Below are 54890 nucleotides of genomic sequence, written 5' to 3' on the forward strand. Positions count from 1 at the left end.
GGCAGGAGGCAGGAGGCAGGAGGCAGAAGGAAAGAGGAAGAAGGAAGGAGCCAGAAGAAGGAAGGAGCCAGAAGAAGGAAGGAGCCAGAAGAAGTATTTTTACAAATATGAGATGCTCCCTCGCGATCGGTATTGCACTTCTCTTCGTGTCATTTCCTGCTTAAGATTTGATTTAGTTCTTTTAAAATGGTAAAATTGTCTTTTTTTAGATACCCGACTTTTTGAAGAAGTCGGGTATCTGGATATTGTGTTGTTTTCGGTGGGTTTACTTAAGATTTAAAAACCCGGTTTCCGAGAGTCAGAGTTCCTTCAGGACTGATTCTCACTCAACACTTTAATTCCCAATACAACTGGTTATTAACCGACCGTTTGATCGGTATTGGAAGGGGGGGTAATTTTTTTGATAACTCTAGCAGGTATTCCAGCGACAATAGTATAAGGCGGTACATCCTTATTAACAAGAGAACAAGCAGCTACCACTGAATGTTCTCCAATTATACAAGGGCCAATAACAGTAACATTACTAGCCAGCCAAGCTCCCTCCTTAATGATTACGTCTTTTCCAACACCTGGAACCGTTATCTGTCTTTCACGTCCGAATTTATTATAATCATGTGTTCCTGTTAACACTACAACATGAAATCCAAAAAATACATATTCTCCTATTTGGATAGTGCCAGAAATTGTGTTAAAAGTAGCATTGTTTACCACAGCGGTTTTAGCAATTTGCAAGCGTTCTTCATTTCCGTAAAGTAAGTATTTATAGAGAAAGTCTGTCTCCATGTATCTTGTGATAGCAAAATTTACTATACTTGCAAAGAATATATCGTAAATCTTAGTGACAATAACTTTAATGTTTTTTTTCATCACTGTCGAAACTCCTTTTTTGCTATTAAATAAGGTTTAGAATTTCCCACAATTGCCAATCTTATGTTGATGATACACAGATGGTATTTGACCAAGACGTGCCGTGGATTTGAGATTTGGGATGCAAGGATTAGGATTTGTGAAATCTAAAATCGTAATTCTTTATTGATTCAGACTTTCCGATGGCGAATCGATCGACTGGCGTGGTCATCTTTGCGCCCGATAATCTCTTGTTTAATCTTACCTCTTTGATCCATCGGCGCAACTTCCATCGGACAAACCCAGTTGCAGTAGTAACAACGGGTACATCCCCAAACGCCTTCCGTGCCTGGGTTGTATTTTTTCAGCCGATTTTGTGGATCGCAACGTCGCGCACGCCTGCGATCGCACTTTTCAACTTGCTCTCATCCAACTTGAGGCGATCGTACAGCGGTTTCGCTATTCCATCCGCGCTTGCCGCCTTGCAGTCAGCCGAATTCGCTGCCAAAATATCCGGCGCAGCAGCTTCTAAAGCTTTCGCAATAGCCTCAATAGCTTGATTTTTGGCATCTGCGGACAAAACTGCCAATTTTCTAGCAGATACGCGCGTTTTTTGGGCAATTTCAATAATAGACATGGCAGTAAATTTTAAATAGTTTTGGGTTTTGGGTTTTGAGTTTTGAATTGAATCCCCAGAAATAAATTTCGGGGCGGTTTTCAGTTTTAACAATTCTCAAGGAAATTCTATATTTTTGTTGAGACCCCTTACAGTAATCGGCATTAACAGGTTAAAACAGTGAAGTATAGATAAAATCCCACGAGCATTTCCATTTGTCAATAACCTTTGGAGATTATTATGTCATCTCATGCCCCTTTACGCAAGGCAGGGCGATCGCGCAAAGCCGGCGTTAAACTGATACAGAAAACTGGCGGAAATCTTGTTTTAGCTTCCGGCGTCACCATTACCATGCTATTTGGTATGGTGTTAGCGCTATCTTTAGCCTCTGTTTTGATTCTCAACAGCCCCGATCCAGTCGCCGGATTGGCGATCGCACTTCCCATAACTCTAATTTTCAACATCGCTGCTTTTTTCCTATCGCCTTACTTGATGGACTTAACCCAAAATTGGCTATACCATACTCGCTGGGTTTCCCTAGCAGAAATAGAAAGCCTAAGTCCCGAAACAGCTAAAGTTATTCAGAAGGTTTGCAAGCAGAAAAAACTCTCTTATCCGCGTTTAGGAATTATCGACGACCAAAACCCTACTGCTTTTACTTACGGTTCATTTCCCAACAGCGCTCGCTTAGTCGTCAGTCAAGGTCTTTTCACCTATTTAGACGACGAGGAAATTGCGACTGTTTACGCCCACGAACTCGGTCACATCGTCCACTGGGACTTTGCAGTAATGACCTTAGCTTCGACTTTGGTGCAGATTACTTATTTAATTTACACTACAGCTCAAAGGATGGGTCGAAGTGGTGGCAGCAAAGCTAAAGATGCGGCCGGTACGGTAGCTGCTGTTGCTTATTTGTTTTACATCGCTGGCACTTATTTATTGCTGTATTTGTCGCGGACGCGAGAATATTTTGCCGACCATTTTGCTGCCGAAACTACTGGCAACCCCAATGCTTTGTCTCGCGCTTTGGTAAAAATTGCTTACGGTATTTTGGAAGAAGGACAAGGAGCAACAGAACCCAGCAGCTTATTAGAAGGAACTCGCGCTTTAGGCATTTACGATGCCAAAGCTGCCACATCTACTGGGACTGCTTACCGGATTTCTTCGGAACCAGAAAAGATTGGGCGAGTGTTTTTGTGGGATATGTTTAATCCGTGGGGTTGGTGGATGGAGTTGAACTCGACTCACCCGCTGACTGGTAAACGAGTTCGCGCTTTGAGCACTTATGCCGAACAATTAGGCTTGGATATTGAGTTTGATATGGGCCGAATTGTCGGCGAAGGCAACGATTTGAGCAAGCGGAAATTGTACGGCAATTTTGTGTTCGATGTACTGCTGTACAGTGCAGAAACTTTGGGGTTAGCGGTGGGTTTTGCGATCGGCATTGCGCTGTATGCTGTAAACCAGATGATGATGATTTCTTGTCCTTTAATCGGTTTGGGCGTGGGAATTTTGCTCAAGACTTTGGTGATGTTCCCCAATTACGAACAAGCAGAACACTTAGATGTTTTAACCTTAATGTCTGACCCTTACGCAAGTCCTTTGCGGGGTCAACCGGCGCAACTGCAAGGCGAATTAATTGGTCGCGGCGATGCGGGTTATGCGTTTGGTTCTGATTTGAAATTGCAAGATAGAACGGGAATGATTTATCTGCGATATGCTTCTCGTTTTGGCCCAATTGGTAATTTTCTGTTTGGCATGAAACGGGTTAAAAGTTTGATTGGGATGGATGTTAGCGCATTGGGTTGGTTCCGCCGGGGTGTTGCACCTTGGATGGATTTGATTCAGCTTGAAAGCGATAGCGGTACGACGGTTAAGAGTTATCACCGCTTCTGGTCTTTTGTCATGGGTATCGGTGCGATCGCGATCGGTATTGCGGCGCTATTTGTTTCATTTCCTGCTTAATAGTTGACAGGTGAAACCTTTTAAGTTAAATAAAATTAAGCTCGAAAATTCGAGCTTAATTTTTGGGTGATATCATGTCCGATCGATTGACCATAATATCCCAGCAGGGCGGGTTTTTGAGATGGTCAATTATTGGCAGATATTGGCAGGTTTACCCGCCCCTACCTGATTTAGGTTAATCGACCGGACATGATATTACATACGGTTTTATCTAATCTCATACCGCTCTAACTTATCTTTTTTTTATCAAAATAGTGAGTTAACTAACCGCTTTCGACGTGTTAGTGAAGCGGCGCGGTAGCGCTCTTGTCGCACAGAAATAAAAAAGGAAGAAGTAAAGAAGGAGATAGGTAATCTTATAGTATGAAGGAAGTAATTCAGTTATGAGCAAACATGACAGTCAAAATTGCTACAATTAGTTTGTTGTTGATAGTATTAAGTTTAGCTGTCAGCAGCCCCAGCAAAAAACTTAGGGGTAACTTAACAAAGTTGACGGCCCAGACGGAAAACAGGGAGAAAAAAAACGCCGTGCAAGATATTCTTGATGACAGTGCGAAATTAGAAAAAGTAGCTAGCGATTTCCAATTTATAGAAGGCCCGATTTGGCATCCAGACGGCTTTTTGCTGTTCAGCGATATTCCCGCCAATATTATCTATAAATTTGGCTCAAATCAGCAAGTTGAGGTATTTCGCCGCCCCTCGGGAAAAGCCAACGGGAATACTTTAGACAAAGAAAACCGCTTACTTACTGCCGAACACGAAAATCGCCGCGTATCCCGCACGGAAAAGGACGGCAAAGTTATCACATTGGCGGATAGATACGAGGGCAAGCGGCTCAACAGCCCGAACGATTTGGTGGTTAAATCCGACGGCAGCATTTATTTTACCGATCCGTCCTACGGTGTTAGTAAAGACCAGGAAGAATTGGGTTTTTACGGTGTTTACAGGCTGACACCCGACGGAAAATTAACTCTGCTGGTTAAGGATTTGGTGCTGCCGAACGGCATCGCTTTTTCACCAGACGAGCAAAAACTTTATGTCAACAATTCGGAAGCCGGATACATTGCCGTTTTTGATGTAAAACCAGACGGAACTGTTACCAACCAGCGGCTTTTTGCGGAGTTAAAAGATACCAGTCAAAGCGGAGTACCCGACGGTTTAAAAGTTGATGTAGAGGGGAATGTTTACAGCACCGGGCCGGGGGGAGTGTGGATTTTTTCGCCGGATGGCAAGCTTTTGGGCAAGATTTCTGTACCTGAGACGGCGACTAATTTGGCTTGGGGAGAAAGCGATCGCAAAACGCTTTATATTACCGGAAGTACAAGTCTGTATCGGATTCGCCTTAAAATTGCGGGTGTGCGGGCTGGAAAATAATCTAAAATAGGGCAAAGTTGAAAATAAAGCGGTTTGTCGTGAGGACTTTATTCCTTACGGCAAACACTTTTTATTAGGGGTAATTGACCTGGCATAATATAATCCTACTTGTCAAAATCAGTCATTCCCAATTCTAACATCTAAAATCTAAAATCTCAAATGGTATTAATAGCTCGGTTGCACAAATTTCTGACTGCTACAGTCGATCGCACATCGCGATCGCACACAAGATTTTGCTTGACTCTGAGCTTGACATTTGCCACAGTTTATGCTATTTTAGGACTCAAGCAAGCCTTCAGCGGGCAGTATATCGTGCAAGATGATGCCAGACAGCACGTTTTCTGGATGATGCGGTTTGTCGATCGTGAATTATTCCCCAACGATTTCATTGCTAATTACTTTCAATCAGTCGCCCCCGCAGGATACAGCACGCTCTACAAATTAGCCGCAACAATTGGCATTCACCCGCTATTATTTCACAAAATATTGCCACTATTTCTCGGCTTAATCTCCACTTATTACTGTTTTGGCCTTTGCCTAGAAATGCTGCCAGTGCCGATGACTGGATTTATTGCATCTTTGCTGTTAAATCAGCATATGTGGATGACCGATGATTTGGCTTCCACAACGCCAAGAGCTTTTATCTATCCGATATTTCTGGCTTTTTTATATTATTTATCGCGCAGTTCCTTGCTGCCTTGTTTAGGGGCGATCGCGCTTATCGGACTATTCTATCCTCCTTACGCCTTGGTTGCTGCTGGAATTTTAGTTTTGCGCCTGCTATGCTGGGAAAAGGGCAGTTTGCGCTTGTCGGGCGATCGAACAAATTACCTATTTTGCAGTACAGGTTTAGGACTAATCTTTTTAGTAATGCTGCCCTATGCCTTAGATAACTCGGAATTTGGCCCAACTTATACCGCAGCAGAAGCGAAGCAAATGGGCGAATTTGCACCAGACGGCAGAAATGCTTTTTTTCGTCCCAACCCCAAAGATTATTGGTTGACAGGGCGGGGCAGCGGGATGTTTCCCAAGTCGCTGTTTACACCTGTAACTCACTGTGTCGGATTGTTATTTCCGCTACTGCTGTTTTTGCGATCGGCTTTTCCCTTAGCCAATCAGATTCAACGCCAAATTTGGCTTTTGCTTCAGCTATTTTTAGCATCCTCGGCGATGTTTCTTGCGGCTCACGCTACCATTTTTAAGCTGTATCAACCGGGTCGTTATACGGCATACAGTTTGCGATTTATTATTGTTTTTATAAGTGCGATTTCCCTAACTTTAATTATCGATGGAGTCGGTCATTTGGCATTAAAAAGCGCAACAACATTTGATGTAAAAAAAATCGTTGCACTAATTACGACAGCCACAATCGCTATCGCCGTTGTTCTTTATCCCTGCTTGGTCGAAAATTTTCCCACAGTCGGGTATGTAGAAGGTAAAATGCCGGGTTTGTACAAATTTTTTGAGCAACAACCTAAAGATATCTTGATTGCTTCAATCGCGGCAGAGACTGATAATTTGCCAACCTTTAGTCAGCGTTCTGTTCTGGTGGCAAAGGAATATGCAGTGCCGTATCAGAAAGGCTACTACAGCAAATATCGGCAGCGAGTTAACGATTTAATTCGCGCTCAATACACTCCCGATCGAGCTGTATTGCAAAATTTTATTAATCAATATGGAGTTGATTTTTGGATGCTCGATCGCAATGCTTTGACTCTTGATTATGTAGAGGACTACGGCTGGATCGATGACTTTGATTCTACACCGCAGGCGATGCTTTCTCTCAAACAAGGGAAAATTCCCGCTTTACCTTCAGCAATGACAAGCTGTGCTGTTTTTCAGAATGAAATTGTAGTGGTTTTGGATGCGTCTTGTATTGTGAAATTGACTGGGAATTAAGGCGAGACAGAGCTTTGGAATATGCGTTACCAGGAAGAGCCTGGGAACTAGAAAGAACTGTTCGGATTCTGAAGCTACAATTGCTGTATGGAGATTCTTTAGGAGCGATCGCCCAATGCGTTATAATCCCCATAAGAGATAATGGTGTAGCTCAATGACACAAATTCTCGATCGGGAAACTTTCGATGGGCGAGTGGTGCTCAACGGCACTTGGGAGCAATTCAAGTTAATCCAGAAGGTTTCGGAAAATTCTCCTGGCATAAAGTTGTCTTTTTTTGCAGGGGCGATCGAGATTCTGATGCCGGGATTCCAACACGAAAATTTTTCGGAAATCATTGGTTACTTAGTGACCACTTTTCTGCTGCAACAAGGTATTAAGTTTTACCCATCTGGTTCAATGACTCAGGAGAAAGCGGGAGAAGCTTCTACTCAAGCAGACAAATCGTTTTGTTTGGGAGAACCTAAGTTGATTCCCGATTTGTCGATCGAGGTAGTTTATACTAGCGGTGGACTGAGCAAGTTGCCAAAATATCGAGCTTTGGGCGTGCCTGAAATCTGGTTTTGGGAAGATGGCACGCTGCGACTGTATCATCTCCGGGAAGATGGCTACGAGCAAGTAATTCAGAGTCAACTGTCAGGATTGGAAACGCTGGATATCGATTTGCTAAGACGCTGCATTTTAATGGGTGAAACTGATTTGGCTGAAGCGGTTAAGGTTTTTGGCAAGGGAATCTCGCTCGATCGTACATGATATCATGTCCGATCGATTGACCATAATATCCCAGCCGGGGCGGGTTTTTGAGATTGTTAATTATTGGCAGATATTGTTGGTGAACCCGCCCCTACCTGATTTTGGGCGAAGCGAAGCGGAGGGAATCTACCGGACATAATATGACAGCAAAACGTTCGATTTTCCGGTGGAGGCGATCGAAATTTTAGTGGTTTTGGCAACATCTGGAAAAAATAGTATCCCTATATCCGGGACTTCTTAAATAAGTCTGGTTCTGCTGTTGCTGGGAACGAAAAATACAGTCTTTTGTAGGGCGAATCCCCTTGCGGTTGCCACTCCTGATGGGTGATGGTGCGGATATCGTGCAATTAAATAATCTCCGCAATCAAAGGTGAATATAGATCCAGGGTCAAGTTCACAGACAATGAAAATTGCACAAAAGCTCGATCGCCAATTATCTCTTTAACAAAAACATGACAACACTTTACGTCAACCCGCAAACAGGCAGGGATTCCGCAGTCGGCAGCCAATCAGCCCCATTCAAAACTATAGCCCGCGCGATCGCCCGCGCTGCGTCGGGAACTACGATTCAGTTATCACCGGGAACTTACAGCGCTGCTAGCGGCGAAAAATTCCCCTTGGAAATTCCATCGGGAGTAAAAGTTATTGGCAATGAAACTAACAAAGGTACCGGCACTCTAATTCAAGGAAGCGGCAAATTTGTCAGTCCCACCGCTGCAAGCCAAAATATCACCATACTACTAGCAACTAATTCCCAATTGCGCGGAGTAACTGTCACTAATCTTGATAGTCGCGGCACGGGAGTCTGGATTGAGTCAACTTCTCAGACTGTGGCTAACTGCACTTTCACGCTTTGCAAGGGCGAAGGCGTGTTTGCCACGGGCACTGCTAATCCTGCGATTCTCGACAACATATTTGTGGAAAACTCAGCCGCTGGCGTAATTATGGCGGGAACTGCTAAGGGAGTAATACGGCGCAATATTTTTCAAAAGACGGGTTTCGGCATCTCTCTGCAAGCTCAGTCGGCTCCTTTGATTGCTGATAACCAAATTTTGGAAAATCGCTCCGGTATAGTTTTAGCAGGGGAATCTAAGCCGATTTTACGCAAAAATCGCATCGAAAAAAATACGGAAGACGGTTTGACTGCGGTGGGGAAGTCGCTGCCAGATATTGGTACTGCTCAAGATTTGGGCGGCAATATTTTTCAGAATAACGGTGAATTAGACTTGCAAAACGCGACTGGGGTTAAGATTTCTGCGGTGGGAAATCAGCTCAATTCTTCGCGGATGAAAGGTTTATTTGATTTGGGCAATGTGACGGCAACTCCGACTCCTGGCGGGCTACAGTTCAGCGACACCAACACGCATTGGGCTAAGGATTTTATCGATCGCTTGGCAAAGATGAATATTGTTAGCGGGTTTCCCAACGGCACTTTTCAACCTTACGAGATTGTAACTAGAGCTCAGTATGCGGCTATGTTGGCGAAGGCGTTTGAATTGGTGCCGCGCCGTGAGGCGACGGTTTTTAAGGATGTGGCGGCGGATTTTTGGGCCAAGGGAGCGATCGACCAAGCTAATCGAGCTGGCTTTTTGGCTGGATATCCAGACAGCACGTTTCGCCCGGAGCAGAATTTGACTAGAGTTCAGGCGATCGTTTCTTTGGTAAACGGCTTGCAGTGGGCGGGCGGCAACCCCAATTCTTTGAGCGTTTATGTCGATCGATCTCAGATTCCCAGTTTTGCCACCGACGAGATAGCAACCGCCACAGAGCGCAAACTCGTGGTCAACTATCCCGCGCGCGAAAAGCTTTCCCCCGCCCACGACATCACCCGCGGCGAGATATCCGCCCTCATCTACCAAACTCTGGTAGCCACAAAGCGGGCCGAGCCAATTAACTCTCCTTACATCGTCTAAGGGAATTGGGAGAGAAGGGAGAGGATAACTTGGGGTACAAAGAACTCACATCTTGCACCATTCTCGCTCAACAGGCTTTCCGGCCTGTTCCACAAAGAGTAGATTTTCTTGTGGGGTGGGCATCCTGCCCGCCCTGAAAGGATTATTGAGAATGGTGCAATATCTCAGAAGAACCAACCCATCTCCCCTCTCCCTTGTCTCCGATTTCCCACTCTCACCCACTCTCGCCAACTCTCGGCCACTCCCACTCTCCCAAGTCTTGATTTGCGAGTACCCGAATCGTTTTATGATTAAACATTAAGAAATTAAGCAATCCTTAAGGTTCCACTGTCAGATTATGGCTAAAATTCAATTCTCTCGGGGTATAGACGAAGATGCTGTACCCGAAGTGCGCCTAACCCGTTCTAAAACGGGAGCTCAAGGCACTGCCACGTTTATCTTTGAAAATCCCAAAGCTCTCAGCAGCACCAGTACCGAAGACATTACTGGAATGTACATGATCGACGACGAAGGCGAACTCCTCACTCGCGAGGTTAAGGCTAAGTTCATCAACGGTCAGCCTGCTGGTTTGGAAGCTCTTTATCTAATGAGAAGTCCCGAAGAATGGGATCGATTTATGCGTTTCATGGAACGCTACTCGGAATCAAACGGCTTAGGATTTAGCAAGGCATAATTGATGGGAATAGGGCATGGGGCATGGGGTATGGGGCATTGGTTATATCATTTCCGGTAACACCGGAATGATGTTGACTGTTGACGGTTGACTGTTGACGCCGTGAACAGTCAACCGTCAACAGTGAACTCTAATTTACTATTCCGATGCTAACGGATTTGATATTATTGGTTATTAATTATTTGATAATGAATAACTAACAACGAACAAATCACAACTAACTAATGACTTCTTCCCTCTTCCCTTTTCCCTTTTCCCTTTTCCTGATTCCTTCTTGCTTCTTGCTTTTTCCTTCAACATCTGTTATATGACGCAAATTCCTCACCCCGACTTATCTAAAATAACCGTAAATTGCGCTATCATTACTGTTAGCGACACGCGCTCTGCTGAAACAGACACTAGCGGCTTGTTAACTAAGAAGCTGCTAAAAGATGCGGGTCACTCTGTGGTAGCTTACACTGTTGTTAAAGATGATGCGGCAAAAATTGTATTGCAAATGCAGGCTTTTTCCCAGCGTGAAGATGTGGATGCAATCATTTTTAACGGCGGCACGGGCATCGCTCCCCGAGATACGACCTATGATGTGATGGAGAGTTTGCTTGACAGGATTTTACCGGGATTTGGGGAGATATTTCGGTTTTTGAGCTATCAAGAAATTGGTTCGAGGGCGATCGCCTCTCGCGCTGTTGCAGGCGTGTATCAAGGCAAGTTAGTCTTTTCTCTTCCGGGCTCTAGCAATGGCGTGAAACTAGCTGTGGAAAAGCTAATTTTACCCGAATTAGTTCACTTGGTGACGCAGTTGCGCGGAGGGTGATATCAATTCCGGTAACACCGGAATGATGGGGAGTGGGGAGTGATCCGTGGGGGAATGTGGAATTATTGACCTTGACTCGATCATTCCCACCCAACCGGAAACGATAGGAGGTCGCTTTCTTCAATCTCTTCAATCTAAAATCTAAAATCTAAAATCGCAAGCCCCCGGGTTTAGCAATGAGGTCGCTTTCTTCAATCTCTTCAATCTCTTCAATCTAAAATCTAAAATCTAAAATCTAAAATCGGCTGACTGGCTGCATTCACCGCAAGAAACGGGTGGCTTTGAGCCTACTCTATCGCTAAAGTAAGGAAACATCAAAATTCCCTTGACTTAGACTAGATGATTTCGATGCAGAATGCGAGTGTCTATGCTAGCGAAGATTATCACCGGATTGCTCGGGCGATCGCCTTTATGCGACAACACCACCTGAACCAGCCCAATCTGGCAACTGTGGCCCAACACATAGGACTGAGTGAATATCATTTTCAACGGCTATTTACTCAATGGGCCGGCATTAGCCCCAAGCGGTTTTTGCAATATCTGACAGTTGAATATGCCAAGTCAAAAATCACTCAGACTAAAAGCCTTCTCGACCTAACATTGGACGTGAGACTATCGAGTCCCGGACGATTGCACGATTTATTTGTGAACTTAGAAGCAATGTCACCAGGGGAGTTCAAAGCAGGCGGAGCAGGTTTACAAATTCGCTATGGCATTCATGATACCCCTTTTGGCACATCTCTAATCGCGACAACTGCCCGTGGTATTTGTAATCTTTATTTCTTGGATACAACAAACGAAAAAAACGCCGCACAAAGACTGCAATTGACCTGGAAAAATGCTGAAATCATTCGTGATGAGCAAGCCACTCAATCATTGCGTGACCTGATTTTCAATTCAGAAACTCTCAGCGAGCAAAAAGCACTAACGCTCTTGGTAAAAGGCACTAACTTTCAGATTCAAGTTTGGCGAGCACTTTTGAAATTGCCATTTGGTGCGATCGCGACCTATCAAACTATAGCTCAAATGGTAGCACGCCCAACTGCTGCTAGAGCTGTAGGAAATGCGATCGGTAACAATCCTATCGGCTATCTAATTCCATGTCACCGAGTCATTCGAGAATCTGGAGAAATCGGTGGCTATGGCTGGGGAGTAGAGCGTAAAACAGTCATGTTAGGTTGGGAAGCTAGCCGTACAATCTGCGAACCCACCCTCGCAGGAATAGAGCGATCTAACGGTGTTAATTACCCGCCGCAGACTACCTCCGTTCCCAACACATAACCTCTGTGCGGTGGGGTGCATGGGCGTTGTTTTGCTGCGTCGCCTAGAGAACTTTTAATAACCTCCGACTTCAATCACTTCCCCCGGAGTAATGGTATTCAACACGTTACGAGCATCTGGTATCAGAGGAAGTAAATCAGGAAGCCTGTTGCTCGATGCTACAAGAACAACGACTGCAACTCCAGCTTGCTGCAAGTTTTGCTGATAGCGCAAATTTTGATCTGTGGTGAGCAGAATCGTGAAGCCTTCTTGACTCATAAGCAGCAGCAATTCACCGTTCTTCTTTCCTGACCATCCCATTTCAACAACTGTGCGTATCTCGTAATCAGCAAGTTCACGTTTTAAAGGTCGTGGGGCACATTCATCAAGCAGGATTCGCATAGGCTGTCAGCATTTCCTTTGCTAATTCAAGAGCTGCAATTGTCTGTTCTCGACTGACACTAGGGAAATGGTCGAGAAATACCTCTAATGAATCACCAGCCTTAAGATAATCAAGTAGGGTTCTCATTGGTACACGAGTCCCAACAAAAACAGGGGTTCCCCCCAGAATATCGGGGTCGCTATGAACAACACGGGATGTTAATGTCATAACAAATTTAGCCAACTGGCTACCAGCTTTTACAACAATTGTATCCCAAAGTCAATCGATTTTAGATTTTAGATTTTAGATTTTAGATTTTAGATTAAAGAATTGAAGCATTGACTTGCGCGAGATAAATACGTTCGGCAAGTTTCATCGGATACAGGTTTTTTATTTCACCGGTCCTGAGTCTGCTTTCGGAATGAATCACGTGGCGGGTATCCTGGATGCTTTCGGTCATTTGATTTTCGTGAGCAGAAAGCCAAACACACGATCGCTAGCATCCATTTTATCTAAAACTACAACTTTTAGCAGTTTAGGCTGGGAAGCTAGCCATACAATCTGCGATCGATCTCGATAGCATTACTATTTTTGCTACTTGCCTTCGCAATCGATCGCAGATAAATTTCAGGCTGCAAGGTCGATCGATAATACACTAGAAATATTGCTGTATCGCCAGTTTTTCAATGACAAGCGAATTTCAAAGGTGGTACCCGCCACGTGATTTATCCGTGGAATCAATCCAAAATCTAAAATCTAAAATCCTCACGCCCCCGAATTTATCTCGCGCAAGTCAATCCAAAATCTAAAATCTAAAATCTAAAATCGAATGACGCTGCCTACCGGATCTCGTTCTCCTGCTTTGTTCCAAACGCTTTCGCTGGTAGCTGACCCGATCGCATTTTTCGATCGCTACTCGGCCAAATACGGCGATACATTTACCGCCCGCGTGTTGGGGCCCGCTTCCCCCCCCGTGGTGTTTCTGGGCAGTCCAGAAGCGATTCAGGCGGTGTTTACGACCTTAGCCGATGCCTTTGAGTTTGGCAAAGTGACCAACGTATTTCGCCCCCTGGTCGGAAATGAATCCATAATAATGAATGAAGGGTCGCGACATCTGCGACAGCGACAGCTATTAATGCCCGCGCTGCATCGGGAACAGTTGCACAGTCAAGGGCATTTGATTGTTGATTTGACGCAAAAGCACACGATCGACTGGAAAGCCCCAGATGCGATCGCAGTCCGCGAAGAAATGTTAGAAATTTCGCTGGAAGTAATCTTGCAAGTCGTGTTTGGATTAGTGCCGGGAGAGCGCTACGAACGCCTGAAACAATTGCTCAGCAAGCTTTTAGAGGCGATCACCTCTGAGCTGTACTCCCTACAATTTTTCTTTGAACCGTTGCAACAAAATTTGGGGCCTTGGAGTCCGTGGGGGCAGTTTTTGCAGCAGATGGCGGAGATTGACTCGCTGATTTATGCGGAAATTGCCGAGAGGCGATCGCATTCTCTCGATTCGTCTCGCACGGATATTCTGTCGGTGTTGATGATGGCCCGCGACGACACCGGCGAATCCATCGGCGATCGAGAATTGCGCGATCAGTTGATGACGCTGTTGTTATTGGGACATGAAACGACTGGATCGGCGTTGACTTGGGCGTTTTACTGGCTGCATCAGTTTCCCGAATGCCTTGCTAGGTTGCGGAAGGAATTGGATGAATTAGGGGAGAATCCCGATCCGATCGCACTTTCGCAGTCGCCCTACTTAACAGCAGTCTGCAAGGAAGCGCTGCGGGTTTATCCAATTGCCTTAATTTCGCAGCCGCGCAAGGTGAAACGGACGATCGAACTCGAAGGCTATACATATCAACCGGGAACGATTTTAATCCCCTGTGTCTATTTGGCGCACCGTCGCCCTGAAACCTACGAAAATCCCGCCGGGTTCAATCCCGATCGCTTTTTAGATCGCAAGTTTTCCGCCTCTGAATTTTTACCGTTTGGAGGCGGGAGTCGAAGCTGCATCGGGATGGCGTTATCGATGTTTGAAATGAAGCTGGTTTTAGCAACGGTGCTGTCTTCCCGTGAGTTTGTATCGAATCTCGATCAACCTATTCGTCCGGTGCGCCGGGGAATCACCTTTGTGCCGCCCGATCGGTTTCGATTAACGGTTGTGGGCGATCGGCGTTAGATGAGAGTGAAACACCCTGTCATATCATTTCCGGTTACACCGTAATGATGTTGACGGTTGACGGTTGACAGTCAACAGTCAACAGTCAACAGTCAACAGTGAACTGGAATTTACTATTCCGGTGTAACCGGAAATGATATCAAGCAAGATATGTTATTCGATGAAAATCCCAGCAACTTTGTCTCCATTCATAGTCATGTGTGCCACAAATTCATCTCCACCATCTTCAAAACTCAGCTTCCACAAATAAATCGGACTATTACCTTGTTTTATCTCACCAAAATAATTAAATGAGTATCCCTTTTTCATGCGGGAAGCAAGCTGCTCGCTAACATCGTCAAACATTTGTTGTGTAATGCTCGCTTTGTAGCCTGCATCCCCCACTGTAGTAAAAAGCTCGTAATTCTTCGATGCAGTGGCATCCAAGATTACCTGCAAACAATCGATGACGTTTTGAGAGGGGGCTGTCGGGTTCATGAAGATGTCCTTCTTTTAGGGTTCTATCAAAATCTTCTAGCTCAGACTGCTGTCTAAGTGTTAATTCTACCGCTATTGCGATCGAATCCAGTTTTGGAGCGTCATTGACCGCCAACACCATCAGCTTAGCTCAGCCGCTACGAGCACTTTTTCGTTCTCCCAGATCCAGCCCTGTTACTAGATTGGAGCGATTTTTGCTTTTGCAATCATTTTAGGCTTGACATCTGTAACCTCATAGGTTACATTAGTAAAGTAATCTCAAAAGTTACAAAAAGTTTTAATTAATATATATAAGTGCTATGAACTGGATATTCAGCCTTGATTGAAGGATTATTTCACATGATACAAACTTTTAAAAATAAAGCATTAGAAAGATTATTGAGGGAAGGCAATGCAAAAGGAATTCCTAAAGAAGTTGAAAAAAGGACAAGAGCAAGACTTGAAGTAATAGATACAGCAATAATTATAGATGATATTAGAATACCAGGCTATGATTTACACGAGCTTAAAGGTGATAGACAGGGAACTTGGTCAATAAAGGTATCAGGTAACTGGCGTATAACTTTTACATTTCAGGATAACAACGCATACGATATATATCTCGAAGATTATCACTAGCCCATAAAACAAAATCTAATAATTTAACTTAAACCGAAAGGAAAGTTGCATGAAAGACATAAAAGACATTATTCAAGGGAGGAAAGTAAGACCAGTACATCCGGGCGAGGTCATTTCAGATGTGCTTGAAGATATTGAAATGACTCAAACCAGGTTTGCTGAGATACTTGGTGTATCCCGTCGCAGTGTCAACGAAATTGTTTTAGGTCAAAGACCAATTACAGTAGATATGGCAATTCGCATTGGGAAAGCGTTGGGGAATGGCCCTCAACTGTGGCTTAATCTTCAGCAAAAAGTTGATATCTGGGATGCAGTGCAAAAACACAGTGAAGAGTACGACAAAGTATCTACGGTAGCATAGCGCGATATGTTAATCTCAGTAAAAAGAGCATCTAGCGGTTGAAACCGCAACTATACAAACGAAGTCAGCCTGCGCGGACTTAGAGATCGAGGAAGTATTTAACCAGGATGGGGTATCCTGTAAATAGGAACGATAACTTTTGCAACACGATTGTTAGGGTGCGGATTGACAAAAACAGCAAACCTCTTCAGAAGGAAATCTCATCCCACTCTGCTTGAACTTCGTCTTGTTCGTCAACTTCTGATCTTTCTTTTTCAATGGCTTCTATAAACTTAATCGCGCTTGAAACATTGTTAAATATCAGAACACTCTCATGATAATTCAAAATAGGATTGTCATGAGCCAGACTTTGGTCGTTTCTAACATGATTAAAAGACTCCAGAATTGAAATCGAAGATTTTAGAATCCTTTCGGTCATTTGTGACTTAATAAAGCCGTTCTTTATTAGATACTTTACATATTCTCCAAAAAGGCTATGCAATGCTTTGTCCCTGTCATAACTGATTCCATATTTATCGCATTGCTGCCTTGTATACTTCACCACATAAGTATGCAGTCTATCTAATGCTACTTCTGGCTCATTATTTTGAATACTTTCCCTTATTGATTTTGCTAATACAGAAAACTCTTTGTCAGTAGAATATGGTTGAATTGCATCAATATTTTCAACAATGCTATCTTGCTTAAGTCGTTTTGCTATTGTATAGCAATCATCAAACAAGGCTTGCTCGGCTTGGCTTATTTCTCTGTGATTTATCAGTCTTTTTGTTTTCCAATAGTCCAACAAAGCTGAAATTAATTTTCCAACAATATAGTTAGCTTCTTTAGCCCAAAAGGCTTTTAATCGATTAGCTTTAGAGCCGCTAGCGTAATCGTACTTGCCGTCAGATATGTCAATGTTTGTATTGTCAATTATGAATTCCCGGAAAGTTATGTTTGAAAAATCAAGAACATAACCACCTTCCATCTCAAACATTTTTTCAAGTTTTACTTTGTCAATGCTCGACAACTCAGACATTTGCAGTAACCTGTTAATTTATAATTGATTGTAACTACTCAAGACCAATTAGATATGCGATCACTTTACTGCTTCCTGATGAGCCTCGGAGACTGATACATAGCTTTACTGGAAGTTTCTCAGCCATAGGATGAAGCAGGCTAACTATTAATTGTAACGCATTTGCGGTATAATAGACTTAAAATTTTTATTAGACCGCAAACATTTTTCAAACATCAAACCGGACTATTTATTGCCTCAGCAACAATAGTCCGGTGTCGGACTGTATTGCAAGTGATTGTCGGCTGTGCAAAACCGGAATCAACTAAAGCTTGCTCGATATCCAACCCAAAATACTGATCCAAATAAGGCTCCGTGCTCTTGAGCAAAGTTAAAATATAAGGAGGCATTTTGGCATAAACTTCAGACTGGGGATTCATATCCATAATTGTCAAATGTCCACCAACACGCAGCAAACGCCTCGCTTCCCGGAATATTTCTCTAGTAGCTTTCTGCGGCAATTCGTGACAAACTAAACAAATAGAAACTAAATCAAAAGCAGCCGCCGGCAAACCAGTAGATTCAGCAGCCGCGTGAACCCAAGTCGGAGATTTTTGATTTAAAGATTGGGATTCTCGCTGTTGAGAACGGTATTTAGCAACTGCTAAAAAATACGGCGACAACTCCACCCCAGTCATCTTCGCTTCCGGGTAAACCTCCCCAAGAGCAAAGGTACTCATTCCCACACTGCATCCCAAATCCACAATATCTCGCGGTGAAGAAGCAATCTGAGATTTGATGACTTCGTGATAGCTGGCGCGGAGTTTTGCATCGCCTTCTGCACCCGCTTCCGGCCAAATTGTGGCGTGAACTGTACGGGCGGCAACTTCAACTTCTGTAGCAGATTCCCAACTCATATTACCTTTTTCATAAGCGTGGAATGAAGTTAGATAATATTTCGGGTAAACAAGATCGGGATTTTGAACGCTGAGCAATTCTGCCTCCCAATTCCGAGCCAAAAGTGCTTGCGATTCTTGTCGCCAATGCACTCCGATTTTTTCAGCTCTTTTTATCATCATTTCCCGCGCTTGGTGCTTGGCTAGATTAGCCAAAGGCTTGATGGAGAGTACGCCATTTACTAAACGCGAGGCTAATCCCGGAGTTTTGTTAACTGCAACCGTCATATTTTATGTTTTTGTATTTTGCGCCATCTATTTTAACACAGTGCGAGGATTTTGAGTTTGTCAATATAATGAAACTTAACTTTGTGCTGGCGTGTGAAATGCAAATGTTTTGTGGTAAAGACTTTTTTTAATGAACCGCAGAGGGCGCAGAGAACGCTGAGTTAGAGAAGAGAGAAAATAACAGAGGATTGCAAAACAGGATATTATCGTGTAATATTTATTTGTGCTTACCTACTTAGTTTTGGGAAATTTATCTGGAATCTGGAATCGGATTTCCCGAAGTTGGAGTAATTGGAAGAACACTTTAAATCGGGCTATTCAGGAGTTTGTGATGAGCAAATCTATTGTGGAATTGGTTGACAATTTGCCGTCGGGTGGCGTCACTGTGATGATGCTCAAATCCCTCGATTTTGTGGTTCCGGGGGAGTGGAATAATCTCACGGGTTTTGATAATACTATTGAAGCGGTGACAGGGGAAACAAAGCGCAAATTAGTGGGGAAAATTCGCGATCGCGCGATCGAGCTTTACGCTAACCCCAACGAGCCATATCAAGGCGTAGTCAGGCTTTACCAGTTAGCAGACAGCGCCGACAGTGCGTTAGGTGCAACGGCTATGGCGAATAAAATCGGCGAAAACATCGGCTTTCTTTCCTTTCTAAACCGCCTCACTCCCAAAGCTGACACAACTCAAACGATCGACTTGTGCGTCAAAGTGGCGATCGAGCTAATAGCCTACTGCAAACTTAACAATATTTCCCTTAACAATGTGGGAAGCTTTGGTAATTATTTATCCCATTACAAAGACGAATCTCTGATGCGGATGGCTGCTTTAGTTTGTGCTGACGGTTTAATTCCCCTCGGCCCGGACTTCATTAGAGTAGCACAAAATACCATAGGCGGATTGAATCCTTCAACCTTGCAGCAAAACTCAACATTCCAAAATATCAGCAATCTAATTCCCGGCGCTAATAATGCAGCCAAATTTGGATTTGTGACAACTACTTTCGCTTCAGCCCAAGGTTGGATGAACAATTTAGTACAGTCTCGCGGCTTAACTCCCGCTATAGTTTTAGGCAATCTCAAGCAATACATTGATATTACCGATGACAAATTGGATTATGTGGCGGCGTTTTTAGACATGACTACCAATTATTACGAACATACGGGAATTCAGACGGTTGCTCGCCGATTGATCGATCGAGCTTATGGCGAAATAGCCTCGGATAGATACTAGAAAAGTCGTTCCCACGCGAGGGAAAACAGCAAGGCAGAGCATGGTAACGAGGGAACTTGTTAGGTTCGCGTTTGCCATGCTGTTGGGTCTCTGCAACGCCAGAAAAATGGCGGTCACTATCACTCGGCTTGATACAATGCGATAATACACAGCATAGGGAAAGCGACGCACCACCGAGCGCCGAACATCGCGATAGACAACTGGATAGGACTCCGGCATCTGGCAAATTCGATCGAGCATTTCGTCAATACAGTCTAAAAACTCGTCACCAAGTCCTACTTGCTGACCGAAAGCATCCAGGATACAAACCCCCGGATTCATTCCGAAAGCAGACTCAGGACCGGTGAAATAAAAAACCTGTATCCGATGAAACTTGCCCCCCGAATTTATCCGTGGGGTCAATGCTCCAATTCTTTAATCTAAAATCTAAAATCTAAAATCTAAAATCGATTGACTTTCATACCAAGTGTATGCTTCATCAACTTCTTCACGAACTTCTGGACGGAATACTAACGCATAATTCATAGTTTATTTTCGTGCTTTGACTGAAGCTTTAACTTCTTCCCAAGTCAGCACATTATCAGGATTTGCTTCAGAATCATCAATTCGGCGATCGAGTTCCTGCTTTTGAAAGTCTGTGAGGTCTGGGTGAACCTGTTCTGCCGCTATACTGTCTAAGATTGCTTGTACAAGACGAATCCGATCTTGAACGCTGAGGGCGACGATCTGATTTAATGTGCCTGTGAAATCCATAAATTTAAGTTAAGCGCCAAGGACTTAGTAGATTATTATAACTTAAAACAAATTGTGAAGAGGGATTCGGCGATTGAAATCGCTACTACACAAACCAAGTCCGCCTGCGCGGACTAAGAAACCCTCGATCGCAAAGTAAGTTAAAATAAGCAGATTATGTTTAGCAAACCTCTTTTAATCGCATTGTGAAAAACAAATCGCTTCCTTCATCCGTAACAGTCAAACTAGGCAAATTTGTCTGGACATCAATGTGGCAATTAATGATGTCAAAACTAGCGCCGCCCGATCGCACGGGAGCATACATTCGCCCCAGCAGCAGTTTCCGCAACTTTGTCAGCACTGCACCAGACAACCCTCACGGGCCCGCTGCGGGACGGTATCGCCTCTTCGTGGGTACGGGATGCCCTTGGGCGCACCGCACTCTGGTGACGAGGGCGCTCAAAGGGCTGGAAGATGCGATATCCGTTTCTATTGTCTATCCCTCTGAAGGGGGAATGTGGGTGATGGAGTCGGAGACTTTTGGCTGCAACACGATGCCGGAACTTTACCAGTTGGCTTTACCGGGCTATCAGGGGCGGTGTACGGTGCCGGTGCTGTGGGATGAGTTGAAAAGGGCGATCGTCAATAACGAGAGTTCGGAAATTATTGTGATGCTAAACTCGGAGTTTAACGAGTTTGCTAGCAATCCTCAAATGGATCTTTATCCTCTGGATTTGCGAGAACAAATTGACGAGTGGAATGAGAAGATTTACCAATCGGTGAATAACGGCGTTTATCGCTGCGGTTTCGCCCAATCTCAAGCTGCTTATGACTCGGCTTGCAGTGAATTGTTTGCTGTTTTAGACGAGATCGATCGATCGCTCTTGAGGAGTCGTTATCTTTGTGGCGATCGGGTGACTTTAGCAGACGTGCGGCTTTTTACTACTCTATTCCGTTTTGATGCAGTTTACTACAGCTTGTTCAAATGCAATGTGCGCCGCATTGAAGATTACGAGCATTTGGGAGCTTATCTGCGCGATTTGTACCAGTTACCGGGAGTTGCTGGCACTTGCGATTTGGAGGCTGTGAAGCGCGATTATTACGGCAATTTGTTCCCGCTGAATCCCGGCTGCATTATCCCCGCTGGGCCCGATCCGGGGAGTTTGCTCAAAGCTCACGATCGAGAAAAAGTCCCACACAAACCCGGTGTTTGAACAAGTTGGCGCGGACTCGATCTTATTCTTGAATGTCACTTGTTGGCTGGTTTACTTCTTCGTCTTCAACTTCAAAATTAATTCGTTCGTAAATCTCTCTCAGCGGCATTTGAAATTCTACGGATTCTAGGGTTAATACAGATTCGTCTGAATCATATTCTGTTAATACCCATTTGCCATTAGAATTTTTAGCAAATTGTTCAATGTGATAGCTGTATTGGTCAATTAAAATGTATTCTCGAAATTCCGAGATTGATCGATAGGCGAGAAATTTACCACCGCGATCGTAGTCTTTGGTTGAATTGGATAAAACCTCAACGATTACCAGAGGGTTTGTAACAATTGTTTTGTTGTTTTCACGATAGACTGGCTCTCCTTGAATGACCATGATATCGGGATAGACGTAGCGGCGAGTTTGGGGTATCCACAGGCGCACGTCATTGATAAATGTCTCGTAATCTTGACCATTTACACTCAAGGGGAATTTGCGACAAAAATTCAGTGCGAGTTTGTTGTGGTTGGTTGTGCCGCCTGTCATTGGTACTATCTCCCCATCATGGTATTCACTTTTGTCGATCGCACTTTCTTCTAATGCGAGATATTCCTCTGGTGTATAGTAGCGTTTTTCGGTTTGGGGTTGCTTTTCGATTGCTGGTTTTTCTTGGGTTTGCATTGTCATTCCCTTCGGCTCTCAAGTGATTTTATGATAACATGAAATATTTGAGGAACAGAAACCGGGGGAGTCAGAAACCGGGTTTCTTAGCAAAATCTCGATGAAGATGCAAAAATTATCTAAAAACCCGGTTTCTTTCTAGCGTGTGGGGAGTCAGAACCCGGGTTTCTGTTTCTAATCTCGGTGAGGATGCAAAAATTATCTAAAAACCCGGTTTGTTGAAAAAACCGAGTTTTTAGATCGTCCATTACCGACTAGCTTTTTAATTCATTTTTAATTTCCGCTATTTGGATCTGTCGGTCTTGGTTTATTTATACATTGGTCATCGCGTTGTTTAGATGTCAGGCTATCGTACTTTTGGCTTTCAGGAAAATCCTCATCTATAACAATGATATTCTTGAACTCACTGGTTGCAAAATTGCGCCTGCCATAAATTTTTAGACAAAGAGGTTTCCGCTCGTTCTTGGCTTTTCTGAGAATAGCTTCAAATTGCCCAGAGTTTTTTTTGTCATGCTGATGTGCTTTTGATAGTTTTTGATCGACATTTCTAAGAACAGAAATATCTTCTTCCTGTTTGGCAGATGGAGACTTATCGGTCACAACTAAAGTAGTTTCAATTTCATAATTATTCAATTTCTTTATGTACACATCCTCTATCTTTGTTCCTATCCATACCGGGTCATCTAGCCGTGGCGGACACAAAGGAGTAAGACTACATATTGCTTGAGGAAATTGGGATATATTCACAAAAACTTCTATTGTTTTGAGAACTCCCCCCAATAAAGCCATGCCAATCATCAGAGTTTTTGTCCTATGTTTTGCTACTTTAAACTTTGTTCTCCATCCTGAAGGTTGAAGAATTGTTTTTTGACCGGAATTTGGCTGATTCTGCAGATTGCTCATATATTAATTCCCATCTTGTTTAGAAAATGACTTACGCACACCCTTTGCTAAAATTGAGTTCGACGTAAATGCAATCAGAAATATTAAACCACCCCGATTTCCTATAAATGCAGAGGTAAGCAAGAAAACTTTTTTTGCACAACCCATGTTCGTGGACTTGATATCCATTATTTTGATCAGAAACTTTCACCAGCAATAGCTTGCGCGGATGAAAATTTTTATTCAGTTAGCACCCAATGCTCAGGACTTACAACATAAGTCTATTGATACGGACGTTTACAAGTTTTAATACAACGTATCCGGCAAAATTTTATTTTTATCGGAACTTAGCCCCTGTGGGGGTAGTTCTGGAGGCTGTATTCTTTGTCCAGTCTCGGTTTTAGCGACAGGACTGCCGACCAACCGCAGTCATGTATTTAAGATTTTCTTAATATTTAGGGCGAGAGTATTGTTCTCTGATGAATTTAAGCAAAAACCCCGCCACTTAAGGGTTGTAACAGATTGTACTCATGCAAAAAACTTGGACGCTTCGGGCAAGTCTCACCTCGCAATGGTTTCAGATGGAACTTACCCCGCACACGGGGTAAGTTCCGTTTTATGCAAATTTAAGATCAATTCGGCGCACAGCCTGGGAACGAGGAAATAGTCTCGGTAAATGTCCTAACTGTTATTTCCCGGCCTAAATCCTGAGCTAGTAAATCGATACCGTCAATAACTTTATTTGGCTCTGCAATACTCAAAACCTCATAGCATTTTTCCCGATAATCGGGACGATCTTGGAAATACTGAATCGCTCGATCGAGCGGTTCCATAACTTGATAAGCTGCTTCCGCTTTGTCGATCGCCTCTTGGGGAATCGGAGTCGCTAACCTTTGAATAGCCAAGTCGATTAAATCTCTAGAATTTACCCGATCGCCCGGCTGTCGATCGGCATTTGCCAACAACTTTTCTGCTATACTATCAATTTGATTCAAACAAGGAACAGGCGACCAATTTGGATAATTTGGTTCGCCAAACTCAATTCGCCCTTCACAAACCATCTCAAATTTAATAGTAGTGCCACCAACAATAACTGGAAATCTTATCCCATACTGGTTGGCTTGAATATCGTTCGGCAGAACAATGCGTGAAGCGAAGCTATCCCCAAGGGAATCGCGACTAGCAAAAATCGCATCATAGCCTCCTTCTGCAACTTTTCGGCGCAGGAGACGGTAGCCATTATCCATCGGACACATAAAGTCAATATCCTGACTCAACCGATATTCTCCGTGTTCCATACTTACCAACGTTCCGCCCCCAAAATACGCCCGACATTCCTGTAGAAATTCGACATTCAAGTGGCTGAGTACAGTTAATATCTTTTGATGAATTTCGCGTTTAAACATTGCTTGAGAACTTACCCAATTTTCTGGATGTTTTGGCGGGCAACTGCTTCCCTGTTCCGCTATTAACCAAGACTGATAGTGTTGGCTGATTTGTTGAATAAAAGCCAGTTCCTCAAAGCTAGGTGTTCCCAAAACTCCCCAATAATGCCAGCCCGATTCGTAGCGGCATAGCATTTCCTTGAAACTCAATTTTTTTACATCAGCAATTTGCCAGCAGATAGCTTGAAGGAATGGGAGTTCGGCGGGAATTGTCAACCCGGTTGCTATTTCTTGATGGTTCATCTGCTTGCGGGCAAAGCGAGGCAGAGCCTCTGGATATGCGTTACCAGGCTCTGCCGATTGGTGACAAATTAAGCTCACACCGACGGTCTCTCTTGTTTGTATCGAAGTCTCGATCCCCCCTAACCCCCCTTAATAAGGGGGGGACAAGATTCTTCTCAAAGTCAACCCCTACTCCCCTTCTTAAGGGGGATTTAGGGGGATCGAGACTCGACTAAAAGGTACATTTATTATGGGTTTCAGTCTTAAGTTGTCACCAATCAGCAGAGCCTGGGAACGAGGAATTTTGTTTGAGTCCCTCTCAGCTCGGACTTTGTTTGTTTAGCCCCGAATTCTATTCGGTGGGTTCTATTCCGTAGGTTCCTAACTTCCCGATAAAATCTCTTCGAGTGCTAATTTCAGCGTCGGATATTGATATTGAAAACCGCTAGCTAAAGTTTGTTTCGGCAACACTTTCTGCCCTTCCAAAACAAGTTTAGCCCCGTCTCCCAACAGCATTTCTAAAGCAAAACCTGGCACCGGCAACCAAGAAGGCCGCTTTAAAACTTCCCCTAAAGTTTGACACAATTCATTCATCCGCACCGGATTCGGTGCTGTCGCATTCAAAACGCCTTCAACTTGCGAATTTTGCAAAGCGTACAAAATTAAATCAACCACATCCTCGCGATGAATCCAAGAAAACCACTGTTTCCCAGTGCCCAGCGGCCCGCCTGCAAATAGTTTAAAAGGTGGCAGCATTTTTGCTAACGCGCCTCCCATTCCCAAAACTATCCCCAGCCGCAAAATTGCTAACCGCGTTTCCGCATTTTTTGCAGGTTGGGCGGCTGCTTCCCAGTCTTTGCAAACTGTTGCTAAAAAATCATTTCCAGCGAGGCTCGTTTCGTCAAACTCAGCGGTTTCGCTGGTTCCGTAATAGCCGATCGCCGATGCGCTAACAAACACAGATGGTCTAGGATTAGCATTGACGATCGCCTCGACCAATTTTGCCGTCGTCAGTCTGCGACTGTCCAGAATTGCTTGCTGGCGCGCCTCCGTCCACCTTTCCTCCGCAATCGGAACCCCTGCTAAATTGACAACAGCGTCGCAGCCCGCGATCGACTTTTGCCAATCACCAGACTCCGCTGGAGTGTAGGCGACAACTTCCAAATTCGGATAAGCTGAAGCCGGAAAAACTCGGCTAGCCTTCGCCGCATCCCTGCTCAAAACCACCACTTGATGTCCCGCAGCTTGCAGCTTCTCCACCAGCCGGCTACCTACAAATCCTGTTGCTCCCGCGATCGCTACTTTCATCGGAAAATTGGGTTTGAAACCCCGTCCTTTTAGGACGGCTTTACATTAATTTGAATCCCCTTCCGGGGTGGAGGGGTATGGGTGCCCCTCCGTCGGGATATGGTTGTCCCGTTCTCCTTTCGGAGTAAAGTTAGCACGCGCCTTTGTTTTAAGAGCTTGTTAGGCTGAAAGCACTATCTCTGTTACCTTAAGATTGTTTAACTCTCAGCGACAGAGCAGGGGACTAGCTACGCATCCGCCTGGTGTCGTGACTCAAAAAACGTAGTCCGCGAAGGACTTAGGCCCGTCAGGATGGCTTTCTAGATTTCTCTTTCAAGCCTTATGCCTTTAGGCTAAGGTTCCTGACCTTTTACCAATAATGCACAGTTCTAGCAGTTTAGACGATCGTCCAAACTTGTCTTTGATTATACAAAACGAGAGAGCCGGCCCGATCGCCTCCCCACAAGCTTTCTGTATTTTGATTAAACTGATATGGGACGCGAGGAACACAAACCATGCCTGCAAAAAAATCAAAGCTTCTAATTGCTGCCTCCATCGCCGCAGCAGGTAGCGCTGCGGTCTACTTTTACTTCCAGGGTTTGAGCCAAAAAGTATCCAACCCTCAAGACAGCGCCAAAGTTGTACCCGACGAAGCAATGATGGCCGCGTTTATCTCCCCCAATCCCCAAGCCCTGGCAGAGTTGCAGCGATTTGGCACGTCTGGGGCTCAAAAGTTGGTCGGTCAGGGTTTGAAGACCTTTCAAGAACAAAGCTTGGCAGGCACTCAAATCGACTTTGACAGGGACTTAAAACCTTGGTTAGGGGGGGTCATGGTCGCTTTCCTGCCCCCTGATGCTGTGACGAATACAGAGCCTCCAAAACTGCTGGTTGTAGTCAGCGTCAAAAATAAAATTAGCGCTTGGAATTTTGCGAATAAATTAAAATCTCAGCCCGGTGCAACTACTCAAGAAACCGAGTATAAAGGAGTTAAAATTTATGAGATTGCAGAGCCAACTGGCAAGCGCTACAGTGTGGCTTTGCTGAACGACCAATTAGTGATGGCTCCTTTGAGAAAGCCTGTGGAATTGGCGATCGATACTTTTAAAGGAGAACCCTCTCTCGCTACGCAGCCGAGCACAACTAAGTTTTTTGCAGAGAGTGCTGGTGTCAAGAATCCGATCGCAACTGTTTATATTGCTGACTATTCTGCTGCAATTGAGCAATTGAAAGCTAATTTGCCCGCAGATATCCAGTTGCCTTGGACAGTGCTTTCGCAGTTCAAACAAGTTAAGTCTTTGGTTGCGGGAATTGGGGCGGATAGTGCGGGATTGAGGGTAAAAACTATCGCTCAGTTAGACCCTAAATTCGTCCAGCCAAATCCACAAGTCCCATCGAAATTGTTACCCAGATTTCCCGGCGAAACTATTGCTTTAGTCGGCGGCAAGGGACTCGATCAAATTTGGTCGCAAGCGACAGCCGAGGCTAAAGATAGCCCGGAAGTTGACAGGGGAGTTCAGCAGGTGAGGAGTAGTTTTAAGCGGTTGGATTTGGATGCGGATCGAGATGTTTTTGGTTGGATGAATGGGGAATTTGCGATCGGGGCGATCGGTTCGGATCAAGGGATTTTGTCTCAGTTGGGGATGGGGGCGGCGATGATTTTTGAAACGAGCGATCGCCCTGCTGCAGAAGCAACCCTGAAAAAACTCGATGCGATCGCCAAAAGCAATGCTACAGTCAGTGTCGCCCCTAGAACCGTTGAGGGCAAAGAAGTTACGGAATGGAAAATACCCCAGCAAGGCACTTTATTCGGGCACGGTTGGCTGAATGAAAATTCTGTGTTTGTAGCTTTCGGCGGGCCTTTAGTTGATGTGATTACTTCGACGCCACCGCAACCGTTAAGCAGCAGTCCGAGTTTTCAGGCGATCGCCACTTCTTTACCGCAAGTCAACCAAGGTTACTTTTACATAGATATGGAAAAAACCATGTCTTGGGCTAACCAATATTTGCTCGCAGTACAGCCCAATTTAGTTTCGCCGCCCGTCGCTGAATTGCTCAATTCTCTCCGAGGAGTTAGCGTCGCCACAGCTTCTACACAACCGACAACTGCTCAGCTTGAGATGCTTTTTGCCTTGAAATCTAACAATTAGGGAATTGGGAATCGGTAATTGGTAATCGGGAATTGGTAATTCTTCCTTCTATCCTTCTATCCGTTAAATCCCGATTCACTGCGCGTTGCCGGACTTTTGTATGAATAAAAAAGTTGCTGCCTCTCCAGGGAGGGCAGCTACTCAAATAAAGCATCTTAAAGTCTCTCAAAACTTTAGAATTAACCTTCAGACATTCCTGATTTATTCGGCAATTGCAAATCATCGGGATCTACATAGTGACAAACTGCTTTGTCCATACAAATCAAAGCCCAGCCGGATTTATCGATGCTCATCAATTTGTAAGAAGCGGGCTGAATAAAGAAACCTTTGTGGTTGCGGGTTGCGGGTTTGATGTTAACGTGGCTGTCATTGCTCATGTTTTTACAACTCCTAGTATTATCGTAGTAAAATCTGAAAACCGCTGAGCGGGTTTGTCAATCGTCTAAGTTTTCAAATACTAGCACTGACTTCCTGAGTTTTCCATAAAGTTATTTATTGATTTATTACGATGTCGTAATAAACCGCAAAGCCGATTTCCTCGATCCCCGCCCCAAAATCGACTTGTTTGCGCCGTTACGGCTCCAGAAGCCACTGTTTAACGCGGGCGAGACTCTTCCAGTCGGGTTTTCGGCTTAATCCTTCTTCAAAATTTTTTTTAACTTCGTCGAGCAACTCTTCGGAAGCCATCACTAATTGCTGAGCCACTTCTACGTGGGGGCGCACTCCTTTTTCTTTAAGATCGAGGATCGCTACTGCTAGGTTGATGCGAGCTTGGGGGTCATGAGGGTTCAATTTAACGGCTGTTTTCGCTGCTTTTTGAGCCGGTGCAGGTTTATTTTCCAACAGGTAAAGCCACGCGAGGCTAGCCCAGGCATTGCCATTTTTAGGAGCTTTCTCGCACACTTCTTTAAACACGGGGATCAGATTAGCCGGGGCTTCGCCAGCTTGGTAGCGATCGAAACCGTCTTTAAACAATTCTTCAGGGGTCATTCGATTTTAGATTTTAGATTTTAGATTTTAGATTGGAAAGAGCATTGGGTGCGGGACGCAGCAATGCAGTCCGAGGCATTCTCAGCAATTAGCAATTACCAATCCCCAATGCCCTATTTTCCGATTTATGTAGAAAATGAACTGCCACAGCCGCAAGTTTGAGTGGCGTTGGGGTTAGTAAACTGAAAACCGCCCCCGATCATAGCATCGCTGAAGTCGAGAACCAAACCGTAGAGATAAAGAATGCTCTTGCGATCGCAAACTACCTGAAAACCATCGTAGTCGAACACTTCATCGTCGGATTTGACAGTGCTGGGATCTGCGAAATCCATCACGTAGGACATTCCAGAGCATCCGCCCTGGCGCACCCCTACCCGCAAGCAGAGGTCTTTACCTTGTTTCTCTCTCAGAGCTAAAACTTGACGGACAGCAGAGTCCGTCATTTGAATGCCGCGCTTTTCAGAAATGGCTTGAGTCATCAGAAATATGGGTTAGAAACCCCGTCCTTTTAGGACGGCTTTACATTGAGTTAAAACTTTTGTGGGGTGGAGAGGTATGGTTGCCCCTCCGGCGAGGTATGGTTGCCTCAATCTCCTTTCGGAGTAAAGTTAGCTTCGCCAATGTTTTAAGAGCTTGTTAGGCTGAAAGCACTGTTCCAGTGACCTTAGAACTGTTTAACTCTCAACGACAGAGCAAGGAACTAGCTACGCATCCCAGGGTGTCGTGACTCGAAAAACGTAGTCAGTTAAGACTTAGGCTGGTCAGAACGGCTTGTTAGATTTCTCCTTCAAGCCTCATGCCTTTAGGCTGAGGTTCCTGACAATTTGCCGAACTCCTGAGATTGTCTAATGCTAAGAGTGTAATCTTATCCCTCCATTGTACAGGCATTCGCCAGAAGGCATAAGGTTAGATGCTGAAGGCCGAATTTTTAGCTTCTAATTTTTAATTCCCGTGGGGCCTCGTTCCCCAGCTCGATGTCCTCTCCCCCTATAGGGTTTATGATTGATAAGCAGCGGTTGACCGGCTACCGGCACCGCAACAATGCTTCACCCAACGGGCTTACTCTATGGCAGCGCTGAATCGCACTACTCTTCGTCGGCTACAAAACTTACCTCAAATTCCCAGCGTGTGGGAGGGCGATCGCCGACCCTTATCTAATGCTGACTCACACATGATGCTAGATGACGATGACGTTCTAGAAGCTGGTGGCGAGTGCATTCTCTGGGTCGATGGCTCCGAAGGAGTCGTGAGGGCTATGGACATGGTAGGCCCAGATGCCGGCCCAGAGGCGCTCGTCCGGGCCCTGCTACGGGCAATGGAACATCCCCAAAGTCCGGCTCCCGCAGTCCGCCCCCAAAAAATAGTAGTCAAAAACCGAGAAATTCAATTTTATCTGCGGGGCGTACTTCAAGATTTAGGCATTTCCATTGACTACGTGCCGGAATTGCCCCTAATTGACGAAATATTTCGCGGCATGGAAGAGGTCGCCATCAACAGACCTCCTGAGTTGCCCCCTCAGTATGCTGAAGTTTTAATGGAAAAAGCTGCTCAAATTTGGCAAGATGCTCCGTGGCGGACTTTGAGCGAACACCAAATTATATCTATTGAAATCAATCAGTGGGATGTCGCCAGCCTCTACGTGTCCGTATTGGGGCAAGGCAGAATGGATTACGGAGTTTTACTTTACCGTTCTCTAGAATCCTTGAAACGGTTTCGAGAACGAGTCGTCAATAATGATGAATCTTTTGAAGATTTAGAACAGGCTTTTTTAGGGCAAGACTGTTTGTTTGTTACCTTTGAAAGTGCAGCAGATATTGATGAGGACGACGACGACGACGAAATTGATTTAGCCGATTTGCCTCCATCGGAAATTGAACCAAATTTCGGCAACCTACATCCTTTAGAAGGATTGCGATCGATCCTTTACGAAGAAGAAGCCCTCACGATGTTAGTTGCTCTCGAAGCATTTCATCGTTTTTTCCGCAACGGCCGCCGGAAATTGGGTTCAGACACTTTTCCCACTCTTAGCAGCCGCTACCGCATCCCTGTGCCGCAGCCTGACGGAGAAATTCAACAGGTATCCGTTAAAGTTTCCACGATGCCCGATGTATCAGACGAATTATTACAGATGCTCGGCGATGACGATGATGACGATGATGACGATGATGATGAATTTGACAAACCACTGCTGCGGGACGATTTGGTGCCGCAAAATTCATTTTTGAGCCTCGGCGCCGTACCTTGGGAAACGGTAGATTTCCTGCGCCAAAGTGTCCAGTTTCACCAAGGTGCAGAAGTTGATATTAATACCGCCGGAGATGGTTTGCCGGTGGTGATGATCCAAACTTCTCATCCGAAGGCAAAAACTATGATTCAGGATTTGAAAGAAGCTGGAGGCGTGAAGGGGATTGGTTTTAATCCGGGCGAAAATCCTTTTCAGGATGAGCAATACGACTTGGGTATTTTGCAAACTAAAAATGGCGAGTTGTATTTATTTGGGGAGTTTAATGAAGACGATCCGGTGCATCAGGAAGCTCGCAAGAAGTGGGATCGCCGCTGTAAATTAACCAACGGTTGGTGCGGTTTGATTATTGCTAAAGGGTTGATGGGTGCTTCTCGCGGTCAGCCTCAGTTTAAGGATATGATCGCTTTGCTTGAGGTGCGCTGGGTGTCTGCTAAAGACTTGGGAATTGGCCCACTTCAGTTGATGCCGATGTTTTGAAGTTAGTTGACTGTTGGCAGTTGGCAGTTGGCAGTTGGCAGTTGTTAATTGGCAGTTGTTAATTGCTTTGGACTGCTAATAACCAATAACATTAGTCAGCAGTCAACCGTCATCAGTCATTTTTTTTTATTTGAATGAGCAAGGAAAATGATTATGTCAAATTCTACTCAAAAGCGAGAAGTGTTAGTCGCCCTTGATGCTGAATTCGCGGAGAAAATAGACCAACTTACTGATAATTGGACGGAGGCGATCGAACAAGCTCTCCGTCTCTGGTACGCTAAGCAAATAGAAGATAAGTTGCGGAAGTTTTATCAAAACCGCAGCCCAGAAGATATTGAGGAGGAAAAAGAGTGGTTTAATTTTGTAGAGGAACAGATAGAAGAAACATGGAGCAGCGATGGACTCTAACTCAACAGGAAAAACTTATCCTCGCCAAGGTGAGATTTATCTTTCAAGGGCTTTGCGTCAGTTAGGAGATACCAAAAAAATACCTGTAGTTGTGGTTTCTCCCGATATCCGCAACGAGTTTACGGATTCTGTCATTGTTGTTCCTTTCACGAGTAACCTTGCAAGAGTAGAAAATCCAACTCGCGTCTTGATTCCTGTGGGTGAGGGAGGATTGCAAGCTGATTCTCTAGCTGTATGTAAGGAACCCCACGCTTAAAAGCGGGGGCTTTTGGGAAGTCCGGCTCGTTCCGAGCGGTTCAAGAAGAAAGCTCGAACCTTACCAGAGACAGGATTAGACCTCCGTTTTTTGAGTCATGATACCGGAGAATGCGACGCTAGTTTTCCGCTCTATCGCCAAAAGTTAAACAGGCTTAACGGGGTTAAACCAGTGCTTTTGACACAACAAGCTCATAAAACATTCAAGGGAGCGAACTTTACCCAGCAATGGAGGACTTTATGTCTAATTTCGTTTTTGTACTTGATACCCAAAAACGACCGCTCAATCCAATCCGCCCAGGAATGGCTCGTAAATTGCTAACCACTGGCAAAGCTGCTGTTTTCAAAAGGTATCCATTCACGCTAATTCTCAAAGTAGAGGTAACGGTATCCCAACAACCCATCACTCTTAAAATAGATCCTGGCTCCAAAACCACGGGCATTGCATTAGTCGAAGGAGAAAACGTAATCTTTGGTGCAGAACTAACTCACGCCCGGTCAATCAATTAAAGCCTGTTTGGAGTCTCGCCGTTCACTGCGTAGAGCCAGGAGAAATCGCCATACTCGTTATCGAAAGGCTAGATTTCTAAATAGAACTTGCCCTAAAGGATGGCTGGCTCCAAGCTTGCAACATCGTGTCGAAACAATCCTGACATGGGTAACTAGATTAATGAAAGTCGCTCCCATTAGTTCTATTGCTCAAGAACTTGTGCGATTCGACTTACAACGACTAGAAAATCCAGAAATTAGTGGACTGGAGTACCAGCAAGGCGTTTTATGTGGTTACGAAATCCGCGAATACTTGTTGAATAAATGGGATAGGAAGTGCGCGTATTGTGGAGTTACGGATACACCGCTACAAGTCGAACACATTCATCCTAAAGCCAAAGGCGGATCTAATCGTATTTCTAATCTTTGCCTTGCTTGCGAAAATTGTAATACTCGGAAGGGAACTCAAGATATTGAGCAATTCCTCTCCAAAAAGCCAGAAATTTTGAAGCGAATTCTATCTCAAGCAAAGCGGTCTTTAAAAGACGCAGCAGCAGTCAATTCAACTCGCTGGGCGTTATTTAACCGACTTCGTATGAATGGCTTGCTTGTTTCTACAGGCAGTGGTGGTCTAACAAAGTTCAACCGCACTCGATTAAATTTAGCTAAAACTCACTGGTTAGATGCTGCAAGTGTAGGCAAAGTCGAAGAATTAAAAGTGCTGACTTCTCAACCGCTGCTAATTAAGGCAGCAGGACACGGTACTCGACAAATGTGCGGCACAGATAAGTTTGGCTTCCCAATTCGTCACAAGTCGAGAAAGCAAATCCATTTCGGTTTTCTTGCCTGGCGATATTGTCAGCGCTACCGTCACAGCAGGCAAGAAGGTCGGCACCTATGTGGGACGAATTCTTTGCCGCGCATCCGGTTCGTTCGACATCGCCACAACGACGGGAAGAGTAGCAGGAATTAGTCATAAATATTGCAAATCTATTCACAAAAAAGATGGCTATTCCTATGGATTTTAATTCAAGGCGACTGAAGTCGCAGCCGCTTTCCTCCCCATGTCTAAAGCCAGGGGCTTCTCGCTCGTTTTCTGGTGAAAACGTTTCTGCTTTGCGGCAGACATTCCTAGAACAAGGCCCTTATGGTCAAATTAGTGCCGATGTCCTAGCCAGAATTCAGAGGGCTGTACAAGTGTCGATCGGCATTTATGAACTTTGAATGTTTCGGAAATTCTAAATTTTGTTACAATTTGTAAAAATACTGTAAAGGATAGGTAAAATGCGGGTTGCGATCGCAGGTGCGGGACTGGCTGGAATGACCACAGCAGTCGATTTAGTGGAAGCCGGCCACGAAGTAGAAATTTTTGAATCCCGCCCCTTTGTCGGCGGCAAAGTCGGCAGTTGGGTAGATCCAGACGGCAATCACGTTGAAATGGGTTTGCACGTCTTCTTCGGCTGCTATTATAACTTATTTGCCCTGATGAAAAAAGTGGGGGCTTTTGACGATTTGCTCCTCAAAGAACACGTCCACACTTTTATCAATCGAGGCGGCGAAACTGGTTCTTTGGATTTTCGCTTTCCCGTGGGTGCTCCTTTGCACGGATTGAAGGCATTTTTTACTACATCCCAGCTATCCGTACAAGACAAAATTCAAAATGCGATCGCCCTGGGAACTAGCCCGATCGTCCGAGGTTTGATAGACTTTGAAGGAGCGATGAAAACTATCCGCGATTTGGATAAAATTAGCTTTGCTGACTGGTTCCGCAGCCAAGGTGGCAACCAAAACTCGCTCAAAAGAATGTGGAATCCGATCGCCTACGCACTGGGTTTTATCGACACTGAAAATATTTCTGCCCGGTGTATGTTGACAATCTTTCAATTCTTTGCATCGAAAACCGAAGCCTCTGTCATGCGGATGCTGGCTGGTTCTCCCAACGAATATTTGCACAAACCAATTGTGGAATATTTGGAAAAGAAAGGAGCAAAAATTTACACGCGGCGCAGAGTCCGAGAAATTCAGTTTGAAGAAGGCGAAGAAACCCGCGTAACAGGCTTGGTAGTAGCCAACGGCGAAACAGAAGAAAATATTACCGCCGATGCTTACGTTTTCGCCTGCGACGTGCCAGGAATTCAGAAAATATTGCCCCCAGCTTGGCGCAAATGGTCAGAATTTGACAACATTTATAAGTTAGATGCCGTGCCAGTTGCTACAGTACAATTGCGGTTCGACGGTTGGGTAACGGAACTGGAAGACGAAGCCAAGCGCAAACAGTTGAGCCACGCTGTAGGAATCGATAATTTGCTGTATTCAGCAGATGCAGACTTTTCCTGTTTTGCAGACCTAGCGCTGGCAAGTCCCAAGGATTATTATAAAGAAGGACAAGGCTCGCTGCTCCAGTTGGTGCTGACACCGGGAGATCCGTTTATTAAACAAAGCAATGAGGCGATCGCCCAACACGTACTTAAGCAAGTTCAGGATTTATTTCCCTCAGCGCGGGAATTAAACATGACTTGGTACAGTGTAGTGAAGCTCGCTCAATCTTTGTATCGCGAAGCACCGGGAATGGATGTTTTCCGCCCTGCTCAAAAAACTCCGATCGCCAATTTCTTTCTAGCAGGAAGTTACACTCAGCAAGACTACATTGATAGCATGGAAGGAGCGACACTTTCAGGCCATCAAGCGGCTAAGGCAATTCTCGAAGCTTACAGTCATTAGTCCTTAGTCTTCTATCGTTTTCTCTCATTCCCAGGCTCTGCCTGGGAAGGGCTATCAGGAGGCTCTGCCTCCAGTATTCGAGAGGAAAAGTGAGGCGGAGCCTCTGGATCTGCGTTACCAGGCAGAGCCTGGTAACAAGAAAAAAAGAAACAATTCTTCAATCTAAAATCTAAAATCTAAAATCTAAAATCCCATGACTGATTGGTTAGAACACAGCGTCCAAGTAGAAGTGGCAATTCCCATCGAATTAGCGTGGCAACTCTGGTCAGATTTAGAGCAAATGCCGCGCTGGATGAAGTGGATAGAATCTGTTCATGTTCTCGAAGAAGATCCAGAATTGTCTCGCTGGAAACTCGCAACTGGCGGGTTAGAATTTAGCTGGCTTTCTCGGATTCTCAAATTAGTGCCGAATCAGATAATTCAGTGGGAATCGGTAGACGGCTTACCAAATCGAGGTGCCGTAAGATTTTACGATCGCAAAGACAGCAGTATCGTCAAGCTGACAGTGGCTTACGGAATTCCCGGCTGGCTGGGAAAATTGATGGATAACCTATTTCTGGGCCGCGTGGTTGAATCGACAATTCAGGCTGACTTGGAAAGGTTTAAAGAGTATGCTCTGAAAGTGAAAGCCACATCTTAAATTCTGAGGACTTTAGTCCTTTGGTTTTTAATTGTAACGCGAGAGTCGATCGCGCTTGGGCGTCAGTATCATAGAGATGTGCTGCTGATTCCTTCTCGGTTTAGTTATGAGTTATTGCCTAAACCCCGCCTGTCAAAACCCGCAAAATGCCGATCGTACCCAATTCTGCCTGAATTGCGGCTCCAAACTGTTGCTCAGAGAGCGTTACCGCGCCATCAAACCCCTTGGGCGCGGCGGTTTCGGCCGCACTTTTTTAGCAATAGACCAAGACAAACCCTCAAAACCGCGCTGTGCAATTAAACAGTTTTTCCCGCTATCCCAAGGTACCAGCAGCAGCGAGAAAGCAGCAGAATTATTCAACCGAGAAGCGGTGCGGCTGGACGAATTGGGGAAACACCCGCAAATTCCCGAACTGTTGGCGCACTTTCAGCAGGAACGCTATCAGTATTTGGTACAGGAATTTATAGAAGGTCAGAATTTACAGGAAGAGTTGGGGCGGACTGGGCCTTTCAGCGAAAGTAAGATTCTCAGTCTGCTGAAGGATTTATTGCCAGTATTGCAGTTCGTGCACGATCGCAGTGTAATTCACCGAGATATTAAACCCCCCAATATTATCCGCCGCCGCCTTTCTCAAACTCCCACCATTTATACTTACCCCACCTTAACTGGGGAGTTAGTTTTAGTTGATTTTGGCGCTGCAAAACTTGTGGAGGGTTTGAGAGAAACCGGTACAGTCATCGGTTCTCCCGAATTTGTGGCGCCGGAACAAATTAGAGGTCAAGCGGTTTATGCCAGTGATTTGTACAGTTTGGGAGTAACTTGCATTTATTTGCTGACTCAAATATCTCCTTTTGATTTGTTCGATATCAATCAAGATGCTTGGGTTTGGCGAGACTTTTTGAAGGTTCCAATTGATCCGAAATTAAGTCGCATCCTCGACAAAATGATCGAATCGAGTCTCAGTCGGCGCTACAAATCTGTAGCTGAGGTATTGAAAGATTTGCAGCCGCAGCAGTCGGCGGGGGCGGGCACGGGGACGGGCACGGGGGCGGGCACGGGGACGGGCACGGGGGCGGGCACGGGGACGGGCACGGGGGCGGGCACGGGGGCACCGCCCCTACCAGCGCCTAAAATTCCCGTGCCGCAGAGGACGCCTGTGGTGCAGAATGCAGTGCCGCCAACGGTTGCAGGCACCATTTTACCTGTGCCGCCGATGCAGCGGGTTGTACCGGCACGCGCGCCTACTTGGAGGTGTGTTCATACTCTGGTAGGGCATTCTAATGCTGTTACGTCGGTAGCTTTCAGTCCTGATGGCGCGACTTTAGCTAGCGGCAGTGAGGACAAGACGATTGAGATGTGGAAGTTGGAGACTGGTAGGCGGTGGTACACTCTCACGGGTCATTCTGATTGGGTGACTTGTGTGGCGTTTAGTCCTGATGGCGCGACTTTGGCTAGTGGCGGCCGGGACAAAATGATTCATATTTGGGATTTGAATAAGGGTAAGTGGTGGTACGCTTTGGCTGGTCATTCTGACAGGGTTTCTGCTGTGGCGTTTAGTCGGGATGGTCAGGTTTTGGCTAGCGGCAGTCGGGACAAAACTGTGCAGTTGTGGAATTTGAATAAGGGAAGGCGGATGTCGGCTTTGACTGGTCACGCTGGCGGGGTGGAGGCGGTGGCTTTTAGTTCTGGCGGGGAGTTTTTGGCTAGTGCGAGTCGGGACAAGACTGTGCAGTTGTGGGATTGGCAAAATGGTCGATCGATTTGTACTCTGGCAGAGCACGGAGATTGGGTGCGGGCGATCGTTTTTGCTGCGAGTTCCCCCAACTCCCTGGCCGGTCAGACCCCCCCCAGCCCCCCCTTGGTAAGGGGGGGAGTAGGAGAAGGATTGATTTTGGGGACGGGGAGTCGGGATGGTACGGCGAAGCTGTGGCGGGTGGATGCACAGGGGCGAGGGACGCTGCTGCGGAGTATGAGGGACAATTCTGGGGATGTTTTGTGTGTGGCGTTGAGTCCCGATGGTCGGGTTTTGGCGACGGGGAGTCGGGATGGCACGATTTATTTGTGGGATGCGGGTACGGGGGGTTTGCTGGAAATTCTGACGGGCCACGGGGGCGAGGTTTTGTCGGTGGCGTTTAGTCCTGATGGGGGGAGTTTGGCTAGCGGTGCGGGCGATCGAACTGTGAAGATTTGGCGGGGGATGGGGCATTAGGGGCGATGTCAAGAGTGCCTGCTTAAAAAATTTCATATTTATGCTTGACAGGCGATCGAATGTTCTGCTACATTAGGAATTCGTGAGGACGCATAGCTCAGTTGGTTAGAGCACTACGTTGACATCGTAGGGGTCACTGGTTCGAGTCCAGTTGTGTCCATGAATTTCCATCATTTATAAATCAAGGGTTTTAGGTTTTCGATCTCACTAAGAGTTCTGTTTTGCGCTGATATTTCGCTCACTCTTCCCTTAATGTAGCCTCTCCGTAGGGTGTCCCGGAGCCGAAAAATCTGTTGAAATCGAAATAATCAATGTCCGGGGCATCCTACAAGTTGATTTAACTGTGACACTTGCGTAAGTCCTACAAGATTTTAACATTCTTAAAAAAAATATGTTTAACAATAAACCTTGAACAGGTAAAAAATATGCCCCGTTCGATTTTTTCCTTATCATATTCAGGCATTAAAGATAACCACACACGGGGGTGTGTTGGTGAATTTTTAAAATTTAAAATCAAAGAAGGTTCCCGCTTATCAATTGTTTCAGCTTATTTTACAATTTATGCTTTTGAAGAGCTGAAAGAACAGCTATTGAAAATTGAAAAATTACAATTCCTGTTTGGCGAACCAACTTTTGTTCTCGATCCTCACAGAAATGAAACCAAAGCCTTCTTAATCGATCGAGAAGGGTTAACCCTCCAAAAGCAGCTTCAACAAAAACGTTTAGCGAAAGATTGTGCTGACTGGATTAGAGAAAAAGTAGAGATAAAATCGATCGCAAAGTCTAACTTCTTGCACGGAAAACTCTATCATATTGACAATGAAGTACAGGACATCAGACCCGATGGATCGACAACCATTTATCGAGTTCCATCCGCGATTATGGGAAGTTCTAATTTTACCATAAAAGGCTTAGGATTGTCTAACAATATCAACAATATTGAATTAAATTTAATCGTCAGTAGCATAGAAGACACTTATGATTTCAAAGTTTGGTTTGACCAAATTTGGAACAATGAAGAATTGGTCAAAGATATTAAAGCAGATGTCTTGTTTTATTTAGAACAATTATATACTAACTCCACCCCAGAACTGGTTTACTACAAAACCCTATTTCATATCTTTGAAAAATTTTTAGCCGACCAACAAGACGCGGGATTGTTCAGTGAAAGCAACCAGCTAGTTGATACTACCATATGGAATACTTTATTGGAATTTCAAAAACATGGCGTAATAGGAGCAATTAATAAAATTCGCACCCACAATGGTTGTATTATTGCCGATAGTGTGGGTTTAGGAAAAACCTATGAAGCCTTAGCAGTTATTAAATATTTTGAAATCCTGAACTATAGAGTTTTAGTGTTATGTCCAAAAAAGTTACGCGAAAACTGGACAATCTATCACGCACAGAATAATAGTGAAGTAAATCCATTTGTTAGCGATCGCTTTAATTATACAGTCTTATCTCACACAGATTTAAGTCGTGAGTCTGGCAAATCCGGTGATACAGATTTAGGGACTCTTAACTGGGGAAATTATGACCTAGTAGTAATTGATGAGTCCCATAATTTCCGCAACAACACTAAGGGTAAGCGAGATGAAGATGGAAATATAATTCGTAAAAGTCGTTATGAGCGACTGATGGATGACATTATTAAAGCTGGCATTAAAACCAAGGTTCTCTTACTCTCTGCTACTCCTGTTAACAATAACCTGACTGATTTAAGACATCAGCTTGAATTTATCACTGAAGGCAAGGATGATGCTTTTCAAGCATCAATTGGTGTAGTTAGTCTGAAAGATACTCTAGCTAGCGCTCAACGAGCTTTTACCACTTGGTCAAAAAAGAGTATTCGCATAACTAGCGAACTCTTAAATTCCCTTGATTCTGGTTTTTTTAAACTGCTTGACGAATTAACCATAGCTCGTTCTCGCAAACATATTCAAAAATATTATAAAGATGTTGTAGAGCAATTAGGCGGCTTCCCAATTAGGATAAAACCCTTGTCTATCTTTCCAACAATTGATTTGAAAGGTAAGTTTATGTCCTACGACAAACTCAATGATGAAATTTCTAATTATCAATTGTCATTATTTAACCCTTCTAAATATGTTTTGCCGCAGTACAGAGAAGAATACGAACATAAATCAGGACAAAGATTTAAGCAGAGTGTACGCGAATATTTCCTCATCGGGATGATGAAAGTTAACTTTCTTAAACGGCTGGAAAGTTCGGTGACATCCTTTGCAATTACGATGGCAAGGACTATCGCTAAAATTGCCGATTTACAGGAACGAATTAAAACCTTTAAGCAGTTTCGAGATCAAAACCAGAATATTGAGTTTAATCAGTTAAATCTTGAAGATATTGATGATGAAGAACTACAAGCAGCTATCGAGGTTGGTTCCAGGTTTACTTTTAAGATGGCACATCTTGATACTGATGAATGGTTAAAAGATTTAGCAGAGGATAAGCAACAACTCAAGATTCTTTATAATTCAGCTTTGCAGGTTGATGAAACACGGGATGCCAAGTTAGCCGATTTGAAAAACTTGATTCAAAACAAAGTAAAACAGCCAACAATTAATAAACAAAATCAACCTAACCGTAAAGTTTTGGTATTTACTGCTTTTGCCGATACAGCAGAGTATCTTTATCAGGCTTTGCACGAATGGATCGCAACTTCTAAGCTCAATATTAACATAGCTTTAGTAGTTGGGGGAACTGGCCGAAATAAAACCACATTTGGCAAGAATGAGTTCAATCAAATTCTGACTAATTTCTCTCCCATTTCCAAAAAGCGCGACAAGATGCCATCTATGCCCCAAGATGGAGAGATTGATTTATTGATTGCGACAGATTGTATTTCTGAAGGGCAAAATTTACAGGATTGCGATTATCTAGTTAATTACGATATTCATTGGAATCCAGTCAGAATCATTCAGCGTTTTGGACGGATTGACCGTATCGGTAGTGTTAACCATACAGTACAGTTAGTGAATTTCTGGCCTACTGATGACTTAAATAAATACATCAATCTCAAAAATCGAGTAGAAGCAAGGATGGCGTTGGTAGATATTGCCGCTACCTTTGAAGACAACTTGCTGGAACCGGATGAAATTGAAGAGTTAATTCAAACGGATTTAAAATATAGAGATAAACAGTTATTACGATTGCAGAATGAGGTATTAGATTTAGAGGATTTCAACGAAAGCGTTGCCCTCAATGAGTTTACCTTAGATGACTTTCGCATTGAACTAAGTAATTATTTGCAAAGGAACCAGAAACAGCTAGAAGATGCACCTTTGGGTATTTATGCAGTCGTTCCACCAGCGTCGGAAAATCCGATAATTGCACCAGGAGTAATTTTTTGTTTAAAACAGAAAGGTGATACTTCGGGAAATGAGCAGGTTAATCCTCTGCAACCGTACTTTCTCGTGTATATTAGAGAGGATCAGGTAGTACGTTTCAGTTTTGCTCAACCTAAGCAGATTTTAGAGATGTTTCGGTTGTTATGTGCGAATCAGGCGCAAGCTTATGACTCGTTGTGTAATTTGTTTGACAACCAGACCAATAACGGGGCAGATATGAGTGTTTATAACGATTTACTTGAGAGGGCGGTTGATTCGATTACTCGGACTTTTAAGAAGCGGTTAGGTAGTAATTTGTTTAAGTCTGGTAAAGGTGCGGTAATGCCTGAACACAAAAAACAGGTGACAAGCCAAACTGATTTCGATTTAATTACATGGTTGGTGATTAAAGATGAATGAACAACACATGAAAGATAAAATTGCGAAATCTATCCAAAATTTAGCTGCGGGTAATGCAGCCCAGAAGCTAGAGCTATTATTCCAAACTCTAGGATATACGACGCAAAGAAAATTTGAGTTAGATAGCAATCACCCTGAAGATTTTATCGATACTTTTGGATTTGGGGAAATCAACCAGCAACGGGCGAGTTTATCTCAATGGAAGTCGGTTGATTTTTTGTTTCAACTAACTGAAGATGAGATTAAATCCAATGGTCAATTAGGATTTTCGAGTAACATAGATAAAAATTATCTGCAATCTTATATTTTCTTGGCGGTTGAGCTGCGCGAGAATGATTACACACGCAGTCAGCTATCGGATATTACTCGCGAAGTTAACCGTCAATCTGATATTCCGATTATGGTTTTATTCCGACATGGTGAGTGTTTTACTTTGTCGATAATTAACCGCCGTCCTAATAAACGAGAAACTTCTAAGGATGTTTTAGAAAAAATCACTTTAATTAAAAGTATTAATATTTTTCAGCCCCATCGCGCTCATATTGAAATACTTTTTGACCTTTCATTACCTCAGTTGTTTAAACAGTATCAATTTACCAATTTTGACGAATTACATGATGCTTGGCAGAAAACTCTTGATACTTCTGAACTAAATAAACGGTTTTTTAAAGAAGTAGCTAACTGGTATTTTTGGGCGGTACAAAATGTTACTTTTCCCGAAGGTGCGGGGGGAAATGTCGAGATTCGTAATGCTACTAGCGTTATTCGTTTAATTACGAGATTAATTTTTGTTTGGTTTCTCAAGGAAAAAGGGTTGGTACCAGATGATTTGTTTAACTATCAAAGGGTACAGCAATTAATCAAGTCCAATGAACCGACAGAAAGCACTTATTATAAAGCGATTTTGCAAAATTTATTCTTTGCAACGCTGAATCAGGAGATGAATACTCCTAGTAAACCTGATAATCGTAAGTTTAGAAATAAGGCGAAGCAAGCAGGGGGACGTGACCAAAATTACATGGTGCATAATGTCTATCGCTATGAGGATTATTTTCACGATTCCCCAGCGATACTCAGATTGTTTGATAATATTCCTTTTCTGAATGGTGGTTTATTTGAATGTTTGGATAAACCCGATCAATATCAGCCTAAACAAATTGTCCGCATTGATGGTTTTTCGGAACGTCAGGATAATCGGCTAAATATTCCTAATTGTCTATTTTTTAGTGAATCCGCTCAACAAATTGATCTGAATGATGTTTACGGGACCAAAAACAAGCGCTATACGGTGCGAGGTTTAATTAATATTTTTCATAGTTATAAGTTTACTGTTACTGAAAATACCCCGATTGAGGAAGAAATTGCCCTTGATCCTGAGTTGTTAGGGAAGGTGTTTGAAAATTTACTCGCTGCTTATAACCCGGAAACGAATACCACTGCTAGGAAGCAAACCGGATCTTTTTATACGCCGCGTGAAATTGTTGATTACATGGTAGATGAGGCATTAATTGCTTGTTTGGAAGGTAAATTGAGTTCACTCAGTGGAGAAAGAGAAGTGAATCAAAGGTTGCGCCATCTGTTTGCTTATAATAATCAGCAGCATCAGTTTACAGATACAGAAGTATCAGGATTGATTGAGGCGATTGATAATTTGAAAATTCTCGACCCGGCTTGCGGTTCGGGTGCTTTTCCGATGGGTATTTTGCATAAGTTGGTGTATATTCTGAGTAAGCTTGACCCGCAAAATGGCAGATGGAAGGAAAAGCAAATATCTAAGGCGAGTGAGATTCCTGATGGCACGATTCGAGAAAAGGTAATTGAGGATATTGAGCAAGCTTTTGAGCATAATGAGTTGGATTATGGACGGAAGTTATATTTAATTGAAAACTGCATTTATGGGGTAGATATTCAGCCGGTGGCTATCCAGATTTCTAAGTTAAGGTTTTTCATTTCGCTGATTGTTCACCAAAATATTGATGATTCTCAGGAAAATCGGGGTGTACGTCCTTTACCGAATTTGGAAACTAAGTTTGTGGCGGCTAATGCTTTGATTGGAATTAAAGGGGCTGCTGATTTTACTTTACGCGATCCTCGCATTGAACAAAAGGAAAAGGAATTAGCAGAGGTTCGCAAAAGTTATTTTATGGCTCGTACTCCTAAAACTAAGGCTAAGTATCGAGAATTGGATGATCAAGTTCGTCATCAGATTAGTGAGATTCTTAAAAGTGGTGGCTTTCCGAGTGAAAGTGCGGAAAAGTTGGCTAATTGGAAGCCTTACGAGCAAAATGCTGTGGCTGATTTCTTTGATTCAGAATGGATGTTTGGGCTAGGTGATGGTTTTGATATTTGTATTGGCAATCCGCCCTATGTGCGCCAAGAACAAATTAAAGAGTTTAAACCTATCTTTAAAAGTCAGTATGATTGTTATACAGGTGTAGCTGATTTGTATGTTTATTTTTATGAGCAAGGGTTAAAGCTCCTGAAAAATCAAGGTATTCTCTGCTACATCTCATCAAATAAATATTTTCGCTCTGGTTACGGGGAAAAGCTGCGTAAGTTTTTAGCTAATGAATCGACTATTCAGCAATTAATTGATTTTGGTGATGCACCGATTTTTACGGCTATTGCTTACCCTAGCATCATTATTGCTAGTAAAGAACAGCCTAAAAATCATCAAACTCGCGTTTTAAATTGGGAATTAGGGCAACCTTTCGATCAGTTTGCTTCAGTGTTTGAAAATCAGAGCTTTTTGATGGCACAAAAGGAGTTGACTGCTGATGGTTGGCGGCTAGAGTCGTCAACAGTTCTCAATTTGTTGGAAAAACTGCGAAAAGCTGGTACACCGCTAGGGGAATATGTGAATGGCAGATTTTATCGTGGCATTTTAACTGGTTTTAACGAAGCATTTGTGGTGGATAGAGAAACGCGAGATAGGCTAATTGCTGAACATCCATCATCGGCGGAAGTTCTCAAACCTTTTTTGCGTGGAAGGGATGTTAAAAGATGGAGTGTTGAATATCAAAACTTATGGTTGATTTTTACAAGACGAGGAATTGATATCAAGAAGTATCCAGCTATTGAAAATTACCTAAGCCAGTACCAAGAAAAGCTCACACCAGGTACAGGTAGAAAAGCAGGTACTTATAAATGGTACCAAATTCAGGATAACATTGCTTATTGGCAAGAGTTTGAGCAGCCTAAAATTGTTTACCCAGATATTGCTATTCGTTGTGAATTTGCTTTTGATACTAATAGTTTTTACCCTGACTGTACCTTGTTTTTGATTCCAGCAGAGTCAAAATATTTACTAGGCTTTCTTAACTCTGGAATGATACAATTTTTTATCAATCAAATTTGTCCTGCTGTGCGTGGTGACTTTAAGCGTTTCAAATCTATCTATGTCTCTCAAATTCCTATCCCTACGACCACTGAACCACAGCGCAATGTTATTGAAACCCTAGTTAATTACATAATCTACCTTACCGCCGAACTCAAAGATATTCCTAGTCATGGCGAAAAGATGGTAGAAACAGCAGAAGACAAATTGATGCTGAGTTATTTTGAGCAAGTTGTGGATGCACTGGTAATGGAGTTATATTTACCCGAAGAATTGCACAGCCATGACAAATACTTCATGAGTCATGTGTTATCGGAAAATCTTCCCGCTTTCGATACCATCAAAGGTGATAAAATGCCAGCGCTGAGACAAATATTTAAACGAATATTTGACTCTGAGCATCCGATTCGGGTTAATATTTATTTTTTGAATAGTTTAGAAGTCGTGCGGATTATTAGAGGTTTAGGATGAGAATTATTAAAGTTGAGATTAAAAATTTTCGTGCTTTCTACAATCATCATATTGTCGAATTAGCAAAAGTTGGAGAACGTGGTAAACCAAACTTACTGATTTATGGTGAAAATGGTAGCGGTAAATCCTCCCTTTTATTAGCACTTCAGTATCTGCTTGAATCTGGAATTAATAATCTAGACTTTGAGCAATATAAAAATATCTTTGCACCGGAAACTGACGAAGGCTATATCAAATTCTTTTTGCGACAAAACCTGAATACACCCCAAATTGTTCACGAGTGGTCATCTACCACCCGCACTACCAACGATCCAGACATAATTGCCGCATCTCAAGCTAAAGGTATCCTAGACTATAAACGTTTACTTGAAGTTCATTTTATCCATCACAAAGAGCCCGAAGTCAATATTTTTGAGCTATTACTTCATAGCCTGTTAGGACAGTGTATTAATGACCTTCATCCTCTGCAAAAAACCTTTCCTGATAACTGGAGAGACTTACTAGCAATTGTTCCCAAACAAAAAAATCACAAGCGCAAAATTGCTATTTTTGAAGCCGAAAGCCAAATCTTTAATCAAGGACTACGCGCCAAGCTCAACGAGTTAGAGCAAAAAGCCACAGAACTGATGAATTACTTTGGCTATAAAATTGTCATTTCTTTACATTTTCAAGGCATTACTTTTGATAACACAGCCAAATATAGAGACGACCAAAAAGAAAATTGTATTGACAATCGGAAGATTTTATTAAAAATTAAGTTCCTAGAACGCGAAATATCTAGTCCACATCACTTCCTGAATGAAGCAAAACTCTCTGCTATTGCGATCGCGCTTTATTTTAGCTCTCTCCTCGTAGCACCGAAACCCCAACTCAAACTACTCGCCTTAGATGATATTTTTATTGGCTTAGATATGTCTAATCGCCTCCCCTTAATTGATATTATCAAAGATCAATTCAGCGATTACCAAATATTTTTGATGACCTACGATCGGGAGTGGTATGAAATTCTTAAACAGAGATTTGATGGTAACAAATGGGTTTTTCAGGAACTTTATTGCGGAAAAATTACAGATGATTTAGAAATTCCTGTCTGGAAGCAAGACACTGATTATTTAGACAAAGCTCAACAATATCTCACCCCGACTCCCCCTCAAGCTCCCGATCTCAAAGCATCCGCTGTATATTTGCGTACCGCCTTTGAAGTCATCCTCAAAAAATTCTGTGATAAGCATTACTTAAAGGTAAAATATCAAGAAGAGTCTAAAAAATTAACAACCGATGACTTTTGGCAACCAATTATCGCCTACAAGAAACAGGATAACACGGAGTTTGTAAGTTTAACCTGCAAACAAAATATTGAATTATATCGTTCATTAATTATGAACCCTCTAAATCATGCACGAATTACCCAAACTTACGATCGCGAAATTCAAGAAGCAATTGATGCAGTAAAAACTCTCAAACATGAGTTGGGGATATGATATTAAACTAATACTGAGTGATATCGACAGAAAACCTCATGACCGAACTGTTAGATGAGGCGCGATAGATAGAAATCGCGACCCCGATCAAAAGCCAAGCTAAAACTTGCTTTGACAACGCTTGTAAGGCAGCCTTAGCTATTGAGGGGGCGCTCTACGTCCAAGGCTTTTTGGCCGTGCCCAAAGCGCCCTACAAGCCGATCGACAATCCGACTTTCAACCAGTATAAACGATCGCCCCCCTGCATCCCCAAATGATATGAAATCAGATCGATCGCCTACCAGCCCCTTCCGGGACACGGCTGTGATGCCGTGTCCTTACCCGTAACTTATCGGCGACAGCCTTCGGCGATCGCCCTTAACACCGCTAGCCGCACTTCTGGATGAAATTTCTCAAGCCCGTTAGCCCGAAAAATCCAGTGTCCGCCGCCCGCGTGCTCGATCGCAATTTTCTGACCGTCAGGCAAAACTATTTGCCACCAATTCAACACACTGGCTTTAATAAGGTGGCACTGAATTTCGTTCAGTTGAGCCTCCATTAATTTCAGTTGACGCATGATAGGATTTTGGGCAGATGACTTCATGATTTTTCTCATTAAATGAATTCGACTGTTTCTCGGCTTGGATTTCAGTTTGCCGATTTTTGAACTTAACTTCACCTTCCGAAGTTTTTGCCTTAACTTCCCTTTCCGAAGTTTTCGCCTTCACTTCCGTTTTACCACCTTTAGGCTCAACTTTCACTCCAAAACCTTTAGACTTAACTTTTCCTGGGGCAGAAGTTGCAGTCTGTTCCGTGGCAGGCTTCTTAAACTCCGCGTCTAATTGGTCTAAAATCTCCTCTTGTTCGGGAGTATGTTCCGCTGGCTGGTCTGAATTTCTGGGATTGTATTCGCCAACCAACCTGGCCAAAAATTCCGAAATTGACAGTCCGGCTGCGGCTGCTTTTTTCGTTAAAAGGGCGTAGGTGTCGGTTTTAATGCGAATTTGTTTGAGCCGGAGGTTGGGATTGTTGTCAACGGTTTCGGCAATAGTTACTGCGGTAATCCTTTCTTTGGGTATGACATCGACAACTTCTTGCCACTTTTCCTGTAAACGACAGTCGCCGTATTGGTCGGTAATTGCGTGTTTGAACAAAGGCACAACTTGAGCAACGCAGCTAGGCAAAATCTCAAATCCTGCTTTAATTAAGCGCAGGCAAATGCTCGCAGCTTTGATAATTTGTGTGCAGTAAAAATACTGCCTACCTAATGCTTGTTCGCAGTAACTTTTAAAAGTTTTGAACTTGTCTTTGTACAATCGCAGCTTTCGGATGGCGTCCAGCATGATTCCTTGACGCACGTAGTCTAGGAATCCCCTTTTAATTTCGCCTGTCAGGTAGTCTAAATCGTGAAAGGGAGATTGATTCTGGATTTCTTCTTCAAAGTCTAGCAGCGGGCCTGCAAAGTGAAAGTTGGAGGCGACATCGCCTAGGTAGAAGTTGTCAATGGATGTGGGCATGATCGGGAATGGTTCGAGAAATGGCACGATAGCACGGAAGTTGTGCGATCGCAAAGTTGAAGTTTTGGTCTGGATCTTTGATACAATTTTGAGTTGGGCACTCTTGTGAGGTCGATCGACCTTTTACATAGCACCACCTCAAGGCGGTTATTCAAAACTGTAGGTTTTGGCTGTTCGCCCTGGCCGGCCAGCTTTTGTTCTGTCACTTGTATCTCATTATGAGATGTCGATTTAAATTTTTCAAGTATGACATCTCAATTTGAGATTTATGTTACAATGTCATCAAGAAAAGAACGAAGACAGGAGGGCAATTCACCATTGGAAGCCCTAAGAATCAACAAAACAGACTTATCACAAGATGAGTTTGCTTTTAGATGCGGGATTCCCCGGGCCACGTATCATAGATGGATATCTGGAGCCACAGAACCAAAATTTTCTCTCTTTCAGTTGAAAGCTATTTGCCGAGAACTAAAAATAGAAAAAATCGATGAACTTCCAGAGAGCTTTGGGCCGAATTAGCAATTAAATTAAACCAACAGTTAAAAAATTATTACTGCTGATACAATTTTGAGTTGGGCACTCCTGTGAGGTCGATCGACCTTTTACATGGCATCACCTCCTCGGCGTTGAGAAAAAAGGGGCTTAAGGTATGCGCCCAACCCCCGAAAATACGCTTGGGTATGCAAGCACAATTGATAGACACGAAAAATCCGGCGGTTCTTCCAACCTGCATTTTGACGAAAGTAGGCTCGCCCGACCGTCTTCTGTCATGTCCGTCACTTACAACTTTAGTTGGAAAGCTCCTCTTTGTCAACTAAAGTTGTATAACTTTAGTTGAATGAATCAAGATATAGACTATCTCAAACCAGAAACTATTCAAGAAGCTATCCAATTGGCTGAAGCTACTCAGGAACAACTAGCCCGAAACCTAGGAGTTTCTCTAAATACAGTGAACTCCTGGGTTAATTGTCGGAAAATGCCACGGGCGGATAATTTCTTCGCCCTATGCCGGGAGTTAAAGCTTTCGCCCAAAACCGTGGCTAGATTGCTAGGCATCGATATCTCCAACATCCCTGACGATATCCCTTTGATAAGATCGCCCTCGCCGAACGACAACTAACCCGCAGGGGTTCGTCCATGTCTAGGGAAAAGGGCTTGAGTCATGCACCCAAGCCCGGAAAATACTAAGGGTATGCAGGCATAATGGGTAGAAACTACAAATAAGGCAGCTCGCTAAACCAAAGCGTTTCCACCGTCCGGCTAAAGGAGCCGCCTTTGTGTTGTCTCTATCTTTAACAAGGATACTTGTAAACAACTCGGTTGTCAACAAGTCTGCTTGTAAGTTTCCTATGATATGCCCCGAAAGAAACAAACTCAAGAGTCCAAAGATATACCAGCACTGCAAATCTTGCGGGAGGCTGTGGGTTTATCGCAAGCAGCTTTAGCAAAGCAAATTCCCGACAAAACGGGCGCAAAAACCCTAAGCCAACAAGCAATCAGTAACTGGGAACGAGGACTAGACCAACCAGAACTCACCATTGCTCAAATGAAAGCTCTTTGCAAAGCTTTGGGAAAAACGCTTAACGATTTACCGAACGACTTAGGCCCACCAAATCCCGACTGACAACTAAAAAGTCAAAAAGCCCGATCGACCTTTCATCGATCAATCCGTAATTTTCGCTCTCATAGCTTTAATCTGCCCTCGCTTGGTTTTGCTGTCGAGACGCTTGCGCTGGGAACTACGAGTTGCTTTGCTGGGTTTGCGCGGTTTCGGTATGACGATCGCACTTTTAATCAGTTCTTGCAGCCGTCTCAAAGCCTCCTCCCGGTTTTGTTCCTGGCTGCGGTGTTCCTGGGCTTTGATGACAATCACACCTTCGGAGGTGATGCGCTGGTCGTTGATTTGCAACAAACGCTCCTTGTAGCGATCGGGCAATGAGGAAGCTGGGATATCAAAGCGCAAGTGAATAGCACTCGCCACCTTATTTACATTTTGCCCCCCCGCGCCTTGAGAGCGAATCGCACTAATCTCGATTTCGCGATCGTCTATGAACACGGTATTAGAAATTTGTAGCATGATTGAGCAGTGAGATTAAATATACCGGGAAAGCAGTGCATCTTTTATATATAACTTACTTTGGTAGATAAGTTATTTACTACAATTCTTAGCTATCAGGATGAATTCCATGAGTCTTTTTCTATCCCATAATTCTATGTCGTTAGATTCAGCAAGGTTGTAAGCATTTTTTGTAAATCTGTTGTTGGTGATTACTATGGCTTTATTTCCTTTGTAATATCTAACCGCTCCTGCTACTTCTTGAACGGCTTTAATACCAACTGGTCTTTTGGTTCTTTTTGCTTGAACCACCGTTCTTGAGCCATCTTTGTACAAAATTAGATCGGCTCCATAATCTTGACTATGTTTAGTTAAATTAACAATATAACCACAGTTTATAAAATGGAAAGCTAGAAATTTTTCAAACTCTTTGCCAGTCATTTCATCCACTTCCAGAATACCACTGTCTGATAAACATTTTCTTGGCTCTTCTTCTTTCCAGGTATCTACCCATTCCCAAATCATATTTACCGCAGCGAAAACGATAGCGGCTACTAATATAAAATCTAACATAAGATTATATTTAGTTTAAAGAAGTATTTACGAGCGTACCCGATTTACTCAGTATAGTTATCTACCCATATCACAAGCACATTGTGATCTTAATTACTGATTATCTAGGGAAACTCTGAATTTATGAGAATTGATAATAGGTGCAGGGATACAATCAATGATAACTGAAATTTTTGTCATCAATGGGTGATACAATAGCCAATTGGCTCAACTACACATCGACCTATGCCATCATCAGGAGTCCAATACTTAATTATCAATGCCCTGGAAACTCTCGACTTGCTGATCTGGAGAATATATGATGAAGAAAAAGGCTTTTGGTACATCGAAACCCCTAGTCGAGCGTTACCAAGGGCTGCTATACTACAAAGTGGCGAGATTGTTCGTATAGACGAGCTTGAAGACTATGACGAAACCGCATGATATTAGAAGAGAGCAAGACCGCAGATTAGGAGAATTAATGGCGATCGCACGTCAGCGATTCCTCGATGCAGGCGGCGATCCTCGACACCCGCCATCAGGTATAAAAGGCGATGATTACATGACAGACGCAGAAAGACAAGAAGCACTGACGATCGCCCGATCGCTCTTTAACGACGAATATATTAAAACCTATCTCCAAAACAAACGTCAAAACAATTTGCAACCCCAGAATAATTAGTAAGGTGCGCCGAAACGCACCCTACAAAAATTAATTAGTCGGTAGTACCAGTTTGCAGCGACTCTTTAGCAGTCTGCGTCCACTCAGAGTGGAAGAATTCACCGCGCGGTTTGTCGGTGCGTTCGTAGGTGTGAGCCCCAAAATAATCACGCTGAGCTTGCGTGAGGTTTTGTGGCAATCTTTCGCGTCGGTAGCTATCAAAATAGTCCAGCGAGGCGCTAAATGCTGGCACTGCAATCCCCAGTTGGCAAGCAGTAGCTAACACGTCCCGCCAAGCCGATTGGCGATCGAGAATGCTCTGTTTGAACTCCGGCGCTAACAGCAAATTCGGCAACGTGGGATCGTCCTTGAAAGCTGTTTTAATCTTGTCCAAAAATCCAGCCCGAATGATACAGCCACCTTTCCAAATTCGGGAAATTTCGCTCAAACTCAAGTCGTAATTGTACGACTTCGAGGCCGCGCTCAAAAGTGCCATACCTTGCGCGTAGGAGCAAATCTTCGAGCAGTAAAGCGCATCGCGGACTTTGTTCACAAACTCTTTAGTATCGCCTTCGTACTTGCCGCTAGGCCCGGTTAGTTCTTGGGAAGCTTTGATGCGCTCGTCTTTGTAAGAAGACATGATTCTGGCATTCACAGCAGCGATAATTGTGGGAATGCTCACGCCCAATTCCAAAGCACTCATTACAGTCCAGCGGCCCGTGCCTTTTTGACCGGCGGCGTCCATAATTACCTCAACTAAGGGTTGCTTAGTTTCCGGGTCGTTGTACTTGAAAATGTTAGCCGTAATTTCAATCAAAAACGAGTTGAGTTCGTCTGTGGTATTCCATTCGGCAAAAACTTCCTGCAACTGCTGGCCGTCCAATCCACCAACGTTTTTGAGCAAATCGTAGGCTTCAGCAATGAGCTGCATATCCCCGTACTCAATGCCGTTGTGAACCATCTTCACGTAGTGACCAGCGCCACCGGGGCCGATGAATGTGACGCAGGGGCCGTCATCTACTTGAGCCGCAATTTTGGTGAGAATTGGCTCTAGTAGGCCGTAAGCAGTGCGGGTGCCACCGGGCATCAAACTAGCACCATTCAGCGCGCCTTCTTCGCCGCCGCTGATGCCCATGCCGACAAATCCCAGTCCGATCGATTCTAAATCTTTGGTGCGGCGTTCGGTGTCGTCGTAGAGCGAGTTGCCGCCGTCAATAATCATGTCGCCCGGTGACAGCATGGGTTTGAGCTGGTCGATGACTGCATCTACGGGTTTCCCAGCTTGCACCATGACTAAGATTCGGCGCGGGGTTTCTAGGGCATCGACGAATTCTGTCAGAGTCTTGGCGGCTACAATGTTCTTGCCGGGGGCGCGTAGGGCCATGAAGTCGTCGGTTTTGGCTGCTGTGCGGTTGTACACAGCCACGGAGAAGCCTCTGCTTTCGACGTTGAGCGCGAGGTTCTCGCCCATCACTGCTAGACCGATTAAACCAAAATTTTGCTTTGTCATGCTAATAACCCGCTGGTTGTTCCCGCTTGAGGATTGATTTGCGAGAGAGGAAAGCGAGGCGGGGTGTACCGCTTTCCGGTGGACTAAAAGTATTGGACAATAGACCTAGGAGGTTTAGGTTTATTTTTATATTCTCAGAATTGCTGTTTGGTAAATCAGTAGGGTTTTTTTAAGATTTAAGGGGTATTAATGACGCGGGCAGGTGATGATAAGGCAGGTATTCTGTCGATCGCGGTAACGGTAGATACAAACAAGCGGACATTTTAAGGAAAATTTAGGAGACTGTTGTAACTATGGAAGATTTGCAGTATCTCGCGGCCTGGGTGAAGGAGCAACACGCTCGCGAGTATATTTTGACTTGGCTGCTGAGTCAACAGGGGCTGTGGTGGTCTGATGGGGATATTTATCAGGCCGTTTTGCAAAAGTCGGGAAAGCTTTTGAAAGCTTATGTCCAAAAAAGGCAAGCGGGAGAGTTATTTGAGGGAATTTCTGAGAAGTTGGTGGGAGATGATAATTGGGATGATTTGGTGCTGAGTTTAGGGCGAATTGTTGCTGTTTATCAAGAGGAATTGCTGAAGCTGCAAGAGCGCGATCGCCGGGGGGATGGGCTAAAAAAAAATTTGATTAGCCAACCGTTGACTGGAGATCCTTTGCCGCTTTTGGAGGTGCAGCAAGCTTTGCCCGATCCTTATGCGGATACTCTAACGGGGAGATAATTGCTCATCATTTTTGTGGATGGAGGCTCATCTCAGAAACCGGGTTTCTTCCCTTATTTCTCGTACTCAACCAAAAATTGTCGCAGAAATCCGGTTTTTCGCCACGCAGTGAATCCCAGAAACCGGGTTTCTTCCTATATCTCTCGTACTCAACCAAAAATTGTCGCAGAAACCCGGTTTCTCGCCACGCAGTGAATCCCAGAAACCGGGTTTCTTCCTATATCTCTCGTACTCAACCAAAAATTGTCGCAGAAACCC

50 protein-coding genes, 1 tRNA gene and 3 pseudogenes are annotated in these 54890 nt (G+C 44.0%); 32 read left to right on the forward strand and 22 right to left on the reverse strand.

Annotated elements, in window-relative coordinates; translation table 11 throughout:
• Positions 1–357 precede the first annotated feature (357 nt).
• The 3 genes and pseudogenes from QT990_RS22430 to QT990_RS22440 form a co-directional block, all read right to left on the reverse strand.
• Positions 358–867, reverse strand: a complete 510-nt coding sequence (locus tag QT990_RS22430) for an acyltransferase (protein ID WP_333311114.1) — start codon at positions 865–867, stop codon at positions 358–360.
• A gap of 173 nt (positions 868–1040) precedes the next feature.
• Positions 1041–1223: pseudogene (locus QT990_RS22435) on the reverse strand (succinate dehydrogenase/fumarate reductase iron-sulfur subunit); the annotation flags it as partial.
• A gap of 8 nt (positions 1224–1231) precedes the next feature.
• Positions 1232–1483: pseudogene (locus tag QT990_RS22440) on the reverse strand (glutamate-5-semialdehyde dehydrogenase); the annotation flags it as partial.
• 219 nt (positions 1484–1702) lie between these two features.
• On the opposite strand from QT990_RS22440, the gene QT990_RS22445 reads away from it, so the two are divergent.
• From QT990_RS22445 to QT990_RS22480, 8 genes are all read left to right on the forward strand, one after another.
• Positions 1703–3427 carry a zinc metalloprotease HtpX gene (locus tag QT990_RS22445; protein ID WP_333465763.1) on the forward strand — a complete coding sequence of 575 codons (1725 nt, stop codon included), beginning with the start codon at positions 1703–1705 and terminating at the stop codon, positions 3425–3427.
• A 393-nt stretch (positions 3428–3820) separates the two neighbouring features.
• Complete coding sequence (locus tag QT990_RS22450) at positions 3821–4801, forward strand: SMP-30/gluconolactonase/LRE family protein (RefSeq protein ID WP_333465764.1); 981 nt, start codon at positions 3821–3823, stop codon at positions 4799–4801.
• A 159-nt stretch (positions 4802–4960) separates the two neighbouring features.
• Entirely contained in the window at positions 4961–6700 is a 1740-nt protein-coding gene (locus QT990_RS22455; protein WP_333465765.1) for a hypothetical protein, read from the forward strand.
• A gap of 154 nt (positions 6701–6854) precedes the next feature.
• Positions 6855–7451, forward strand: coding sequence for a Uma2 family endonuclease (locus tag QT990_RS22460; protein ID WP_333143688.1), 597 nt, complete (start codon positions 6855–6857; stop codon positions 7449–7451).
• Positions 7452–7903: 452 nt separating this feature from the next.
• Positions 7904–9364, forward strand: coding sequence for a DUF1565 domain-containing protein (locus QT990_RS22465; RefSeq protein ID WP_333465766.1), 1461 nt, complete (start codon positions 7904–7906; stop codon positions 9362–9364).
• Positions 9365–9701: 337 nt separating this feature from the next.
• Positions 9702–10037, forward strand: a complete 336-nt coding sequence (gene psb28 / locus QT990_RS22470) for a photosystem II reaction center protein Psb28 (protein ID WP_333143690.1) — start codon at positions 9702–9704, stop codon at positions 10035–10037.
• A gap of 307 nt (positions 10038–10344) precedes the next feature.
• On the forward strand, positions 10345–10851 hold the full coding sequence (locus QT990_RS22475; RefSeq protein WP_333057061.1) for a MogA/MoaB family molybdenum cofactor biosynthesis protein: 507 nt from the start codon (positions 10345–10347) through the stop codon (positions 10849–10851).
• A 348-nt stretch (positions 10852–11199) separates the two neighbouring features.
• Positions 11200–12132 carry a methylated-DNA--[protein]-cysteine S-methyltransferase gene (locus QT990_RS22480; protein WP_333143691.1) on the forward strand — a complete coding sequence of 311 codons (933 nt, stop codon included), beginning with the start codon at positions 11200–11202 and terminating at the stop codon, positions 12130–12132.
• Between the two features lie 54 nt (positions 12133–12186).
• On the opposite strand, the gene QT990_RS22485 is transcribed toward QT990_RS22480, so the two are convergent.
• Both QT990_RS22485 and QT990_RS22490 read right to left on the reverse strand, forming a co-directional pair.
• Positions 12187–12432 carry a hypothetical protein gene (locus tag QT990_RS22485; RefSeq protein ID WP_445252056.1) on the reverse strand — a complete coding sequence of 82 codons (246 nt, stop codon included), beginning with the start codon at positions 12430–12432 and terminating at the stop codon, positions 12187–12189.
• A 64-nt stretch (positions 12433–12496) separates the two neighbouring features.
• Entirely contained in the window at positions 12497–12721 is a 225-nt protein-coding gene (locus QT990_RS22490; RefSeq protein ID WP_333041786.1) for a DUF433 domain-containing protein, read from the reverse strand.
• 601 nt (positions 12722–13322) lie between these two features.
• Between QT990_RS22490 and QT990_RS22495 the strand changes: the two genes are divergently transcribed.
• Positions 13323–14675: a cytochrome P450 gene (locus QT990_RS22495; protein ID WP_333143693.1), complete on the forward strand. Its 1353-nt coding sequence runs from the start codon at positions 13323–13325 to the stop codon at positions 14673–14675.
• Positions 14676–14828: 153 nt separating this feature from the next.
• On the opposite strand, the gene QT990_RS22500 is transcribed toward QT990_RS22495, so the two are convergent.
• Entirely contained in the window at positions 14829–15152 is a 324-nt protein-coding gene (locus QT990_RS22500) for a hypothetical protein (RefSeq protein WP_333143694.1), read from the reverse strand.
• 318 nt (positions 15153–15470) lie between these two features.
• Between QT990_RS22500 and QT990_RS22505 the strand changes: the two genes are divergently transcribed.
• On the forward strand, positions 15471–15770 hold the full coding sequence (locus QT990_RS22505) for a type II toxin-antitoxin system RelE/ParE family toxin (protein WP_333143695.1): 300 nt from the start codon (positions 15471–15473) through the stop codon (positions 15768–15770).
• Positions 15771–15819: 49 nt separating this feature from the next.
• On the forward strand, positions 15820–16131 hold the full coding sequence (locus tag QT990_RS22510; protein ID WP_333143696.1) for a HigA family addiction module antitoxin: 312 nt from the start codon (positions 15820–15822) through the stop codon (positions 16129–16131).
• A 187-nt stretch (positions 16132–16318) separates the two neighbouring features.
• Here QT990_RS22510 and QT990_RS22515 read toward each other — a convergent pair whose 3' ends face one another.
• Positions 16319–17149, reverse strand: a complete 831-nt coding sequence (locus QT990_RS22515) for an abortive infection family protein (protein ID WP_333143697.1) — start codon at positions 17147–17149, stop codon at positions 16319–16321.
• A 215-nt stretch (positions 17150–17364) separates the two neighbouring features.
• On the reverse strand, positions 17365–18312 hold the full coding sequence (locus QT990_RS22520; protein ID WP_333465767.1) for a class I SAM-dependent methyltransferase: 948 nt from the start codon (positions 18310–18312) through the stop codon (positions 17365–17367).
• Between the two features lie 331 nt (positions 18313–18643).
• On the opposite strand from QT990_RS22520, the gene QT990_RS22525 reads away from it, so the two are divergent.
• Entirely contained in the window at positions 18644–19546 is a 903-nt protein-coding gene (locus tag QT990_RS22525) for a hypothetical protein (protein ID WP_333143699.1), read from the forward strand.
• A 528-nt stretch (positions 19547–20074) separates the two neighbouring features.
• Here the strand turns inward: QT990_RS22525 and QT990_RS22530 are convergent.
• Complete coding sequence (locus QT990_RS22530; protein WP_333143700.1) at positions 20075–20299, reverse strand: addiction module protein; 225 nt, start codon at positions 20297–20299, stop codon at positions 20075–20077.
• A gap of 248 nt (positions 20300–20547) precedes the next feature.
• On the opposite strand from QT990_RS22530, the gene QT990_RS22535 reads away from it, so the two are divergent.
• A complete protein-coding gene (locus tag QT990_RS22535; RefSeq protein WP_333465774.1) occupies positions 20548–21492 on the forward strand; it encodes a glutathione S-transferase C-terminal domain-containing protein in 945 nt (314 codons plus the stop codon).
• Positions 21493–21514: 22 nt separating this feature from the next.
• On the opposite strand, the gene QT990_RS22540 is transcribed toward QT990_RS22535, so the two are convergent.
• From QT990_RS22540 to thyD, 4 genes are all read right to left on the reverse strand, one after another.
• Positions 21515–22165, reverse strand: coding sequence for a Uma2 family endonuclease (locus tag QT990_RS22540; RefSeq protein ID WP_333143713.1), 651 nt, complete (start codon positions 22163–22165; stop codon positions 21515–21517).
• Positions 22166–22438: 273 nt separating this feature from the next.
• The gene (locus QT990_RS22545) at positions 22439–23068 is read right to left on the reverse strand and encodes a hypothetical protein (RefSeq protein ID WP_333143701.1); all 630 of its coding nucleotides are present in this window, start codon (positions 23066–23068) and stop codon (positions 22439–22441) included.
• A 611-nt stretch (positions 23069–23679) separates the two neighbouring features.
• Positions 23680–24813 carry a nucleotidyl transferase AbiEii/AbiGii toxin family protein gene (locus QT990_RS22550; protein ID WP_333465768.1) on the reverse strand — a complete coding sequence of 378 codons (1134 nt, stop codon included), beginning with the start codon at positions 24811–24813 and terminating at the stop codon, positions 23680–23682.
• A 282-nt stretch (positions 24814–25095) separates the two neighbouring features.
• Positions 25096–26022, reverse strand: coding sequence for a thylakoid membrane protein ThyD (thyD, locus tag QT990_RS22555; RefSeq protein WP_333143703.1), 927 nt, complete (start codon positions 26020–26022; stop codon positions 25096–25098).
• Between the two features lie 494 nt (positions 26023–26516).
• On the opposite strand from thyD, the gene QT990_RS22560 reads away from it, so the two are divergent.
• Positions 26517–28148, forward strand: coding sequence for a DUF3352 domain-containing protein (locus tag QT990_RS22560; protein WP_333143704.1), 1632 nt, complete (start codon positions 26517–26519; stop codon positions 28146–28148).
• A 179-nt stretch (positions 28149–28327) separates the two neighbouring features.
• Here QT990_RS22560 and QT990_RS22565 read toward each other — a convergent pair whose 3' ends face one another.
• The 3 genes from QT990_RS22565 to QT990_RS22575 all read right to left on the reverse strand — a co-directional run bounded on the left by QT990_RS22565 (position 28328) and on the right by QT990_RS22575 (position 29617).
• Entirely contained in the window at positions 28328–28525 is a 198-nt protein-coding gene (locus QT990_RS22565; RefSeq protein WP_172187588.1) for a hypothetical protein, read from the reverse strand.
• A 196-nt stretch (positions 28526–28721) separates the two neighbouring features.
• Entirely contained in the window at positions 28722–29138 is a 417-nt protein-coding gene (locus QT990_RS22570) for a tetratricopeptide repeat protein (RefSeq protein ID WP_333143705.1), read from the reverse strand.
• A gap of 125 nt (positions 29139–29263) precedes the next feature.
• On the reverse strand, positions 29264–29617 hold the full coding sequence (locus QT990_RS22575) for a HesB/IscA family protein (protein WP_006632680.1): 354 nt from the start codon (positions 29615–29617) through the stop codon (positions 29264–29266).
• A 587-nt stretch (positions 29618–30204) separates the two neighbouring features.
• On the opposite strand from QT990_RS22575, the gene QT990_RS22580 reads away from it, so the two are divergent.
• From QT990_RS22580 to QT990_RS22635, 12 genes and pseudogenes are all read left to right on the forward strand, one after another.
• The gene (locus QT990_RS22580; protein WP_333143706.1) at positions 30205–31860 is read left to right on the forward strand and encodes a DUF6930 domain-containing protein; all 1656 of its coding nucleotides are present in this window, start codon (positions 30205–30207) and stop codon (positions 31858–31860) included.
• A 153-nt stretch (positions 31861–32013) separates the two neighbouring features.
• The gene (locus QT990_RS22585; protein WP_333102672.1) at positions 32014–32268 is read left to right on the forward strand and encodes a hypothetical protein; all 255 of its coding nucleotides are present in this window, start codon (positions 32014–32016) and stop codon (positions 32266–32268) included.
• Positions 32258–32524 (forward strand): type II toxin-antitoxin system PemK/MazF family toxin, encoded by a 267-nt coding sequence (locus QT990_RS22590; RefSeq protein WP_333143707.1) that lies wholly within the window; start codon positions 32258–32260, stop codon positions 32522–32524. The genes QT990_RS22585 and QT990_RS22590 overlap by 11 nt, the downstream gene beginning before the upstream one ends.
• Before the next feature lie 239 nt (positions 32525–32763).
• Positions 32764–34040 (forward strand): annotated as a pseudogene (gene iscB, locus QT990_RS22595) (RNA-guided endonuclease IscB).
• Entirely contained in the window at positions 34018–34236 is a 219-nt protein-coding gene (locus QT990_RS22600) for a hypothetical protein (protein ID WP_333143708.1), read from the forward strand. Before iscB ends, QT990_RS22600 begins: the two are co-directional and overlap by 23 nt.
• A 60-nt stretch (positions 34237–34296) precedes the next feature.
• On the forward strand, positions 34297–35733 hold the full coding sequence (zds, locus tag QT990_RS22605) for a 9,9'-di-cis-zeta-carotene desaturase (RefSeq protein ID WP_333307163.1): 1437 nt from the start codon (positions 34297–34299) through the stop codon (positions 35731–35733).
• 193 nt (positions 35734–35926) lie between these two features.
• The gene (locus QT990_RS22610; RefSeq protein WP_015175311.1) at positions 35927–36373 is read left to right on the forward strand and encodes an SRPBCC family protein; all 447 of its coding nucleotides are present in this window, start codon (positions 35927–35929) and stop codon (positions 36371–36373) included.
• A gap of 106 nt (positions 36374–36479) precedes the next feature.
• The gene (locus QT990_RS22615; protein WP_333465769.1) at positions 36480–38582 is read left to right on the forward strand and encodes a serine/threonine-protein kinase; all 2103 of its coding nucleotides are present in this window, start codon (positions 36480–36482) and stop codon (positions 38580–38582) included.
• An 86-nt stretch (positions 38583–38668) separates the two neighbouring features.
• Positions 38669–38742, forward strand: a tRNA-Val gene (locus QT990_RS22620).
• 265 nt (positions 38743–39007) lie between these two features.
• Positions 39008–42352, forward strand: coding sequence for a helicase-related protein (locus QT990_RS22625; RefSeq protein WP_333465770.1), 3345 nt, complete (start codon positions 39008–39010; stop codon positions 42350–42352).
• Entirely contained in the window at positions 42345–46160 is a 3816-nt protein-coding gene (locus QT990_RS22630; protein WP_333465771.1) for an Eco57I restriction-modification methylase domain-containing protein, read from the forward strand. The genes QT990_RS22625 and QT990_RS22630 overlap by 8 nt, the downstream gene beginning before the upstream one ends.
• The gene (locus tag QT990_RS22635; protein WP_333465772.1) at positions 46157–47641 is read left to right on the forward strand and encodes an AAA family ATPase; all 1485 of its coding nucleotides are present in this window, start codon (positions 46157–46159) and stop codon (positions 47639–47641) included. Before QT990_RS22630 ends, QT990_RS22635 begins: the two co-directional genes overlap by 4 nt.
• A gap of 328 nt (positions 47642–47969) precedes the next feature.
• Here the strand turns inward: QT990_RS22635 and QT990_RS22640 are convergent, their stop codons facing one another.
• Both QT990_RS22640 and QT990_RS22645 read right to left on the reverse strand, forming a co-directional pair.
• On the reverse strand, positions 47970–48197 hold the full coding sequence (locus QT990_RS22640; RefSeq protein ID WP_333181070.1) for a hypothetical protein: 228 nt from the start codon (positions 48195–48197) through the stop codon (positions 47970–47972).
• Complete coding sequence (locus tag QT990_RS22645) at positions 48139–49137, reverse strand: hypothetical protein (RefSeq protein ID WP_333145085.1); 999 nt, start codon at positions 49135–49137, stop codon at positions 48139–48141. Before QT990_RS22645 ends, QT990_RS22640 begins: the two co-directional genes overlap by 59 nt.
• 276 nt (positions 49138–49413) lie before the next feature.
• Between QT990_RS22645 and QT990_RS22650 the strand changes: the two genes are divergently transcribed.
• From QT990_RS22650 to QT990_RS22660, 3 genes are all read left to right on the forward strand, one after another.
• Positions 49414–49656 carry a helix-turn-helix domain-containing protein gene (locus QT990_RS22650; RefSeq protein WP_293176868.1) on the forward strand — a complete coding sequence of 81 codons (243 nt, stop codon included), beginning with the start codon at positions 49414–49416 and terminating at the stop codon, positions 49654–49656.
• 319 nt (positions 49657–49975) lie between these two features.
• Positions 49976–50257, forward strand: coding sequence for a helix-turn-helix transcriptional regulator (locus tag QT990_RS22655; protein ID WP_333340357.1), 282 nt, complete (start codon positions 49976–49978; stop codon positions 50255–50257).
• A gap of 234 nt (positions 50258–50491) precedes the next feature.
• Positions 50492–50761 carry a helix-turn-helix transcriptional regulator gene (locus QT990_RS22660; RefSeq protein WP_015176288.1) on the forward strand — a complete coding sequence of 90 codons (270 nt, stop codon included), beginning with the start codon at positions 50492–50494 and terminating at the stop codon, positions 50759–50761.
• A gap of 39 nt (positions 50762–50800) precedes the next feature.
• On the opposite strand, the gene arfB is transcribed toward QT990_RS22660, so the two are convergent.
• Together arfB and QT990_RS22670 are read right to left on the reverse strand one after the other, a co-directional pair.
• Positions 50801–51214 carry an alternative ribosome rescue aminoacyl-tRNA hydrolase ArfB gene (gene arfB / locus QT990_RS22665; protein ID WP_333412783.1) on the reverse strand — a complete coding sequence of 138 codons (414 nt, stop codon included), beginning with the start codon at positions 51212–51214 and terminating at the stop codon, positions 50801–50803.
• A 72-nt stretch (positions 51215–51286) separates the two neighbouring features.
• Positions 51287–51766: a restriction endonuclease gene (locus QT990_RS22670; protein WP_333145081.1), complete on the reverse strand. Its 480-nt coding sequence runs from the start codon at positions 51764–51766 to the stop codon at positions 51287–51289.
• Positions 51767–51991: 225 nt separating this feature from the next.
• On the opposite strand from QT990_RS22670, the gene QT990_RS22675 reads away from it, so the two are divergent.
• The gene (locus QT990_RS22675) at positions 51992–52189 is read left to right on the forward strand and encodes a hypothetical protein (protein WP_333145080.1); all 198 of its coding nucleotides are present in this window, start codon (positions 51992–51994) and stop codon (positions 52187–52189) included.
• A complete protein-coding gene (locus tag QT990_RS22680) occupies positions 52173–52427 on the forward strand; it encodes a hypothetical protein (protein ID WP_333145079.1) in 255 nt (84 codons plus the stop codon). Before QT990_RS22675 ends, QT990_RS22680 begins: the two co-directional genes overlap by 17 nt.
• Before the next feature lie 34 nt (positions 52428–52461).
• Here the strand turns inward: QT990_RS22680 and gnd are convergent, their stop codons facing one another.
• The gene (gene gnd, locus QT990_RS22685; protein ID WP_333465773.1) at positions 52462–53916 is read right to left on the reverse strand and encodes a decarboxylating NADP(+)-dependent phosphogluconate dehydrogenase; all 1455 of its coding nucleotides are present in this window, start codon (positions 53914–53916) and stop codon (positions 52462–52464) included.
• 293 nt (positions 53917–54209) lie between these two features.
• Between gnd and QT990_RS22690 the strand changes: the two genes are divergently transcribed.
• On the forward strand, positions 54210–54632 hold the full coding sequence (locus tag QT990_RS22690; RefSeq protein ID WP_333145077.1) for a hypothetical protein: 423 nt from the start codon (positions 54210–54212) through the stop codon (positions 54630–54632).
• Between the two features lie 66 nt (positions 54633–54698).
• On the opposite strand, the gene QT990_RS22695 is transcribed toward QT990_RS22690, so the two are convergent.
• Positions 54699–54890: hypothetical protein (locus QT990_RS22695; RefSeq protein ID WP_333412778.1), on the reverse strand; the 192-nt coding region annotated here is incomplete at its 5' end.

Source organism: Microcoleus sp. T3_B1 (assembly GCF_036700445.1).
Classification (GTDB): domain Bacteria; phylum Cyanobacteriota; class Cyanobacteriia; order Cyanobacteriales; family Microcoleaceae; genus Microcoleus.

Excerpts from the sequence above, each read along its gene's own strand:
- gnd (WP_333465773.1), bottom strand. The coding sequence starts at position 53,916 with ATGACAAAGCAAAATTTTGGTTTAATCGGTCTAGCAGTGATGGGCGAG.
- QT990_RS22455 (WP_333465765.1), top strand. The coding sequence starts at position 4,961 with ATGGTATTAATAGCTCGGTTGCACAAATTTCTGACTGCTACAGTCGAT.
- QT990_RS22460 (WP_333143688.1), top strand. The coding sequence starts at position 6,855 with ATGACACAAATTCTCGATCGGGAAACTTTCGATGGGCGAGTGGTGCTC.
- QT990_RS22630 (WP_333465771.1), top strand. The coding sequence starts at position 42,345 with ATGAATGAACAACACATGAAAGATAAAATTGCGAAATCTATCCAAAAT.
- QT990_RS22500 (WP_333143694.1), bottom strand. The coding sequence starts at position 15,152 with ATGAACCCGACAGCCCCCTCTCAAAACGTCATCGATTGTTTGCAGGTA.
- thyD (WP_333143703.1), bottom strand. The coding sequence starts at position 26,022 with ATGAAAGTAGCGATCGCGGGAGCAACAGGATTTGTAGGTAGCCGGCTG.
- QT990_RS22530 (WP_333143700.1), bottom strand. The coding sequence starts at position 20,299 with ATGGATTTCACAGGCACATTAAATCAGATCGTCGCCCTCAGCGTTCAA.
- QT990_RS22540 (WP_333143713.1), bottom strand. The coding sequence starts at position 22,165 with ATGCAAACCCAAGAAAAACCAGCAATCGAAAAGCAACCCCAAACCGAA.
- QT990_RS22590 (WP_333143707.1), top strand. The coding sequence starts at position 32,258 with ATGGACTCTAACTCAACAGGAAAAACTTATCCTCGCCAAGGTGAGATT.
- QT990_RS22450 (WP_333465764.1), top strand. The coding sequence starts at position 3,821 with ATGACAGTCAAAATTGCTACAATTAGTTTGTTGTTGATAGTATTAAGT.
- QT990_RS22490 (WP_333041786.1), bottom strand. The coding sequence starts at position 12,721 with ATGACATTAACATCCCGTGTTGTTCATAGCGACCCCGATATTCTGGGG.
- QT990_RS22510 (WP_333143696.1), top strand. The coding sequence starts at position 15,820 with ATGAAAGACATAAAAGACATTATTCAAGGGAGGAAAGTAAGACCAGTA.
- QT990_RS22655 (WP_333340357.1), top strand. The coding sequence starts at position 49,976 with ATGAATCAAGATATAGACTATCTCAAACCAGAAACTATTCAAGAAGCT.
- QT990_RS22615 (WP_333465769.1), top strand. The coding sequence starts at position 36,480 with ATGAGTTATTGCCTAAACCCCGCCTGTCAAAACCCGCAAAATGCCGAT.
- QT990_RS22675 (WP_333145080.1), top strand. The coding sequence starts at position 51,992 with ATGCCATCATCAGGAGTCCAATACTTAATTATCAATGCCCTGGAAACT.
- QT990_RS22600 (WP_333143708.1), top strand. The coding sequence starts at position 34,018 with ATGGCTATTCCTATGGATTTTAATTCAAGGCGACTGAAGTCGCAGCCG.
- QT990_RS22690 (WP_333145077.1), top strand. The coding sequence starts at position 54,210 with ATGGAAGATTTGCAGTATCTCGCGGCCTGGGTGAAGGAGCAACACGCT.
- QT990_RS22580 (WP_333143706.1), top strand. The coding sequence starts at position 30,205 with ATGGCAGCGCTGAATCGCACTACTCTTCGTCGGCTACAAAACTTACCT.
- QT990_RS22625 (WP_333465770.1), top strand. The coding sequence starts at position 39,008 with ATGCCCCGTTCGATTTTTTCCTTATCATATTCAGGCATTAAAGATAAC.
- QT990_RS22650 (WP_293176868.1), top strand. The coding sequence starts at position 49,414 with ATGTCATCAAGAAAAGAACGAAGACAGGAGGGCAATTCACCATTGGAA.
- QT990_RS22680 (WP_333145079.1), top strand. The coding sequence starts at position 52,173 with ATGACGAAACCGCATGATATTAGAAGAGAGCAAGACCGCAGATTAGGA.
- psb28 (WP_333143690.1), top strand. The coding sequence starts at position 9,702 with ATGGCTAAAATTCAATTCTCTCGGGGTATAGACGAAGATGCTGTACCC.
- QT990_RS22495 (WP_333143693.1), top strand. The coding sequence starts at position 13,323 with ATGACGCTGCCTACCGGATCTCGTTCTCCTGCTTTGTTCCAAACGCTT.
- QT990_RS22515 (WP_333143697.1), bottom strand. The coding sequence starts at position 17,149 with ATGTCTGAGTTGTCGAGCATTGACAAAGTAAAACTTGAAAAAATGTTT.
- QT990_RS22475 (WP_333057061.1), top strand. The coding sequence starts at position 10,345 with ATGACGCAAATTCCTCACCCCGACTTATCTAAAATAACCGTAAATTGC.
- QT990_RS22560 (WP_333143704.1), top strand. The coding sequence starts at position 26,517 with ATGCCTGCAAAAAAATCAAAGCTTCTAATTGCTGCCTCCATCGCCGCA.
- zds (WP_333307163.1), top strand. The coding sequence starts at position 34,297 with ATGCGGGTTGCGATCGCAGGTGCGGGACTGGCTGGAATGACCACAGCA.
- QT990_RS22610 (WP_015175311.1), top strand. The coding sequence starts at position 35,927 with ATGACTGATTGGTTAGAACACAGCGTCCAAGTAGAAGTGGCAATTCCC.
- QT990_RS22570 (WP_333143705.1), bottom strand. The coding sequence starts at position 29,138 with ATGACCCCTGAAGAATTGTTTAAAGACGGTTTCGATCGCTACCAAGCT.
- QT990_RS22445 (WP_333465763.1), top strand. The coding sequence starts at position 1,703 with ATGTCATCTCATGCCCCTTTACGCAAGGCAGGGCGATCGCGCAAAGCC.
- QT990_RS22645 (WP_333145085.1), bottom strand. The coding sequence starts at position 49,137 with ATGCCCACATCCATTGACAACTTCTACCTAGGCGATGTCGCCTCCAAC.
- QT990_RS22430 (WP_333311114.1), bottom strand. The coding sequence starts at position 867 with ATGAAAAAAAACATTAAAGTTATTGTCACTAAGATTTACGATATATTC.
- QT990_RS22535 (WP_333465774.1), top strand. The coding sequence starts at position 20,548 with ATGTGGCAATTAATGATGTCAAAACTAGCGCCGCCCGATCGCACGGGA.
- QT990_RS22575 (WP_006632680.1), bottom strand. The coding sequence starts at position 29,617 with ATGACTCAAGCCATTTCTGAAAAGCGCGGCATTCAAATGACGGACTCT.
- QT990_RS22480 (WP_333143691.1), top strand. The coding sequence starts at position 11,200 with ATGCAGAATGCGAGTGTCTATGCTAGCGAAGATTATCACCGGATTGCT.
- QT990_RS22520 (WP_333465767.1), bottom strand. The coding sequence starts at position 18,312 with ATGACGGTTGCAGTTAACAAAACTCCGGGATTAGCCTCGCGTTTAGTA.
- QT990_RS22465 (WP_333465766.1), top strand. The coding sequence starts at position 7,904 with ATGACAACACTTTACGTCAACCCGCAAACAGGCAGGGATTCCGCAGTC.
- QT990_RS22525 (WP_333143699.1), top strand. The coding sequence starts at position 18,644 with ATGAGCAAATCTATTGTGGAATTGGTTGACAATTTGCCGTCGGGTGGC.
- QT990_RS22640 (WP_333181070.1), bottom strand. The coding sequence starts at position 48,197 with ATGCGTCAACTGAAATTAATGGAGGCTCAACTGAACGAAATTCAGTGC.
- QT990_RS22585 (WP_333102672.1), top strand. The coding sequence starts at position 32,014 with ATGTCAAATTCTACTCAAAAGCGAGAAGTGTTAGTCGCCCTTGATGCT.
- QT990_RS22485 (WP_445252056.1), bottom strand. The coding sequence starts at position 12,432 with ATGGGATGGTCAGGAAAGAAGAACGGTGAATTGCTGCTGCTTATGAGT.
- arfB (WP_333412783.1), bottom strand. The coding sequence starts at position 51,214 with ATGCTACAAATTTCTAATACCGTGTTCATAGACGATCGCGAAATCGAG.
- QT990_RS22670 (WP_333145081.1), bottom strand. The coding sequence starts at position 51,766 with ATGTTAGATTTTATATTAGTAGCCGCTATCGTTTTCGCTGCGGTAAAT.
- QT990_RS22660 (WP_015176288.1), top strand. The coding sequence starts at position 50,492 with ATGCCCCGAAAGAAACAAACTCAAGAGTCCAAAGATATACCAGCACTG.
- QT990_RS22635 (WP_333465772.1), top strand. The coding sequence starts at position 46,157 with ATGAGAATTATTAAAGTTGAGATTAAAAATTTTCGTGCTTTCTACAAT.
- QT990_RS22545 (WP_333143701.1), bottom strand. The coding sequence starts at position 23,068 with ATGAGCAATCTGCAGAATCAGCCAAATTCCGGTCAAAAAACAATTCTT.
- QT990_RS22565 (WP_172187588.1), bottom strand. The coding sequence starts at position 28,525 with ATGAGCAATGACAGCCACGTTAACATCAAACCCGCAACCCGCAACCAC.